Below are 54149 nucleotides of genomic sequence, written 5' to 3'. Positions count from 1 at the left end.
TGGGGCTGCAGCACGGCTGCGCCGGTGGGAGTGCGGCGGCTCATGGGGTGCAGTCTACCGATTGGACGGGACGGTACCGTCTCGTCTATGGTTCACGGCGGGACGGTACCGTATCGTCCTAATGGAGGAGGAAAACTGTGCAAGCCACCGAGCTGATCGAGCACGGCGTCGAGCTGCTGCTGGCCAAGGACATGGCGGGGTTCGCGGAGCTGTGGGCCGAGGACGGGGTGATCGAGTTCCCGTTCGCGCCCGCCGGGTATCCGCCCAGGGTGGAGGGGCGTGCGGCGATCCGGGAGTACCTGCGCGGCTACCCGGACATCTACGACATCCGGGAGGTCGTCAGGAAGGTGATCCACCGGACCGAGGACCCGGAGGTGGTGGTCGTGGAGCTGGAGGTGGCCGGGATCGTGCCGCGCAGCGGGAAGCCGTACCGGATGGGTTATGTCGCGATCGTCACCGTGCGGGACGGCGAGATCCAGCGCTACCGCGACTACTGGAACCCGTTGCAGGCCGCCGAGGCGCTGGGCGGGCTCGAGTCGTTCACGGGCGCGTTCGCGGGCGGTGCGACATGAGCGAGGTGCTGGTGATCGGCGCGACGGGGACGACGGGTTCGCGGGTGACGGCCTTCCTGCGCGAGCGCGGGGTGCCGGTCCGGCCGGCGAGCCGTAAGGGCGATCTGCCGGGGTTCGTGCGCTTCGACTGGGCGGCGCCGGAGACCCACGCCCCGGCCCTGGCGGGGGTGCGGGCCGCCTATGTGCTGCCGCCGATCGGGGTGACCGAGCCGGTGCCGCTGGTGGAGCCGTTCCTGCACGAGGCCGTACGCCAAGGGGTGCGCCGCGTGGTGCTGCTCGGCACGTCGGCGCGGCCGGAGCGGACGCCAGGGGCGGCGGCGCTGTACGACGTGGTCCGCACGGTGATGCCGGAGTGGACGGTGCTGCGCCCGTCGTGGTTCATGCAGAACTTCACCGGCGAGGCCGTCGCGCTGCGCCGCCGCGACGGCGAGCTGATCTCCGCGACGGGCGGCGGCCGGGTGGCGTTCGTGGACGCCGGCGACATCGCGGCGGTCGCCGGCCACGCCCTGACGGATCCGGTGCCGCACGACACCGACCACGTGCTGACCGGCCCGGAGACGCTCACGTATGACGAGGTGGCCGCGCTGCTCACCGAGCTGGGCGCCGGCCCGTTGCGCCACCGCCCGCTCACGCCGGACGAACTCGCCGCGCACTTCGCCGCCCACGGGATGCCCCGGGAGTTCGCCGCTCTGCTCGCCGCCCTGGACGCCGACATCGGCACCGGCACGGAGGACCGGGTGACGGACACGGTCGAACGCGTCACCGGCCGCCCGCCGCGCACCTTCCGCGCGTGGGCGGCCGACGAGCTCCGCTGAACACGAGCGCGCGACCGGACAGCCGGCCCCCGAGCGGGCCCCCGAGCGGGCCCCGCTCGGGAACCCGAGGCCCCATCGAACCCGACAAGGCGGTATATTTCGTAAACCTACTAAATTGGTAAGCAATGGTGGAGTTTACGTTGAACAGGAAGTTCGCCGGCGTCGCGGTCGCACTGGCCCTCGCACTCGCCGCGTGCGGCTCCGGCCCGGAGGACGCCTCGCCCAGCGGCCCGGCCCAGCCGGCCACGATCGAGATCGGTTCACTCTACGAGCCGCAGAACCTCGACAATACCGCCGGCGGCGGCCAGGGCATCACGGAGGCGTTCAACGGCAACGTCTACGAGGGCCTGTTCCGGCTGACCGACGCGGGCAAGGTGGAGCCGCTGCTGGCCGAGAGCCACACGGTCTCGGACGACGGCCTGACCTACACCTTCAAGCTGCGCAAGGGCGTGACGTTCCACTCGGGCAAGGCGCTGACCTCGGCCGACGTGAAGGCCGGCATCGAGCGCGTGACGGCCGGGGACTCCCAGTCGGCGCGCAAGGGCAACCTGGAGGTCATCAAGTCGGTCGAGGCGCCTGACGACGGCACGGTCGTGGTGAGGCTGAAGCACCGCTCGATCTCGCTGGTCTACAACCTGAGCTACGTGTGGGTGGTCAACGCCGACGCCAAGGACAGGGCCACCACGGCGGACGGCACGGGGCCCTACAAGCTGGGGGCGTGGAAGCGCGGCTCGACGCTCAGCCTGGAGCCCTTCCCCGGCTACTGGGGCGCCAAGCCGGCCAACGGCGGTGTCGTCTTCCACTACTTCACCGACGCGTCCGCGCTCAACAACGCGCTGCTGACCGGCGCCGTGGACGTGGTGACCAGCCAGCAGAGCCCGGACGCGCTCTCGCAGTTCGACAACAACCCGGACTACAAGGTCAGCGAGGGCAAGTCGACCACGAAGCTGCTGCTCGCGTTCAACGACCGCAAGGCGCCGTTCGACAAGCCGCAGGTGCGCAAGGCCGTCGCGGCGGCCATCGACGACGCCAAGCTGCTGGAGTCGGTGTGGGCCGGGCACGGCACGCTGATCGGCTCGATGGTGCCGCCCACCGACCCGTGGTACGAGGACCTGACCTCGCTCGACACCTACGACGTCGAGGCCGCCAAGCGTGAGCTGGCCGCGGCCGGTTACGCCAAGGGCTTCCGCTTCACCCTGGACACGCCCAACTACGACCCCCACCCGACGGCCGCCACGTTCATCAAGAGCGAGCTGGCCAAGGTCGGCGTCACCGTGGACATCAACGTCATCACCGCCGACGAGTGGTACACGAAGGTCTACAAGAACCACGACTTCGCCGCCACCCTCCAGGAGCACGTCAACGACCGCGACGTGGTCTGGTACGGCAACCCCGACTTCTACTGGGGTTACGACGAGGAGCAGGTGACGAAGTGGATCGACGAGGCCGAGCGGGCGCCGAGCGAGGCTGAGCAGACGGAGCTGCTGAAGAAGGCCAACAGGAAGATCGCCGAGGACGCCGCCGGCGACTGGCTCTACCTGTACCCGCAGATCGTGGTGGCCGCCTCCGACCTGTCGGGCTACCCGGTCAACGGGCTCAACTCGCAGTTCTACGCGTACGGGATCAAGAAGGGCTGATGGGGCGCTACCTGCTGCGCCGTACCGCGTTCCTGCTGGCTTCGCTGCTGCTGGCGGCGTCGCTGCTGTTCGTGCTGCTGCGGTTGCTGCCGGGCGACCCGGCCAACGCGCTGCTGCCGATGGGCGCGACGCCTGAGCAGATCGCGGCGGCGCGCCACGAGACCGGCTCCGACCTGCCGCTGGCGCAGCAGTACGCGGCCTGGCTGGGCGACCTCGCCCGGCTCGACCTCGGCACCTCCTACATCAGCAAGCTGCCGGTGGGCGAGGAGATCTCGGCCCGGCTGGCGGTCACGGTGCCGCTGACGCTGCTGGCGTTCGCGCTGGCGGTGGTGGTGGCGCTGCCGGTCGGGTTCGTGGCCGCGCACAAAGCGGACCGCTGGTACGGCGCGCTGCTCAGCGGCTTCTCGCAGCTCGGCATCGCGGTGCCGGTGTTCTGGATCGGGATGCTGCTGGTGACGGTGTTCGCGCTGAAGCTGCGGCTGCTGCCGGCCGGCGGTTTCCCCCGCCAGGACTGGGCGGAGCCGGGCCGCGCGCTGACCTCGCTCGCGCTACCGGTCGTCACGATCGCGCTGGTCATGTCGGCGTCGCTGATCCGGTACGTCCGCGCGGCCACGCTCGACGTGCTGAGCGCCGACTACCTGCGCACCGCGCGGGCCATGGGCGAGTCGTTCGGCGGCGCGATGTGGCGGCACGGGCTGCGCAACGCGGCGGTACCGGTCATCTCGATCCTCGGCATCGAGCTGGCGACGACGTTCCTGGGCGCGGTGGTCGTGGAGAGCGTGTTCGCGCTGCCCGGGCTCGGCACGATGCTGGTCAAGGGCATCGCCGAGCACGACTATCCGGTGATCCAGGGTGTGCTGGCGGTCAGCACGCTCACGGTGCTGGTGATCGGGTTCGCCGCCGACGTGGTGCAGCGGCTGGTCGATCCGCGGCTGCGCACCAGGCTGGGGCGCGCATGAGGAAGTCGTTCCTGACGGGCTGCGTGCTCGTCGGCCTGGTGGTGGTGGCGGCGGCGGTGTCGCTGGTGTGGCTGCCGTACGATCCGGCCGACACCTCGGGCGGGCGGCTGGCCCCGCCGGGCGGCGATCACCTGCTCGGCACCGACAAGCTGGGCCGCGACCTGCTGACCCAGCTGATGATCGGCGCCCGCATCGCGCTGGCGGCCGGCGCCGGGTCGGTGCTGCTGGGCGGGCTGCTCGGCGTGGCGGCGGGCCTGGCGGCGGGGTTCGCGACCCGCTGGCTGGACGACGCGCTGGCCGCGGTGCTCGACGCCCTCATCGCCTTCCCGACGCTGCTGCTGGCCATGCTGGTGGTGGCGGTGCGCGAGGCGTCGCTCGGCTCGGCGATCCTGGCCATCGGCCTCGCCATGTCGGCGGTGGTGGCCCGGCTGACGCGGGTGCTGGTCAAGCGGGTGCTCTCCCAGGACTACATCACGGCCGCGCGCACCTCGGGCAGCTCGTGGCCGCGGGTGATCGCCGAGCACGTGCTGCCGAACATCTGGCCGACGCTCCTGGTGAACCTGGCCCTCCAGCTCGGCCTGGCGGTGCTGGCCGAGGCGTCGCTGTCGTACCTGGGGCTCGGCCCGCCTCCGCCGAACGCCTCGTGGGGGCGGCTGCTGCAGGAGGCGCAGGCCACGGTACTGACGGCGCCGGTCGGCGCGATCGCGCCTGGCGTGCTGCTGGTGGTGCTGGTCATCGGCGCGAACCTGCTCGCCGACGGGCTGCGCGACCTGGGCGGAGGGAGGTCCCGATGAGCGAGCTGCTGGCGGTGGAGCAGCTGTCCGTACGCCGCTCCGACGGCCACGAGCTGATCCGCGACCTGTCGTTCACCCTCGCGCCCGGCGAGCGGCTCGGCCTGATCGGCGAGTCCGGCTCGGGCAAGTCGCTGACCGCGCTGGCCGTGCTGGGGCTGCTGCCGCCCGGCCTGACCGCGCACGGCAGCGTGCTGCTGTCGGGCACGCAGGTCATCGGCGCGCCCGGAAGGCGGCTCGGAAGGCGGCTCGACCGGCTGCGCGGCCAGGCGGCGGCCGTCGTCTTCCAGGAGCCGCTCACCGCGCTCGACCCGCTGATGCGCGTCGGCAGGCAGGTGGCGGGGCCGATCCGGCGGCGGCGAGGGCTGCGCGGCGCCGCGCTGCGCTCGGCGGTGCTGGCCGCGCTGGAGGAGGTGGCCCTGCCCGAGCGGGTCGCGCGGGCGTACCCGCACGAGATCTCCGGCGGGCAGCGGCAGCGGGCGGCGATCGCGATGGCGCTGGCCTGCGAGCCCGCGCTGCTGATCGCCGACGAGCCGACCACGGCGCTGGACGTCACCGTGCAGGCCGAGGTGCTGGCGCTGCTGGACCGGCTGATCGCGGCCAGGGACATGGCGCTGCTGTTCATCGGGCACGACCTGGCGGTGGTCGCGGGCGTCGCGGACCGGCTGATCGTGCTCAAGGAGGGCTCCGCGGTGGAGTCGGGAAGGACGCGGGACATCGTGCGCGAACCGGGCCACCCCTACACCCGGTCCCTGGTGGACAGCGCCAGGGAGCTGGAGGCCGAGCTGGATCGGATGGCGCCGTGACGATCATGGAGGCGCGCGACGTCGGCTACGCCTACCGGGGCGGGGCGGCGGTGCTGTCCGGGGTGTCGGTCGAGGTGACGCGGGGGCGCAACCTCGCGATCGTCGGCGAGTCGGGCGCGGGCAAGACGACGCTGCTGCGGCTGCTGCTCGGCCTGGCGCGGCCGACGTCGGGGCAGGTGCTGTTCGACGGGCGGCCGGTGACGTCCACGCGGGACAGGGAGTTCCGGCGGGCCGTGCAGCCGGTGTTCCAGGATCCGTACTCGTCGCTGGACCCCCGCCAGCGCGTGCGCAGGATCGTCTCGGAGCCGCTGCGGGCGCTGCGCGCCTGCCCGCGCGACGAGATCGGCGACCGGGTGGCGGAGGCGCTGCGCGCGGTCGGGCTGCCCGCCGACGCGGCCGAGCGTTACCCGCACGAGTTCTCCGGCGGGCAGCGGCAGCGGGTCGCGATCGCCAGGGCCATCGTGTGCGAGCCCCGGGTGCTGCTGGCCGACGAGCCGGTCAGCGCGCTGGACGTGTCGACCCGGGTGCGGGTGGTGGAGCTGCTGAAACAGCTCAGCGCCGACCGGGACCTGACGGTCGTGATGGTCTCGCACGACCTGGCCGTGGTGGCCGCGTTGTGCCAGGAGATCGCGGTCATCGAGAAGGGCTCCATCGCCGAACGCGGCGCCGCCTCCGACGTGCTGGGCGCGCCGTCGCATCCGTACACGCGGCGGCTGGTCGAGAGCGTGCCGAGGCTGAGCAGGTACTGACGCCTCAGCGGTCGGGCGGCAGGCGCAGCGCGATGACCGCGATGTCGTCGAGCCCGGTCGTCGGCAGGCCGCTGAGCACCTGGTCGCAGAAGCGTTCCACGGGGCAGCGGGCGAGCGAGCCGGCCAGGAGGCGCAGCCGTTCGAGCCCGTCGTCGAGGTTCTCGCCGGGCCGCTCGATGAGGCCGTCGGTGTAGAAGAGCACCGTGGAGCCGGGCGGCAGCGGCTCGACCGTGGAGCGGCAGCCGTCCTCGTTGGGGATGCCGAGCAGCGGGTTGACGCAGCTCTCCAGGAAGCGGCCGGTGCCGTCCTCGGTGACCAGCAGCGGCGGCGGGTGGCCGGCGACCGCGTAGTTGAGCTGGTGGCGGCCGCCGTACTCCTCGATCCTGGCCAGCGCGCAGGTGGCGGTCACCTCGTACGAGAGCGAGCCCATGGCGATGTTGAGCCGGGTGAGGATCTCCCCCGGCGGCTCGCACCGGTCCATGGCGAGGGCCCGCAGCATGTTGCGGAGCTGGCTCATGGTGACGGCGGCGCCGAGGTCGTGGCCGGCGACGTCGCCGATGGCCATGACGGGGACGCCGTCCGGGAGGATGAACGAGTCGTACCAGTCGCCGCCGATCTCGGCCGCGGCCGGGCTGGCCCGGTAGCGGGCCTCGATGCGCAGGCCGGCCAGCTTCGGCGGCGCGGCGAGCAGGCTGTGCTGCAGGGCCAGCGCGATCTGCTGGGTGCGCTGGAAGCGGATGGCGCTGCTGAGCGCGTCGTGCGCGTGGTCGAACATGCGGCTCAGCAGCGCGGCGTCCGCCCGGCTGATCGGTGGGCGGTCGCAGCAGGTCATCAACGTCACGACGGCCGGGACCACGCCGTCCACCACGACGGGCAGCACGAGCAGGCTGTTGGCCTTGTTCGCCACCATCCACTGCTGCGACCAGGACGGCGCCAGGCCGGGCGGCGGGCAGCCGGGCGGGAACCTCTTCGCCAGCGGCCGCCGCCGCCGCGCCGCCTGCACGAGCGCGTTGTCCGGCGGCAACCGCTCCTCGCTGTACGGCGGCAGCCGGTGCAGCCCCGGCCGGGCGGCCGTGGCGACCCGCTCGACCACGAACGGCGCCCCGCCGTGCTGCTCGCCGGTGAGGTCGGTGACGAGGTGCACCCCGCAGCCGTCGGCGATCTCCGGCACGATGACGGCGGCGACCGCGCCGAGCATCTCCTCCAGGTTGGTCAGGTCGGCCGTGGCCGCGGCGGCGCGGTCGAGCAGCTGCTGGGCGCGCTGCTCCTGCCACTGCTGCTCGACGTCGGCGCAGGTGCCCACCCACTCGACCAGCCGGCCGTGCTCCTTGATGGGCACACCTTTGACCTCGAAGTGCCGGTAGGAGCCGTCGGCGGTGCGCAGCCGGTAGGCGTGCTCCCACATCTCCGTCGTGGCGACGGCGTTCTCCCAGGACGCCACCGTGGCCTCGCAGTCGTCGGGGTGCACCATCTTCAGCCAGCCGCGCCCCTGGTAGTCCTCCCACGGCTGTCCCGTCACCCGCTCCCAGCTCGCGCTGTGCTCGATGACGTCCCCCGTCGGCCCGGCCACCCAGAAGATCTGGGCACTGACCTGCATGAGGCTCTGGTAGCGGCGCAGGATGTGGCTGCGCTCGTTGGCGAGGGCCTGCACCTGCTGCGCGACCGTGATCTGGTCGGTGACCTCCAGCGTGACCACCAGCACGCCGCGCTCGCCCGACCCGAACGACAGCCGTGACAGGCTGGAGGTGAAGAACCGGTCCTCCTCGTCGGTGCTGGCCGGCGCGGCGGTGAGCACGACGGGCTCGCCGGTGGCGTAGACCTGGTCGAACAGCTCGCGGTAGTGCTGCCGGTAGTCGTCGGCGAACAACTTGGGCAGCGGCGAGCCGATCGGGCGGTCGCCGAACTGCGCCCGATACGTGGCGTTGGTGTAGACGAGCTGATGATTCGCCCCTCGCGTCACCGCCACGCCGACGGGTGCCGGGTCCAGCACGTCGAACGACAGCCCGCTGGTATCGCGATCACACTCATCCCCCATCGTGACCTCCCCCGATGGCCACATCTCCCCTCATGCCTACCCGTGTCGGGACCGCGCGGAACGCCCTTTTCGCCGGTCCGTCAGAGGGCGCTGAAGGTCTCTTCCGCGCGGTCCCGCTTCGTGAACAGCTCCCAGGCCACCCCGGCGATGACGTCCGGGTCGAGGGTGTGACCGCTCAGGCCGCCGAAGCGCTCAGGGGCGGCGGCGATCTGCCGGTGGATGTCGCCGCGCTCGACCACCCCGCCGATCGTCACGCTGCCGGCGTAGACGCCCTGCGCGGCGAGGGCGGCGTTGAGCGTCAGCGCGTACGTGCGCAGCGCCGCGGCGGCCGGTGCCAGCGCGCCGAGCGGCGGCATGGGCAGGACGGCGCTGAGCCCGCCGGCGTACAGCAGCCCGCCCTCGCCCCTTTCCACCATGCCGGGCAGCACGTGGCCGGTGACGTCGATGGCCGCGTACGCGGTGGCCATCGCCTGCCTGACGTCGTCGGAGGTGGTCTCGGTGATCGGCTCCGGCACCCGGCTGACGTCGGTGGCGCCGGGGCCGTAGTAGAGCAGGTCGATCGGGCCGAACCTGGCGGTGATCTCGTCGAGGGCCGCCAGGGCGCGCTCGCGGTCGTACACGTCGGCGGCGAAGGCGGCGGCCTCGACGCCCGCTTCGGCGAGGGCGGCGACGTAGGCGGGGTGGCGGTCGGGCGAGCGGGAGATCAGGGCGACGGCGTAGCCCTCCCTGCCGAAGCGGTGGGCCATGGACATGCCGAGGCCGGGGCCGGCTCCGATGACGACGGCGGTCTTGCGCACGGTTCCTCCAGAAAAAGTTGAGGGGTTCCTCAAGTTGGACCGACCGTATCACGAAACTTGAGGGTCAGCTCACTTTCGTATGATGGGAGGCATGGCAGCCGGACCTAAGCCGCTGCGGTCTGATGCCGCGCGCAACCGCGACAAGCTCCTGGTCGCGGCCACGGAGATCTTCGCCGACCGCGGCATCGACGCTCCTCTCGAACACATCGCCCGCCGCGCCGGCGTCAGCATCGGCACCCTCTACAACCACTTCCCGACCCGCGAGGCGCTGCTGGCGGAGGTCCTGCCGCAGCAGCTCGCCGCACTCGAGCGCATCTCCGCCGACGCCATGGCCGAGCCCGACCCGTGGGACGGGTTCGTGGTGTTCCTGGAGGGGCTGTTCACCCTGCAGTCGCAGGACCAGATGCTCAACGACGCGCTGACCCAGGGCTTCACGCTGGCCACCGACGTGAGCCAGGCGTGCCACCAGGGCTTCATCGACGCCGAGCGGATCATCGCGCGGGCCCAGGAGGCCGGGCGGCTGCGCGCCGACTTCACCATGTCCGACCTGGTCACCCTGATCTGGGCGATGTCGCAGGTCATCCGCGAGTCGATGGACAGCGCACCGGGCACCTGGCGGCGCGTGCTGTCCTTCTTCCTCGACGGGCTGCGTGCCGAGGCCGCCCATCCGCTGCTGCCCGGAGCGCCCTCCGTTGCGACGGACAACCGTCCGTAGAACGACCACTTGGCAACGCCGGCGTCACTTCCCCCGTACGCTGGACCCTGTCGGCGCGGCTGGCGCGGGCACCGCTATGCTCACCCCGGCCGCCGCTGTGCGGACATCCGGCCGCGACGGTCTAGAGTCGGGTCCTGCGGGACCCCGACGCAGGGAGGCGTTTCCATGGCACGTGCTGACACCGGCCCCGACTTCATCGAGGCGCTCGCACGCGGCCTCGACGTCATCAGGGTGTTCCAGCCGGGCCGGCCGGTCATGTCGCTGACCGAGGTGGCCACCGCCGCCGGGCTCGCCAGGCCCACCGCCCGCCGCATCCTGCTCACCCTGCAGGAGCTCGGCTACGCCCGCAGCGAGCCGCGCGGCTACGCGCTGACGCCGCGGGTGCTGGAGCTGGGCGTCTCCTACGTGCGGTCGATGGGGCTGTGGGAGGTGGCGAGGCCGCACATGGAGCGGCTGGTGGAGCAGACGCGCGAGTCCTGCTCCATCGCCCAGCTCGACGGCTCCGACATCGTGTACGTCGCCCGCGTCGCCGTCCCCAAGATCGTCACCCTGTCGGTGCAGATCGGCACCCGCTTCCCCGCGCTGCAGACGTCGCTCGGCAAGGTGCTGCTGGCCGCGCTGCCACCCGAGGAGGTCGATCGGGTGCTGGCCGAGCCCAGCCGCTCCGGCGTCGAGCCGCGCTGGCGTCCCGGCGTGACCGAGCGGGACGCCGCGCTGCGCGAGGTCAGGGCCAAAGGGTGGGCACTGACCGACGAGGAGCTGGCGCTCGGCATCCGCAGTGTGGCGGCGCCGCTGCGCGACGGGCTCGGCAACGTGATCGCCGCCATCAACGTCAACGCCCACGCCGCCGAGACCTCGGTCGAGCGCCTGGCCGAAGGGCACCTGCCGTTGCTCCTCAAGACGGCCGGCGCGATCAGCGCCGACTGGGCCGCCTACGAAGGCGTCCCCCACGCCACCATGACCTCCTAGGCGCCCGCCCGCCGGGCCGGCCTGACCTGAGGGTGAGGGCCGCCCCGGCGGTGGCGTCGGGGTGTGGGCCGGTCCGGGCGGCCACCTGTCAGGGTGGGGTGAGGACGAGGCGGCCGGCGGTCGTTCCCGCGCTCTGGCGTTCCCAGGCCGAGGCGACCTCCTCCAGCGGCACCGCCTCGTGGTCCACGTGGAGCCGGCCCGATGCCGCCAGCTCCGCGACCTTCGCCACGGCGGCGGCCCGCTGTTCCCTGGTCAGCTCGTTGTTGGTGTAGCCGAGCAGGCGCAGCGAGCGGCTGCGCAGCGTGGCGGAGTCGAGCGGGGAGGTCTCGCCGGCCGAGCCGCCCAGGTTGACCAGGCGTCCGTGCGGGCGCAGCACGCGGAGGGCGGCGGCGGCCGGGGCGCCGAAGAGGGGGTCGAGGACCAGGTCGAGCGGGCCGTCGCAGGCGGCCGACAGGCGGTGCGTCAGCTCGGCCACGTCGTCGGTGTCGAGCGCGACGACGGCGTCCGCGCCGGCCTTCTCGGCGCGTTCCCGCCCGGCGGCCGAGCGGGCGGCGGCCACGACCCGGCGCGCGCCGGCGACCCTGGCGAGCTGCACGGCGGCCTGCCCGACCACGCCGCCCGCGCCCAGCACCAGCACCTGCTCCCCGGCGGCCAGCTCACCGCGCCAGGTCAGCGCCTGGTACGCGGCCACCGCCGACAGCCCGAGCGCCGCCACGGCGACGGGGTCGGCGCCACCGGGCAGCTCGACGACATCTCCGGCGGGCACGCAGGCCAGCTCCGCCATGCTCCCGTCGCCCGGCGCCATCCCGGCCGGCGTGGGGAACCACACCAGCCGCCCGTCCACCGTCCCGACCCCCTGCACGCCGGGGACGTACGGCGTCGCGGGCGCCCCGAAGTAGGAGGCCCCGCCCGCGCACAGCAGGTCGAGCGGCGTGATCGGCGCGGCGAGCACCCGCACGAGCAGCTCTCCCGCCCCCGGTGAGGGGTCGGGCCGGTCGGCCCAGCGCGGCGGCCGGCCGCACGTGTCGATCTGCGCGGCCCGCATCAGGTGGCGATGTCCGGATACGGCAACTGGTGGTGCGCGAGCCGCTGCGCGTACTCCAGCTGGAAGCCCAGCGGCTCGCCGTAGTCGCGCTCGAACATCGCGATGAACAGCGTCAAGGTGAGGAACGGGTGCGCGCCCAGCTCGAACAGCTTGGGGTAGTCGTGGCCGGCCAGCGCCTCACGTTCGGTGTCGTCGAAGCGCAGCCACGTGGACGACTCGCCGGAGTGGCAGCCGAGGATGCGGTTGGCGTACTCGGCCTCCCACCACTCGACGGTGGCGCGGGGCTGCTCGCGGTAACGCTCGACCAGTTCGGGGTCGCGATCGACGGTGAAGAGGAACTTGTTCAGCAGGTACTTGCTCATGCGCGGCCGCCTCCGTTCGGGTACCAGGTGAAGTACGCCTCCATGGTGTGGAACAGGTCGTAGGTGTCCACGTAGTCGGCCTTGCGGCCCTCCCCGGCGACCCCCATCATCAGCATGAAGTCCATGAAGCCGTGGGTGGCGTTGCCCGGGTTCCACAGGCTGTCGAGGGTGACCTCCGACAGGCAGCCCTCGATGTCGCCGGTGGAGATCCACTCGACGGCCTTGCGGTCGAACTCGGGGTCGGGCCCGTGCGGGCCGAACTGGCGCGGGCCGCCCAGCTCCAGCGACAGGTGCCCGGTGCCGATGACCGCCACCCGCTGGTCGCCCGGCCACGACTCGACCAGCTCGCGGATGGCCTGGCCGAGCTGGATGAAGCGCTTCGGCCGCGGCAGCGGCGGGGCGAAGATGTTGGTGTAGACGGGCACGATCGGCAGGTCGTTCTGCGGGCGCAGCGTGATGATCGGGCACGTGATGGAGTGGTCGATCCGCAGCTCGTTGGAGAAGGCGAGGTCGAAGCCCATGTCCATGCCGCCGCGCAGCAGGTGCGCCGACAGGTCCTCCTGGCCCTGGAAGAGCATGCGGGGCAGGCCGAACTCGCGTTCCTCGTTGTAGAAGTTCGCGTCGTAGAAGGGGGCCTTGCCGACCAGGAACTGCGGCATGTTGTCCAGCCAGAACTGGTGGAAGTGGTCGGAGCCGACCATGACGAGGACGTCGGGGTTCGCCCGCGTCAGGGTCTCGCGGAAGGCTTCGACCTTGCGTACCCACTCGTCGGCGAACGGCGGCCGGTCCTCCCCCGTCGAGGTGGAGGCGCGGTAGTAGAACGGGTGGTGGGTCGACGCGATCACCGCGACGAGTTCAGCCATGCGAACCTCCGTAGGGCTCGGGGTCGATGGGCCGGTTGTTGAGGTCCACCGACAGGAAGATGTCGTTGGCGACGGGGTTGCGCAGCTCCTCGGCGAGCTGCCCGATGAGCCCCGCGGTCCTGGCCAGCAGGGCGAACGCGCGCAGCAGCTCCAGGGGCAGGCCGAGGTCGGCGAGCGCGGCGCCGCACACCCCCGCGCCGTTGAGCGGCAGGGTGCGGCCGAGCACCCGGGGGTGCACGCGGCCGATCGCGGCGAACAGCGACAGGTGGGGGCCGTAGAGGCCCTCTTCCGCGGCGATCTCGAACAGCCTGGGCGTGCGCGGGTCGCCGTCCTTGTGCACGTGGTGGCCAAGGCCGGGGATGAGCTTGCGCTCCTCGCGGCGGGCTCGCACGGTGCCCAGGGCGAGGGCGTCCCAGCCGGCGTCGTCGGCCGGCAGCGGGTCGCCGTGCTCCTGGATCATGTCGTTCAGGAAGCGGCCGCAGTCCTCGGTGACGCCGAGGAAGCGTGAGCCGCCGCCGAGCAGCCCCGCCGCCAGCGCCCCCTGGACGGAGTCGGGCGCCGACAGGTACGTCAGCCGCGTCACGATCGCGGTCGGCGTGAACCCGTGGTCGGCCAGCGCGGCCAGCACCGCCTCGAAGACGCGTACCTCGCCGGGCGACGGGCGGCGCTGGGTGGCCAGCCAGAACGCCAGCTCGCCGAAGCCCACCTCACCCATGACGTCGCCGGCCAGATCCTGCCCGAGCAGGGTGATCGTCTTCAGCGACGACGCTCCGAGCGCCGTCGGGTAGTCGCGCTCGCTCACGCCCGCTCCTCCTCTTCCTCGCCGGCCCCGGTGAGCCACTTGCGCAGCTCCGTTCCGTGCTCGTCGAGCTCCGGTGGCGGCAGCGTATAGCCGACCGGCGTCTCGGAGAACCTGATGGGGTTACGGGTGGTCGGCACCGCCCGCTCGCCCTCGCCGACCTCGACCACCGGGTCCAGCCCGAACCGCTCGGCCATCGCGAACCCGCCGTCGATGGTCTGGATGGGACCGCTCGGCACGCCGGCCTCGACCAGCAGCTCGAACCACTCGACGGCGCCCCTCGTGGCCAGCCGCTCGACGAGGATGGGGCGCAGCTCGTCTCGGTTGGCGGTGCGGTCGGCGTTGCGGGCGTAGCGCGGGTCGTCGGCGATCTCGGGGATGCCGAGCACCTCGCACAGCTTGCGGAACTGGCCGTCGTTCGCGGCGGTGACGATCAGGTCGTCGTCGGCGGTGGGCAGCGGCTCGTACGGGAACACGCTCGGGTGCGCGTTGCCCATCCGGAACGGCACCTCCCCGCCCGCCACGTACGCGGAGCTGTGGTTGACCAGCCCGGTCAGCGCCGAGGACAGCAGGTTGATCTCGACGTGCTGCCCGCGCCCGGTGGCGTCGCGGTGCCGCAGCGCGGCCAGGATCCCGATGACGGCGTGGTTGCCCGCCATGACGTCGAAAACGGAGATGCCGGCCCGGTACGGCGGCCCGTCGGGCTCGCCGGTGAGGCTCATCAGGCCGGAGATGGCCTGCACCATGAGGTCGTAGCCGGGCACGCGGGCGCCCTTGCCGGAGCCGAACCCGCTGATGGAGGCGTAGACGACGCCCGGGTTGGCGGACGTGACGGCGTCGTAGTCGAGCCCGTACTTGGCCAGCCCGCCGGGCCGGAAGTTCTCGATGAGCACGTCGGCGCGCCTGGCCAGCTCCCTGGCCACCTCGGCGTCGCCCTCGTCGCGCAGGTCGAGCGCGATCGAGCGCTTGCCCCGGTTGACGCCCAGGTAGTAGGTGGACACCTCGCCCCGGGTGGGCGGCATCCAGCCTCGGGTGTCGTCGCCCTTGGGGCCCTCGACCTTGACGACGTCGGCGCCCAGGTCGGCCAGCAGCATCGTGGCGTACGGGCCGGCCAGGATCCGGGAGAAGTCGGCCACCAGGACGCCGGACAGCGGCCCGCCCCCCGCCGGCCCGTTCGTTGCGGCGTCTGCTGTCATCCGGTCTTCCCTTCGTTCGACACGTTCGTTCAGCGGACACATGTCCGTAATCGGGATTCTGGCACACGCCCGCACGCCTGGGCCACAGCGGCGGGCACCCTTGACACCAGGCGGGGCACTCGTAGAGTTACGGCAAAGTAAATGACCGTTGTGCGGACATATGTTCGCGGGGTCTGCGTTCCCGTGCCGTGAGGAGTTCCTACGATGACCGAGTTCGAGGCCGGGCGGCCTCTGGTGCTGCGCGGCGGCACCGTGCTGCCCATGGACGGCAGGCGGGTGCTGACCGAGACGGACGTGCTGGTCACCGGCGACGAGATCACCGCCGTCGGCCCCGCGCTCGAGGTGCCCGAGGGCACCGCCGAGATCGACGCCACGGGCGGCATCGTCATGCCCGGCATGATCGACACCCACCGGCACATGTGGCAGACCGCGATGCGCGGCTACGGCGCCGACTGGACGCTCACCCAGTACTTCGTCTGGTACTACCTGGAGTACGGCAAGCTGTTCAGGCCCGAGGACGTCCACGCGGGCAACACGCTGGCCGCCATCGAGGCGCTCGACGCCGGCGTCACCACCGTCGTCGACTGGTCACACGGGCTGCGCACGCCCGACCACGCCGACGCCGCCGCCGACGCGCTGCAGGCCGTGCCGGGCCGGTACGTGCTGGCGTACGGCAACATCCAGGCGCCGCCCGCCGAGTGGACCACCGCCCCCGAGTTCCGCGACTTCGTGCGCCGCCGCATCACCGGCGACGACCTGCTCGGCTTCCAGATCGCCTTCGACGTGCTCGGCGACCCGTCCTTCCCCGAGAAGCCCGCCTTCGAGGTGGCCCGCGACCTCGGTGTCAGCGTCACCACGCACGCCGGCGTCTGGGGCGCCACCAGCGACGAGGGCATCAGGCTCATGTACGAGCACGGCTTCATGACCCCCGGCACCGTCTACGTGCACGCCGCCTCCCTGTCGGCCGACTCCTACCACCGCATCGCGGCCACCGGCGGCTCCATCTCCGTCTCCACCGAGAGCGAGCAGAGCGCCGGCCAGGGCTACCCGCCCACCTGGGCGATCCGCCAGCACGGCATCCCGGTCTCGCTGTCGATGGACACCAGCGTCTGGTGGAGCGGCGACCTGTTCTCCGCCATGCGCACCACGCTCGGCGCCGACCGCTCCCGCGAGCACCTGGAGGCGCACGCCAAGGGCGAGACCGTCACGCACGCCGCGCTCCGCGCCGACCAGGTGGCGCACTGGGCGACCAGGGGCGGCGCCGAGGCCATCGGGCGCGACGACCTCGGCGTCGTCGAGCCGGGCAGGAAGGCCGACCTCGTGCTCATCAAGAACGATCACTCGCCGGTGTCGTTCCCGCTGCTCAACCCGTTCGGGCACGTGGTGTTCCAGGCGCAGCGCGGCGACGTGCACACGGTGCTGGTCAACGGGCGGGTGGTCAAGCACGAGCACCGGCTGGTCGGCATCGACCTCGCCGCCGCCCGCGCCGAAGTGGACAGGACCGTCGAGTATCTGCGCGGCGAGATGGGCGAGGAGGCGTGGGAGAAGGGCATGAACCCGGACATCCCCACGGCCGAGGTGCTCGACAACCCGTACACGTACACGGACTACCGCAGCGACGCCACCCACCGCCTCTGATCACGCGCGTCCTTCCCCACCGGCCCGCTGTACGGAGGCCCGCTATGCGCTGGCTCGCTGTGCGGACGCCTTCGCGGTGGCGCGGGGACTTCCCGCGGCGGCGCGGAAGGACGCGCGGTAGGTCTGCGGCGTCACACCCGCCACCCGCTTGAACCGCTCCCTGAACGCGGTGGCCGAGCCGAACCCGGCCTGCGCCGCGATGCGCTCCACGCCGTGGTCGGTGGTCTCCAGCAGGAACTGCGCCCGCCGTACGCGGGCCCGCAGCAGCCACTGCAGCGGCGTGGTGCCGGTCTGCTCGCGGAAGCGGCGGCTGAACGTACGCTCGCTCAGCCCGCCGCGCCGCACCATGTCGGTCAGCGTCACGTCCCTGGCCAGGTTGTCCTCGATCCACGCCAGCACCGGCTCCAGTTGTGAGCCGCGCGGCACCGGCGGCTGCGCGTGCACGATGAACTGCGCCTGCCCGCCCTCGCGCTCCAGCGGCATGACCGACAGGCGGGCCGCGTCGGCGGCCACCGCCGAGCCGAAGTCGCGGCGGATCATGTGCAGGCACAGGTCGAGCCCGGCGGCGGCGCCCGCCGAGGTGAGGATCTGCCCGTTGTCGACGTAGAGCACGTCGGGTCGCACGTCCACCTGCGGGAACATGCGGGCCAGCCGGTCGGCCGCGAGCCAGTGGGTGGTCGCGCCTCGCCCATCGAGCAGGCCCGCCGCGGCCAGCGTGAAGGCGCCCACGCAGATGGAGGCGATGCGGGTGCCGTCTCGTGCCGCCGCGCGCAGCGCGTCCAGGACGTCCTCGCCCGGCGGCGTGCCGCGTTCCGACTGGCCCGGCACCATGATCGTGTCGGCCTCGCGCAGCGCTTCCAGCCCGTACGGCGCGGAGATCGTGAACGTGCCGGTCGCGACCTGCGGCTCCGCCGCGCACACCAGCACGCGGTACGGGCGGCGCCCGTCGGCCAGCCGCGCCCGCCCGAACGCCTCGATCGGCACGCCCAGGTCGGCCGCCACCACATGGTCCGTCGCGAGAATCGCCACCGTGTGCATGCCCGCCACCGTAGCCGAGATCCCGCCACAGATGAACGCCCAGGTCGTCCGCCTGTGCCCGGGTCAAGTCCTTGGCCGACCGGTTGGCGAGAACCCGTTGGAAATTGTCGATCCAGCCACTGGGATGCTCCCCCGCCGCCGCCCTAACGTGGGCCGCCGACGAAAGGAGCATCTCTTCATGCACGTTCACGTGGTCCTGTTCGACGGGTTCGACCCGCTCGACGCCCTCGGCCCGTACGAGGTCCTGCAAGCGGCCGCCCTCGCCGGCGGTGACGTCACGGCCGAGCTGGTCACCGCCGAAGGGCCCCGCGAGGTGCCCAGCGGCATCCCGCCCCTCACGCTGCGCGCCACCGGCACGCTCGACCCGGCCGCCGCCGACGTGGTCATCATCCCGGGCGGGGCCGGTGCGCTGTCCGGCGACGGGGAGCACACCGTCCAGGCGGTGCTCGCCCGTTCGCTGGAGACCGGCCTGCCCGCCCTCGCCAAGCAGGCGCTCGACCGGGAGGGCACGCTGGTCGCCACCGTGTGCGGCGGCTCGCTCATCCTCGCCATGGCCGGCCTCATCTCCGGCCGCCACGCCACCACCAACCACCAGGGCCTGGACGCCCTCGCCGCGACCGGCGCCCGCCCGGTGCGGGCCCGGCTGGTGGACGACGGCGACCTCGTGACGGCCGCCGGCATCACCTCAGGCGTCGACCTGGCGCTCTACCTGGTCGAACGCGAGACCGGCCCGCAGATCGCGCACGCCGTGGAGACGCTGTTCGCCCACGAACGCCGCGGCACCGCCTGGTCCCCCACCGGCCCCGCCGCCGCTTGGTGAGGCCACCCATGCCCATCACCCCACCCCAACCAGTCCACCACCCCTTGATGCCCCAGCCCCCGCACCACCCCACGCCTGCGGACCCGCACCATCCCACATTCCTGGGCCCGCACCACCCCATGCACTCCCGCCGGCGGATGCTCCCGCCCTTCCCCCTTCACGGGCCGACGGCACAGAGGTGCCGCGCCTTGGACGCTGGGGGTCGGTCGTGACGAAGGTGTTGTTGTCGTTGCACGTGCTGGCCGCCATCGTCGCGGTCGGGCCGGTCACGGTCGCGGCCTCCATGTTCCCTGCGGCGGTGCGGCGGGCGCACGCTGCCGGGGCGGACGCCGCCTCTCTCGCCTCCGTCCGGCTGCTGCACCGGATCTGCCGCGTCTACGCCGTGCTCGGCCTGGCCGTCCCGGTCCTCGGGTTCGCCACGGCGAGCAGCCTCGGCGTCCTCACCGACGCCTGGCTGATCGTCTCGATCGGGCTCACCGCGCTCGCCGCCGGGGTGCTGGCCCTGGCCGTCCTGCCGGGCCAGGAACGGCTGCTGAACGGGGTCGATGACGGCACGACCGCCCGGCTCGGGATGCTGACCGGCCTGTTCAACCTGCTCTGGGCCGTCGTGACCGTCCTCATGATCGTCCGCCCCGGCTCCACGACGGGGGTGTGACCGTGAACCGTCAGCCCCTGCGCATCGCCGCCGCCGTCGAACTCGCCACGCTCGTCGTCCTGCTGGGCAACGTGCTCACCGTCCACCTGCCCGCGGTCTCGTCGCTGGCGGGGCCGGTACACGGGTGCGCGTACCTGTTCACGGTCGCCGCCGCCGCCCGCGACCCCCGCCGTACGCTCCCCGCCACCCTCGTCGCCTGGCTGCCCGGCATCGGCGGCCTGCTCGCCCTGCGCCTGCTCGCCAGAACCCCCTTGGAGGGTCAGGGCACGTAGTGGGCGACGCCGAGCCCGAACGACCAGTCGATCGACTCGTTCTCGGTCAGCGAGACGAGCACGTTGCGCGGCTCGGTGCCCGCGTACGCGTGGGCCAGCTCGGCGATGCGCCGGTAGAGCGCCTTCTTCACCTCCGGCGTACGGCCGGAGCGAAGGGTGATCGCGACGAACACGGCGTCGTCGTCCCGGCGCAGGTCGGGAAATGCGCCGTACCGCATCACGCTGCGAGTGCCGTCGTGCGAGGTCAGCACCTGGAACAGGTCGTCGGACGGGATGCCGGCGGTCTCCACCATCGCGTCGTGGACGGCACGGCCTAGCGCGTCGAGCCGCTCGGGGGCGGCCCGGATCGCGTCGATGCGGACGAAGGGCATGATCGTCTTCCTCTCAGAAGTGGGCGGACCGGGCGAGCAGGCCGAGCGCGCCTTCGACGGCGGTGGCGAACACATCGGGGTCACCGGCGGCGCGGGCCAGCACGTACCCGCCCTGGAGCACGGCGACGAGGGCGGTGGCCGTGGCGGCGGGGTCGAGGCGGGCGTCGAGCTCGCCGGCCGCGCGCCCCTCTTCGAGCAGCTCGGCGATCCGCCCGGTGAGCCAGGCGAACGTCTCCTCGACCGGCCGCCGCAGCCCGGGATCGGCCATGACGTCGGGATCCTGGGTGAGCCGGCCGACGGGACAGCCCTTGAGCACGTCCCGCTCGCGACGCAGGTAGGCGGCGACCCGCTCGACGGTGGTGCCGGGCCTGGCGAAGGCGGCCTCGGCCCGCTCCCTCAGCTCCCTCGCCGTGCGATCGATGGCCGCCAGGGCGAGATCGGGCTTGCCGCTGAAGTGGTGATACATACTGCCCTGCCCGGCCCCCGACCGCTGCTGTATCGCCTTGGGGCTGGTGCCGACATAACCCCGCTCCCACAGCAGCTCCCGGGTGCTCTCGATGAGCCGTTCCCTGGTGTCCATGCTTGACATACTAGTTGGTACAGGAAGCCACGACTGCGATCAGCCGATCCTCGCCCCTGCCGAGGTTGCGGCGCGGGTGCTGGGCTGGACGCGTACGGGGTCGTGACCGCGCGATGATCTCGGGCTTATGATCCGGGCAGGCCGAGGGAAGGGCGCAGCGCGATGACCGATGAGCAGGCTCCACCGGGCATCGATCCGACGGTTCCGAGCGTCGCCCGGATGTACGACTACTACCTCGGCGGCAAGGACAACTTCCGCGCCGACCGCGACGCCGCCGAGCAGATCGTCAAGCTCGCCCGCGACTCAGGCGCCGACGTACGCGAGATGGCCCGCGCCAACCGGGGCTTCCTGATCCGCGCGGTGCACCACCTCGCCGCCTCCGGCGTACGGCAGTTCCTCGACATCGGCACCGGCCTGCCCACCCAGGACAACGTGCACCAGGTGGCCCGCAGGGTCGCGCCTGACGCCAAGGTCGTGTACGTCGACAACGATCCGATCGTGCTGACCCACGCCCAGGCGCTGCTCGCCGGCAGCCCCGGCACGTACGTGCTGGACGGCGACGTGCGCCGGCCGGCCGACATCCTGCGTGACGCCGCCGCCCACCTCGACTTCGGCCGCCCCGTCGCGATCATCCTGGCCGCCGTCCTGCACTTCCTCCCGGACGACGACGAGGTGGCCGCCATCGTCGCCACGTTGCGCAACGCGCTGGTGCCCGGCGGCCACCTGGTGATCTCGCACAGCTACGTCGAGCCGGATGAGGGCCGGCCGGAGCGGATGGACGAGGCCCAGGACGTCTATCGGCGCTCGGCGTCCGGCTCGATCGCCTGGCGCGACCGCGACACCGTGCGCGGCTGGTTCGACGGCCTGGAGCTGCTGGAGCCGGGCCTGGTGCCGGTGCAGCACTGGCGCGACGACGCCCCGTACCCGGCACCCGGCCTGGACAAGGGCGGCGTCCTGGGCGCGGTCGGCCGCCTGCGCGGCTGACACGCGCACACACCGTGCTACATCTGCCCGGCAGACACGCAGGCCCGCCGTCGCGAGACGGCGGGCCGTAAGGGTCAGTAGGCAGGGCGGGTGCGGAGGAGGTCGGTGACCGTGGGGGCGCGCATCATGTGCGGGTCGAGGAGTTCGGCGCGGCGCCGGGGGATGCCGCCGGCCAGGGCGGCCTCGGTGAGGGCGGCCTTGACCCAGCGGGCGTCCACGGGGTGCCCGTCGTCCTGCCTGATCAGCGGCTCGCCCGGGGTCCTGGACGACGACAGCGTCCGCAGCAGGGGCCTGGCCGGCGCCGGGATGGGGAAGGCGACGAGGTCGCCGCGCCCGTCGGGGACGGTGACGATGGCGGGTTCGCCGGCGGTCACGCCCCGCAGGTCCTGCAACGTGATGCCGGCCAGCGCCGCGACGGGCGCGCCTGTGGCGTCGAGCAGCGCGACGGCGGCGGCCTCCGCGGGCCTGCCGTCGGCGGCCAGCCGGGCGATGCCCTTGCGCAGCAGCCGCCGGTCGCCGGGGGTCAGCGCGGGGACGGGCCCCGGGCGTACGGCGCCGCTGCGCCACGCGAACGTGTAGAACGCCGACAGCATCGCCCGCTTCCGGGACACGGTGGCGGGCGACAGGGGCTTGCCCGGGGTGCGCACGCCGACGGCGAGGGTGCCGCTGAGCGCGCCGTCGCAGTAGGCGTCGAGGTGGGCGCCGGTGGCGGCGAGCGGTTCGAGCGCCGGGTCGGTGTCGTGGAGCCAGCGCAGGAACGCGGCCAGCACCTGCAGCCTGGCCTGCCGGGTGGCCGCGGACGGCCGCTCGGTGAGCCACGCGACCACGGTGCGGCGGGTCGGCGCGGCCAGCCCGTCGACGAGATCGACGTCGGCCGCGGCCACCTCGCCGCCGTCGCCGGGCTTGCGCCGGGGCCGCAGCCCGGGGATGCGCCCAACGCTCCCGGCCCGCGCCTTGCGAGCGCCGCTGTCAGAGGGTGTGCCCGGCTCGCGGGACGTTAAGGACTGCGCGGGTACGCCTCCGGAGGCGCCGGGGACGGCGGCGGCGTCGTCGTGGGCTCTCGGCATGCTCAGCACTCGACCGTACCCGCCCTCACCACGACAGCGGCATGGCCGAGCAGCCCCGGCCGCGCGATGGACGTCACGGAGGAGTCGGTGGCCGTCGCGCGGGCGTCGTGAGCGCCCGGGCGGCATGAGCCAGGCAGTCCAATCATGATCTCGATCTTCTCACGGAGCGGCGCCCGGTCTTCCGCCTTCCGCCCCGGAGACTCAGTCGCGCTTGGGCTCGTAGTGCAGGGCGGTGATCCCGCACTCGAACGGCCGCGCCCCGGCGAGACGGAAGCGCTGGTGACCGGCGACGTCGGGGAAGACGGGCAGGCCGCGGCCGATCGAGACCGGGTTGACGAACAGGTGGATCTCGTCGATGAGCCCTTCCGCGATGAGGCCGGAGGCGAGCTTCGCGCCCCCGTACGTGACGATGTCGCCGCCGGGCCGCTCCTTGAGGTCGCGGATGGCGGAGGCGAGGTCACCGCCGAGGATGGTGGCGTTGGGCCACGGCGACTCGGTGAGGGTGTTCGAGACGACGACCTTGGGGGTGTCGTTCATCCACGCGACGGTCTCCTTGGTCTCCCCCTGGGGCTCGGCGGCCCAGGTGGGGATGAAGCCTCCGGCGAGCTCGCGGCCGAGCAGGATGCAGTCGACCGAGGAGGTCATGGCGTCGATGTAGGCGCCGACGTCGTCGCTCCAGTTGAAGTCCACCCAGTCCATCTCGCCCTCGGGGCCGCCCATGTAGCCGTCGATGGTGGTCTGGATCTGGAGTTTGAGCGTACGCATCAGGGGTTCTTCCTTTCGGTCGGTCAGTTGGCTCAATCTTGGCGGAGCGGACTTACGGAACGTTTACGGCGCGCCCTGCCGAAACCGTAAGGTGCCGAATTACATCGAACTTTGATATAAAAGCGGCTGTGACCTCCGATCTGGATCTCGGCGAGCTGGCGACCACGATCGAGGACTTCAACGCGTACTACATCCGCCTGCCCTCGGTCCGCCGCCTCAACTTCTCGACGCTGTCGGTGCTGCACACATTGGCCCGCAAGGGCCCGCTGCGGCTGACCGACCTGACGGCGACCGAGCAGCTCAAGCAGCCCGCGCTGACCGCGCTCGTGGCCAAGCTGGAACGCGAAGGGCTGGTGTCCCGCCGCCCCGACCCGCGCGACGGGCGCGCGGTGCTGCTGTCGCTCACGCCCGACGGCCGGCGGATCGTCGAGTCCAGGCGCGCCGACCGGGTGGAGCGCCTGCGCCGCCTGGTCGAGCAGCTGGACGACGGCGACCGGGCGGCGCTCGCGGACGTCGCGCGCGTGCTGGGCCGCCTGACCGAGATCGCGGCCGGGCTGGAGGAGCGAGGAGAGCCATCATGAAGAAGCCGCTGGAGCCGGTGCCGCTGCACGTGCCGGACGAGGTGCTCGACGACCTGCGCCGCAGGCTGGCCGCGACCAGGTGGGCGCCGGACCCGGGCAACGAGGACGGCCGTTACGGGGTGCGCCGGGCGTACCTGGAGGAGCTGGTCGCCTACTGGGCCGACGGCTTCGACTGGCGGGCGGCCGAGCGGGCGATCAACGCCTACGAGCACTACCGGGTGGACGTCGGCGGCGTCCCCGTGCACTTCATGCGCCGTCCGGGCGCGGGCCAGGACCCGGTGCCGCTGATCCTCAGCCACGGCTGGCCGTGGACGTTCTGGCACTGGTCGAAGGTCGTCGATCCGCTGGCGGACCCGGCCGCGTACGGCGGCGACCCGGCGGAGTCGTTCGACGTGATCGTGCCGTCGCTGCCGGGCTTCGGCTTCTCGACGCCGCTCACCGATCGTCCCGACATGAACTTCTGGAAGATCGCCGACGTCTGGCACGAGCTGATGACCGGCGTGCTCGGCCACGAGCGTTACGCGGCGGCGGGCTGCGACGTGGGCGCGCTGGTGACGGGGCAGCTCGGCCACAAGTACGCCGGCGAGCTGATCGCCATCCACATCGGCTCGGCGCTCAAGCTCGACTTCTTCAACGGCGACCGGGCGTGGGACTTCAGCGGCGGCGCCCCAATCCCGCCCGATCTGCCGGCCGACGTGCACGCCCGGTTCATGGAGCTGGACCGGCGCTTCGCGGTGCATCTGGCCGCGCACATGATGGCGCCGTCCACGCTGGCGCACGGCCTGGCCGACTCGCCCGCGGGGATGCTCTCCTGGATGCTCGAACGCTGGGCGAAGTGGTCGGACAACGGCGGCGACGTGGAGCGGGTGTTCAGCAAGGACGACCTGCTCACGCACGCCACCATCTACTGGGCAGGCGAGGCGATCGGTTCGTCCGTCCGCACGTACGCCAACAACAACCGCTACCCGTGGACGCCGTCGCACGACCGCCGGCCGGTGGTGGAGGCGCCGACGGGCGTCACGTTCGTGAGCTACGAGAACCCGCCGGGGGTGACGACCGGCGAGCAGCGCATCCGCGGGTTCCTGGAGAGCGACAGGGCGGCCTGGTACAACCACGTCGGCGTCACCTGCCACGACCGCGGCGGGCACTTCATCCCGTGGGAGATCCCGCAGGAGTGGGTCGCCGACCTGCGCCGCACGTTCCGCGGCCGCCGCTGAGCTCAGACGCCCAGCGGCACCGGCTCGGACGGTCAGACGCCCAGCCGCACCGGCTCGGACGGGACGCCGCTCGCGAGCAGTGCGCCGAGCGTGGCGGCCAGCGCGCGCGGCGAGAAGAGGTCGTCGCCGTGCCCCGCGGCGATCTCCGGCACGCTCCACCAGCGCACGTCGGTGATCTGCTCGGCGGCCAGCCGCGCGTCGTCCCACTCCCCGCGCGGCGTGAACGCGGGCGCGCGCACGAGGAAGTAGTCGTTGACGACGCCGTCGTAGCCGGGCGCGTGATCGACGAGCGCGGTCTGGTGCCAGACGTGTGGCGGGAGCGCGTTCACGCGCAGCCCGACCTCCTCGGCCAGCTCGCGGCGCAGCGCCTGCAGGTCGGTCTCGCCTGGCTCGACGCCGCCACCCGGCATCGCCCACACCACGGGCCCGCCGGCGGCGGTGGTGTCGTGGCGGCACAGCAGGACGCGGTCGTCGGGGTCGAGGATGATCGCGCGTACGGAACGGCGCATGCGGGGAGCCACGACCGGCCACCCTAACCGTCAGCAGGACAATACGAAAAGCGTCATGATGCCCGAGATGAGCAGCACCATGGCCAGCACCGCGACGACCTCCCAGTTGCTGACCTGCGGGGCGAAGCGCTGCGGCCCGTCCTCGCCGGCCCTGGCGTTGAAGGCGCTCAGCCGGTTGGCCAGGCGCGCCTCGGTGTGGCGCAGCTCCAGCTCGATCTCCGCCAGGATGAGCCGCTCGTGGGGCGACAGGCCGTCCACGGGGTTCACTCCTTCTCCGCGGCGGCTTCGACGGCCGGATGGGCGGTGTGCGGATAGTGCAGGTCGAAGGCGGGACGTTCGGAGCGGATGCGGGGCAGGCTGGTGAAGTTGTGGCGGGGCGGCGGGCAGCTCGTCGCCCATTCCAGCGAGTTGCCGAAGCCCCAGGGGTCGTCCACGGTGACGCAGGGCGCGTGCCGGGCCGTCCACCAGACGTTGTAGAGGAACGGCAGCGTGGACAGGCCGAGCAGCAGCGCGCCGATGGACGAGATGAGGTGCAGGTCGGTGAAGTGGTCGACGGCGCTGTAGTCGGCGTACCGACGCGGCATGCCCGCCACGCCGAGCCAGTGCTGCACCAGGAACGTGGTGTGGAACCCGATGAACAACATCCAGAAGTGCCATTTGCCGAGCCGCTCGTTGAGCATCCGGCCGGTCATCTTCGGCCACCAGAAGTAGAACCCGGAGAACATCGCGAACACCACCGTCCCGAACACCACGTAGTGGAAGTGCGCGACGACGAAGTAGGTGTCGGTGATGTGGAAGTCGAGTGGCGGCGAGGCAAGGATCATCCCGGTCAGACCGCCCAGCAGGAAGGTGATGAGGAAGCCGACCGCGAACATCATGGGCGTCTCGAAGCTGAGATGGCCGCGCCACATGGTGCCGGTCCAGTTGAAGAACTTCACGCCGGTGGGGATGGCGATGAGGAACGTGGTGAACGCGAAGAACGGCAGCAGCACCTGCCCGGTGCCGAACATGTGGTGCGCCCACACCGTCATCGACAGTCCCGAGATGGCGATGGTGGCGCCGACCAGGCCGATGTAGCCGAAGACGGGTTTGCGGCTGAAGACCGGGATGACCTCGGTGATGATGCCGAAGAACGGCAGCGCGATGATGTAGACCTCAGGGTGGCCGAAGAACCAGAACAGGTGCTGCCAGAGCATCGACCCGGCGTTGGCGGGGTCGTAGATGTGGGTGCCGAGCTTGCGGTCGGACTCCAGCGCCAGCAGCGCGGCGGCCAGCACCGGGAACGCCATCAGCACGAGCATGCTGGTCAGCAGGGTGTTCCAGGTGAAGATCGGCATGCGGAACATGGTCATGCCAGGGGCCCGCATGGCGATGATGGTGGTGAAGAAGTTGACCGAGCCGAGGATGGTGCCGAGCCCCGCCAGCACCAGCCCCATGATCCACAAGTCGCCGCCGATGGTGGGGCTGAAGGTGGAGTGCGACAGCGGGGTGTAGGCGAACCAGCCGAAGTCGGCGGCCCCGCCGGCGCTGAAGAAGCCGCTGACGACGATGAGTCCGCCGAACAGGAACAGCCAGAAGCTGACCGCGTTGAGCCGGGGGAAGGCGACGTCGGGGGCGCCGATCTGGAGCGGCATGATGACGTTCGCGAACCCGGCGAACAGCGGCGTCGCGAACAGCAGCATCATGATCGTGCCGTGCATGGTGAACAGCTGGTTGTACGCCTCGTTGCTGACCAGCTGCAGGCCGGGGTGCACCAGCTCGGCGCGGATGATCATGGCCATGAGCCCGGCCAGCGCGAAGAACAGGAACGAGGCGATCAGGTACATGTAGCCGATGGTCTTGTGGTCGGTGCTGGTCAGCCAGGCCACGACCAGCCGTCCCTTGCCCTTGGCCTCGACCGGCGCCAGGGCGGACGTCAACGGTTCGTCAGTACGCGGTTCTTCAAGAGTCACCGAAGCCCCCCATTTTGCCCCGACATGCCTGTGGCGCCGTGTTTTCGCAGGTCAGCGCCGTACGACGGGCTTACCCCCTTCCATGCGACCTATGCTCGGCCGCTCACCCGCACCACCCGCTCGACCCCGCTCCGTAACCACGCATGAGGCCGCCTCCGCTCCGGCGTGCGGGCTTGGATAGCCTGTCCGCTTTGGGAGGTATTGGGGTGTCGGGGGTTGTCGCGGCTTTCGCCGCACTGGTGTCGGTCGCCGTGCTCGGCTACGTCATCGGCGCCACCGGCCTGCTGCGGGCGAGCGACGAGCTGACGCTGTCCCGGCTGGCGTTCTTCGTGGCGACCCCGGCGCTGATGTTCGCCACCGTCTCCAAGGCCGACCTCGGGGCGCTGCTGTCGCCCGTACTGCTCGCCGAGGTCATCGCGGTGGCGTTCACGCAGCTGGTGTTCGTGCTGGTGGCCAAGCTGGTGTTCCGGCGGAGCACCAGGCAGCTCACGATCGGCGCCCTGGCCTCCTCGTACGTCAACGCCGGCAACCTCGGCGTGCCGATCTCCCTGTACGTCCTGGGCGACGCCGCGCTGATCGCCCCCATCCTGCTCTTCCAGCTCCTGGTGCTGACCCCGGTCTCGTTCCTGATCCTGGACAAGGGCGCCCGATCCCCGCGCGCGGCGCTGCTGCTGCCGTTCCGCAACCCGCTCACGGTCGCCTCGCTGCTCGGGCTGGCGCTCGCGGTGAGCGGCGTCTCGCTGCCCGTCGCGGTCATGCGCCCGATCGACCTGCTCGGCGGCGCGGCCGTGCCCGTCGCGCTGCTGGCCTACGGTCTCAGCCTGTACGGCTCCCGCCGCCAGCCCCCCGCGCCCGGTGAGGACGGCGTGGGCAAGGACATCGCCCTGGCCGTGGCGCTCAAGGCGGTCGCCCAGCCGGTGGTGGCGTACCTGACGGCCCGCTTCGCCCTCCACCTGGACGGCACCCACCTCCTGGCCGCCACCCTCTTCGCCGCCCTGCCCACGGCCCAGAACATCTACGTGTACGCGGTCACGTACGACACCGCCCGCCGCCTGGCCAGGGGCACGATCCTGGTGACGACGGGCCTGTCCATCCCGATCATGACCGCCATCGGCGCCGTCCTGGGCTCCTGACCCCGGCCACCAGACAGCCGCCTGGTCCGCGAAGCTTGATCCTTCCAGCACGAACAACCGGTGCACGTGGAGATCCGTCTGACACAAAATGTTTTGGGGAGCGTGTCGATTCCGGGGTGGCGCGTTCGACGCGTTGGTGAAGGACGACGACAAACCCGGGAGGAACTTTCCCATGCAGAAGATCACCACGTTCCTGTGGTTCAACGACCAGGCCGAGCAGGCCGCCGCCTTCTACACCTCGCTGTTCGCCGACTCCCGCATCGTCGAGGCGCAGCGCGGGCCGGGCGGTGGCGTCATGGTGGTGACGTTCGAGCTGGCCGGGCAGCGGTTCATGGCGCTCAACGGCGGCCCCCAGTACACCCTGAACGAGGCCGTCTCCCTGTACGTCGACTGCGAGACGCAAGAGGAGATCGACGAGCTGTGGGCCTCGTTCATGGAGGGCGGCGAGGAGTCGAGGTGCGGCTGGCTGAAGGACCGGTGGGGCCTGTCCTGGCAGATCGTCCCCCGACGGCTGCCCGAACTCCTCGGCCACCCCGACCCTGCCGCCGCTGAGCGGGTGATGAAGGCGATGCTCGGCATGCAGAAGCTCGACCTCCGCGCCCTGGAGGAGGCCGCCGGCGAGGCGTGACGGGCGGCCGTCCGGCTGGAGGCCCTCGGCGTGGCGTGACGGGCGGCCGTTGAGAACGGCCCCGCCCGGAAACCAGTGGCCGGAGGTCTCCGGCCTGGTGTGGCGGACCGTTCAGAACAGGCCTGCTGAGAAGCCGCGGTCCTCTGTCACCGCCAGGGCCTCGAACAGCAGGGCCACGCCCATCGCGCCCGGGTCGGGCAGGCCGCGGGCGCGCTCACCGACGTAGCTGGCGCGGCCGCGGCGGGCGCGCAGGTCGGCGGTGGCGCGGGCGCCTTCGGCGGCGGCGCGGGCCGCGGCGGCGAAGCCCGTCCCGCGTTCCAGCTCCGCCGCCGCCGGAGCCAGCGCGTCCACGAGCGTGCGGTCGCCCACCTCGGCCTCGCCGACCCGCTGGATGGCGGCGAGGCCGGCGGCGGCGCCGCGCGCCCACCCGCCGTCGGGGTCCTCGTCGAGCGCACGGGCGATCTCGGTGAACAGCAGCCCGAACAGCGGCCCGCTCGTCCCGCCGACCTCGTCCAGGAAGACCCGGCCCGCCACGTCGAACCCGTGCCCGGCACCCGACTCATCCAGCTCGGCGAGCACGCGGGTCAGGCCTGAGCGGAGGTTGTCGCCGAAGTCGCCGTCGCCGCTGGCCTGGTCGAGCCGGGTCAGCTCGTCATGGGCGGCGGCCACGGACTCGGCGTAGCGGCGCAGTACGGGCGCTGCGGTCGCGGTCATCGTCCCTCCTCGTCAACGTCGTCCAGGACGGGGAACGCGGGGGTGCGGGCCGGGGCGCGCCACCATGTACGCCATCCATCCTGCAACCGGGTCAGGGTCAGGGAGAACCCGGCCATGTCGAGCGCCGGCACGTACGTTCCCACCAGCGACTCCGCCACCCGCAGCCCGCGCTCCTCCAGCACGGCGGCGGCCTGGTCGAAGATGCCGTACAGCTCCAGCTGCGTGGTCGCGCCCATCCCGTTGACCAGCACCAGCAGTTCACCGGGGCCTGGTGGCAGTCCGGTCAGCAGCTCGTCGATCATGCGGACGACCAGGTCGGGCAGCGGCGGCCGGTCGATGGTGGTGGCGGCCCGTTCGCCGTGGATGCCGACGCCGTACTCCAGCTCACCTGCCGCCAGGTCGAAGGCGGGCTCGCCGGTGTGGAAGGAGGTCTGAGCCCGGGAGGCGACGGCCAGGCTGCGGGACGCGGCGGCGACCGCGTTGCCGAGCGCGGTCAGCTCGTCCAGGCCACGGCCTTCGTCGGCGGCGGCCCCGAGCAGCTTCTCCACGACGACCGTCGCCCCGGTGCCGCGTCGCCCCGTCGCACTGTCCGTGTCATCGGTGGCCAGGTCATCGTCCACGAGGACCCGCCCCACCCGCACCCCTTCGTGACGCAGCCGCTCGGCGGCGATGCCGAAGTTGATGCGGTCGCCGGTGTAGTTCTTGACGACGTGCACGACCCCCTCCGGCCCGGCGGCGGCCAGACTGGCGTGCAGGACCTGCCGGTTGTGCGGGGACGCGAACACCTGCCCCGGCGCGACGGCGTCCAGCATCCCCCGGCCGAGGAACCCGGCATGCATCGGCTCATGCCCCGACCCGCCACCCGCGACCAGCCCGACGACGCGGCGCGGGTCCCGTTCACGAGCCCGCAGATGCACGGGCTCCTCGCGCAGCTCGACGAGGTGCGCATGCGCACGGGCGAACCCACGCAAGGCAGGCGCGACGGGATCACCGGCGGGCAAGAACGGCGCACTCATACCCCCTCCCCTCCCCCGCCCAGGCCGCTTGTAGCGCGACCGGCCGATGCCCGGACAGCGAGGCCGGCCGACGGCCCGCCCCCGAGCAGCCGGCGGCGGGGAGCCCCGGGCGGTGCTGGGGCGGCGCTGGTCGAGCTGTCCATCGGCATCCCTTCTGGCTGGCCGCGCTGTCGTCCCGGCACGAGGACCAGGAGTTTCATGCTGGATCCTCACAGCACGATCCGAGCCGTCGCCACGCCGCACCCGGCCCGCGCTCCCACGACGCGCTGCCCCTTCGCGTCTGCGGGACGCCATCCAAGCCGTGCCTCGCCCGCCGCCCACGCAGCACGCGGACGCGTCCGCTCACCGAGCACCCCACACGGCCATCCACTCGGCGCGCGGCCCTTACGCGCGAAGCAGCGGCACGCGGTCAGGACCAGGGGATCTCGCCGGTGCGGCTGACGAAGCGGCCGGTGCCGGACTCCGGGGGTTCCGTGGCCAGGGTGACGATGGCGTCCGTGCCCTCGGTGACGGTCTGGGGGCCGGTGTGGCCGTTCAGGTCGGTGGCGGTGTAGCCGGGGTCGGCGGCGTTGACGCGGATGCCGGGCAGGGACTTGGCGTATTGGGTGGTCAGCATCGTCAAGGCGGCCTTGGAGGCGGTGTAGAGGGGCGCGATGGCCTTCGACTCGGGGCGCGACGGATCGTGGGTGAGCGCCAGGGACCCCATGCCGCTGCTGACGTTGATGACGCGCGGCTCCGGTGAGCGGCGCAGCAGCGGCAGGAACGCCGTGGTCGTCCTGATGACACCGGCGACGTTGACGTCGAAGACCTCGAGGGCCTCGGCGCCGGTCAGCGCGGAGGGGTCGCCGAAGGGGCCGTGGATGCCGGCGTTGTTGATCAGTACGTCGATGCGCCCCTCGTGCTCGGCCACGTCCTTGGCGGCGGCGGCCACGGACGCGTCGTCGGTCACGTCGATCGGGACGAACCGCGCACCCAGGGCGGCGGCGGCCTCCACGCCCCGCTCCGGGTCGCGCGCCCCGACCAGCACGGTGTGGCCGAATGCGATGAGACGCCGGGCGGTTTCGCGGCCGAGGCCCTTGTTGGCGCCGGTGATGAAAGTAATCGTCATGAACGTCATCGTTCGGCACCGCCGCCCACGCTCACCAGGGACACCACGACGGTAGGAACAGCCGTACCACCTTCGCTCGGCCGCTATGCCGCAAGATGGGAGACATGGGGACGAATGCCGGACTGGGGGCGATGATCCGTACGTGGCGGGACCGCCTGCCCCCGTCGGCGGCGGCGCTGCCCGTGGGACGCTCCCGCCGCGCCACCGGCCTGCGCCGGGAGGAGCTGGCCGAGCTGGCCGGGGTCTCCGTCGACTACGTCGTCCGCCTGGAACAGGGTCGCGCCACCACGCCGTCGGCCCAGGTCGTCGCCTCTCTTGCCCGCGCCCTGCAACTCTCCGCCGCAGAACGGGACCACCTCTACCGCCTGGCGAACCTCGTACCGCCGGCCGACGGCGCCGTCTCCGACCACATCGCGCCAGGAGTGCAACGCGTGCTCGCCCGGCTCGGGGACGTCGCGGTCGCCGTGTTCGCCGCCGACTGGCAGCTCATCCGCTGGAACCGCGCCTGGGCCGCCCTCCTCGGCGACCCCTCCGCGGCCCCGCGCCACCTGCGTAACTTCGCCCGCGACAGGTTCCCCGTGGACGACGCCCCGCCCCGGCTCGCCCACTGGCCCGTACACGAGCTGGACGCGGCCACCACCGACACCGCCGTCGTCTCCGATCTGCGCCGCGCCACCGGCCGCTTCCCACACGACCCGCGCCTGGCCCGCCTGATCGACGACCTGCGGGCCGGCAGCGAACGCTTCGCCGCCCTCTGGGCGAAAGGCACCGTGGCCGCCCACCGCGAGGACCACAAGACCGTCGAGCACCCCTCGGTGGGACCGATCGCGCTGGACTGCGATGTCCTGACCGACGGCGACTCCGAGTGCAAGATCGTCATCCTGTCGGCAGCCGCAGGCAGCGAGGACGAGACCAAACTGCATCTCGCCACCCTCACCGGCCCACCCGCCGGCGCTCCGAGGTAGGTGACGACGGCCGATCCGCCGCACCGCGCCGGAGGACGCGCTCGCTGTGACGCTGCCCCTCCGTCGTGGCCTCATCACCAGAAGGTGAGGCCGTCGTGGGGAGAACAGAGCCGGTCGCTCTGGTGGGTGGGAAGCAGCGCCGCTGCCTGTCCTCCCGGTCCTGCCGGTGGTGCCAGGCGCGCTGCCAGGCGGGCGGCGCGTTCTCGCAGAGCGGGGGTGTCCTGGCGGAGGACGGGTGTCAGGGCCTCCAGGACGCCGTCCGCGCGGGACGCGTCGCGCAGCGTCGCCTCGCCTGCCCAGTCCACAGCCACTCTCAGCAGCCTCTTCTCCGGCCGGGACGTCAGTGCCCGCAAGGCTCGCGCGAACAGGGCCTCGTCCAGCCGGCCTGCCTCCTCCAGGCGCCACAGTTGCGTCACCGCCATGTCGGCGGCCACGACGGGGTGGGCGGGCAGCAGGCGTACGTAGGCGGGGGCGTGGGCGGCGGACTCGTCGAGGGTGGGGCCAAGGCGGTCGTGCAGGCTCACGAGCTGAGCCGGTGTCAGACGGCCTGTTCGTGGATCAGGCAGCTCGTCCGGCGTGCGCCACCCGCCGAACCGGGGCGGCCCGCCGATCCGGCCGCTCACCGCCACCGCTCCCGGGAGCGGGTCAGGCAAGCGGGCCGCACAGGCGAGGGCGTCGGGCCTCTCCTGATCGGGGGCATCGTGCGCCCGGTGGAACGGTCGGACCGAGCGGGCGGGGGCGTCGCGGGTTGCGCGGTCGGTGGGAGCCGGGGTGATGGGAATCGCCTGGGCCAGGCGGGTGAGCAGGCCGTCGAGGACGCTCGCGCGGGTGAGCAGGCCGTCCTCGACGAGCCGCATGACCGCGCCGACCAGCAGCCACCGGTCGGCGTGGGTGAGGCCGTCGAAGTCGAGGAGGCGCGGGGCGTACGCGGCGCACAGCGGGTCGTCCGCCGGCGCCCCGGGTGGCATGGCGCGCATCGACCGTAGCCAGCCCGCGACGAAGGGCAGGTCTCCGGGCGGTTCGAGGCCCAGCTCGCGCACCAGGGCGGCCGCCACCCCCCAATGCCGCAGCCCTGGCGGCCGCAGGCGGGAGGCGATGCGGGATGCCACGTCGGCCTGCCACTCCAGCGATCTGCGCCGGAGCAGCCTGAGGACACGCTCGCCTTCGGCCGGTTCGCCGCCGCCGGGCTCGCGCCGCCCTTGCGACGCGACCCCTCCGCGGTCGTCATCGGCTCGCTGCCGGAGCTCGGGCCGGAACAGCCAGGCCACCACGTCCGCCGGCTCGCTCAGGCAGGCCGCGCCGGCCAGGAGCAGGGGTGTCGCCTGGCGGCCCAGGCCGGGCGTACGGGCCACGTGGCCGGGTAGCTCGGCTGCGATCGCGGCGCGCCCGGAGGGGCCGAGGCCGCTGACGTATCGCTCGGTGCCGGGCACGTCGCCTGCCCGGATGAGGGTGAGCGCCCCGGCCCACGCTCCCGTGCGCCGTGCCGGCGCTACCGCATCCACCATGGCCGGGACCCTATCGAGCGCCCACGACAATTCCGGATCTCGAACGTGATCACGAAAATGTGATATGATCATTTTGTCATGAACAGTCATGACAACTCAGGTCCCGCCGAGGCCGCCGCCCGTTTCGTCGCGGCGATGAATTCCGGCGGCTCCCCCGACCACCTCTACGAGGACGACGCCGTTCTCGTCCCCGTACCCGGACACCCCGTCACCGGCACGGCCCGCGCCGCCGCCCACCGGCACCTGCGGAGCTTCGGCGTGCCGATGGAGGCGGTCCCCCGTCAGGTGTACGTCGCCGGCGAGATCGCCCTGCTCATCGTCGACTGGTCGATGCGGGGCACCGCACGCGACGGCACCGAGATCGACCTGAGCGGCACCGCGACCGACGTCCTCAGGCGGGACGCGGACGGTCGATGGCGGTACGTCATCGACAACCCGCACGGCACCGCCACCCCCACGCGCTGACGTCCGCGATCACCGGCCGGCCGAGGTGCCGGGACGGGGCCGGTTCGAGGGGCGTGGCGGTGTCACGTCCAGGACCGCTTTGCCGGCGACCCGGCGCTCCAGCAGGGCCTGGGCGGCGCCGGCCACGCGTTCCCAGGGGGCACGAAGGCTCACCTCGGGCCGGAGGCGCCCCCGGGCGACGAAGCGCAGCAGCGTGGCCAGGTCCGGGCCGACCTCGTGGACGTCGCCGAAGGTGCTCATCGTCTTCGCCTGACCGATGAAGAACAGGGAGTACGGCGCGAGAACCGCCGGTTCGTCCGATGCCCAGCCGATGTTCTGGATGTTGCCGCCCGGCGATCCCCGCCACTTCACCCGGTCCGTGCAGCGGATGGTGGCCGCGCTCCTGGACGGCTAGTCCGTCCCCGCCGGCGGTGGCGCACGGTGCGCGCCTGTCGCACCGGCTGAATCCTTTTCGCGGGTCGCCACCTCTTATGTGCGACCCCTGCCGCACGGGCCGGGGCACGGACATGGGAGGTTTGTCATGGTTGTAGCCGTCGCAGTGGGGGTGGCCGCCGTACTGATCTGTGCGTGCAGCGTCGTCGTGCTGCGCCGAAGGGGGCGGGACCGTGGCTGATCCGACGTGGTCCGACGAACGGCTGGTGACCGCGGCCCGCGAAGGCGACGCCGAGTCGATCGCCACGCTGGTGTCGGGGGCGCACCCGCACGTACGCCGGTTCGCCCACGCGCTCTGCGCCACCCCCGAGGACGCCGAGGACGCGGCCCAGGAGGCCCTGATCGTCCTCTATCGCAAGATCGGAACGTTGCGCGCGACCGGGGCGCTGGCGTCCTGGATGTTCCGCATCATCCGCAACGAGTGCGTCCGCCGCAGCCGCCTGATGCTGCGCCCCCACCCCACCGTCCTCGCGTCGCCGGCCGAAGCCCCCTCCGTCGAGGACGAGGTGTTCCAGCGGCTGGAGGCCGCCCGGGTGGCCGCCGCCATCGCCGGGCTGCCCGCCGACCAGCGCCGCGTGCTCATCATGCGCGACGTCCAGGGCCTGAACGGACGTATGGTGGCCGACGCCCTCGGCCTCAGCGTCCCCGCGATGAAGTCCCGCCTGCACCGGGCCCGCGCGACTCTCCATCACCTGCTCGCCGAACCCGCCCAGGGAGACCACCGTGACTGACCTCCGGCAGGACGCCCGCACCGAACCCCGTCCCCATCCGCTGCCCCGGCCCCGGGACGCCGGGAACTTCGCCAGCGCGTCGCTGCCTCGGCACCTGGCCCGTGGCGCGCTGGGGTTCGGGGCGCTGATCGCCTCCGTCGCGCTCATCCCATCGATCGGGCCGATGAGCCTGCTGCTCGCCCCGCTGGGCGTGGTCGCGTTCCGCGGCTGCCCGACGTGCTGGGTCATCGGCCTGATCCAGACGATCTCGATGGGACGGCTGCGGCGGGCCTGCGTCGACGGGCGGTGCGAGCTCGTGGCCGCCCCGGCAAGAGGGACCGGCGAACGGGCCGCGCACCGTGACGAACGCCCCTGGGGGGCGCCCGCCCGTCAGGACGTGACGAGGGTCAGCCCCAGTGCCGAGAGCGGTTCGGCGACCGGCTGGAAGTAGGTCGTGCCGCCGGTCGCGCACGTGCCGGAGCCGCCCACCGTCATGCCCTGCGCCTGGTCGCCCGAGACGAACGGGGCGCCCGATGTGCCCGGTTCCGCGCACACGCTGGTGCGCACCAGGCCGGTGATGGCGCCTTCGGGGAAGTTCACCGTGACGTTGCGTTGATGGATGACGCCGCAGTGCCAGCCGGCGATCGGGGTGGCCTGGCAGACGGAGGCGCCGATGGGGGCGGGGGTGGCGCCGCGGATGGGGCGTTCCGTGCCGAGGGCGACGACGGCGCCGCGCGGGTTCCAGCCGGGGTAGAGCGAGACCCAGGCGTAGTCGTCGCCGGGGTAGGAGGAGGCTTCGAAGACGCCGATCGGGGTGCCGGCGGCGGTGGTGGCGACGTCGCCGCGCTCGCCGCAGTGCCCGGCGGTGAGGAAGCCGCCGGTGGTGCCGCTGCGTACGGTGAAGCCGACGATGCAGCGCCCCTTGCCCTCGACCATGAAGCCGTCGCCGCCGCGGATGTCGGCGTACGGGGCGGGGCGGGCGGCGGACGGCTCGACGCGTACGGCGGACGGGTCAGCCCCGGCCGCGCGGGCGAAGGCGGTGGCCTTGGCGGGGTCGGCGGCCAGGATCACGATCTCGCCGGTGGTCGCGTCCACGTACCAGGCGTGCACGTCCGGGCCGGCGAGGCGGCCGGCGGCGTCGAGGCGGTCTTTGTCGGCGTCGAGCGCGGCCAGGGGACGGGCGGCGGCCGAGGCGGGAGCGCCGGGGAGAGCGGATGTCCCTATCAGGGAGACGAGCAGAGCGAGGGTGGTGACGGCAAGGCGGTACACGTTCATGCAGGCGGGCCTCCTGCACCCACCGTAAGCCGGTACGACCTCCGCTGATCCCTATCATTTTCCCCCTAACACCGTGTTATGGCCCGCTCGGCCCATCGGCGGATGATAACCGTGAGTGCATGATCACTCACCGCGACTCCGCGTGCAGGGCGGCGCGCGCGTCCATGCTCGGGGAGCTCATCGCCGCCTCCCACACCTGCACCCTGGAGCAGATCCCTGGGCTGGTGGCGGAGCACGCGGCCCCGTCGGGGCTGCGCGAGGTGGTGATCTACCTCGCGGACCTGCAGCAGGAGGTGCTGTCCCCGCTGGTCGCGGAGCCGGTGCCGGCCGGAAAGGCGCAGGAGGCGGAGATCGGGATCGAGGGCACGGTGGCGGGCCGGTCGTTCCAGCACGGGGAGATCCTGCCGGCGACCGTGCGCGACCCTGAGCAGTGGTGGGTGCCCTTGGTGGACGGCACGGACCGGCTGGGCGTGCTGCGCATCACCGCCCCTGGCGCGGACACGGGGACGTTGCACGACATGAAGCTGCTGGCCGGGCTGGTGGCGCTGCTGGTGGTCTCGAAGCGGCCCCTGAGCGACTCCTACGCCCGTCTCGTCCGCCGGCGGCGGATGACGGTGTCGGCGGAGATGGAGTGGCGGCTGATGCCGCAGCGCACGTTCGCGACCGACCGGCTGGTGGTCAGCGCGGTCATGGAGCCGGCGTACGAGGTGAGCGGCGACGTCTACGACTACGCGATCGAGGGCCACGTCGCCCACCTGGCGATCTTCGACGCGATGGGCCACGACACGGCGGCCGGGCTGACCGCGAACCTGGCGCTGACGACGCTGCGCAACAGCCGCCAGTCCGGCATGACGCCCGCGCAGTGGGCGGACAGGATCGACGAGGAGCTGACGGAGCAGTTCGGCGGGGAGCGGTTCACGACGTGCCTGCTGGCCACCCTCGACATCCTCAGCGGCGAGCTGCTCTGGGTGAGCTGCGGCCACTACCCCCCGGTGATCGTCAGGAGGCGGACGACGGTCGAGCTGGACTGCCCGCCGTCCCCGCCGGCGGGCCTCGGGCTGGCGGAGACGGTGACGGAGTGCCGGGCGCAGCTCCAGCCGGGCGATCGGCTGCTCCTCTACACCGACGGCATCACCGAGGCGCGCAACCGGCAGGGCGAGGAGTTCGGGATGGAGCGCTTCGCCGACTTCCTCACCCGGCACCAGGCCGACGAGCTGCCGGTGCCGGAGACGTTGCGCCGGTTGATCCACCATCACCTCGCCTACCACGAGCGCCGGCTGCGCGATGACGCGACGGTGCTGCTGGTGGAGTGGCCGGGCAGGCCGTACCCGAAGGGGCGCCCGGAGGCGCTGACGGGCCTGCCGCCGGGGACCGCCGAGAACACTTAACGGAACAGATTTGCCATTAGCGTGCTACAGTCCTTAACGGTAAATCCGTTCCATTTAGGAGGAAGTTGTGGAATATCGGCGGCTCGGCGGGCTCGAGGTGCCCGCGCTGAGCTTCGGCGCCGGCACGTTCGGCGGCAGGGGCGAGCTGTTCGGCGCCTGGGGCGACACCGACGTGGCAGGGGCCAGGCGGCTGGTGGACGTGGCGCTCGACGCGGGGCTGACCATGTTCGACACGGCGGACGTCTACTCCGACGGCGCCTCGGAGGAGGTGCTCGGCCAGGCCGTGAAGGGGCGGCGCGACAAGGTGCTCATCTCCACCAAGGCGGGCCTGCCCATGCACGACGGCCCGAACGGCGCGGGCACGTCGCGGTCGCGGCTCATCGCGGCCGTGGACGACGCGCTGCGCCGCCTCGGCACCGACTACATCGACCTGTTCCAGTTGCACGCCTTCGACGCCGCCACCCCGATCGAGGAGGTGCTGGGCACGCTCGGCGACCTGGTCACGGCCGGCAAGCTGCGCTACGTCGGCGTGTCCAACTTCTCCGGCTGGCAGCTCATGAAGTCGCTGGCCGCCGCGGACCGGCACGGCCATCCCCGGTACGTCGCCCACCAGGTCTACTACTCGCTCGTCGGCCGCGACTACGAGTGGGAGCTGATGCCGCTCGGCCTCGACCAGGGCGTCGGCGCGCTGGTGTGGAGCCCGCTCGGCTGGGGGCGGCTGACCGGCAGGATCAGGCGGGGCAGCCCGATCCCGGCGGGCAGCCGGCTGCACAAGACCGCCGCGTACGGCCCGCCGGTGCCCGACGAGCTCCTCTACCGGGTCGTGGACGCTCTGGACGAGGTCGCGAAGGAGACCGGGAAGAGCGTGCCGCAGATCGCGCTCAACTGGCTGCTGACCCGGCCCGGCGTGGCCTCGGTGATCGTGGGCGCCCGCAACGAGGAGCAGCTGCGCGAGAACCTCGGCGCCGTCGGCTGGCGGCTCACCCCCGAGCAGGTACGCAGGCTGGACGCGGCGAGCGAGGTCACCGCGGCGTACCCGTACTTCCCGTACCGGAACCAGGAGGGGTTCGCCCGGGTCAACCCGCCGGTCGAGCGGCTCATCGCGGCCGGGTGAGCCGCGCCCGGTCGACCTTGCCGGTCTGGTTGCGCGGCACCTCGGAGACGAACTCCACGTCGCGCGGCGCCTTGTACCCGGCCAGCTCCTCCTTGACCGCCCGCCGCAGCTCGTCGGCCGACAGCTCGGCCCCGTCCTCGGGGACGACGTAGGCGGCCAGGCGCTGCCCGTACTCCTCGTCGCTCACCCCCAGCACGGCGACGTCGGCCACGCCGGGCCGGGCGGCGAGGAAGTCCTCCACCTCCTGCGGGAACACGTTCTCGCCGCCGGAGACGATCATGTCGTCGTCGCGGCCGTCGATGAACAGCCGCCCGTGCTCGTCACGGTGCCCGAGGTCGCCGGTGGCCAGCGGGCCGCCGGGCCCGAACGTCAGCCCGCCCGCCACGACCACCCGTCCCACCTGACCGGACGGCAGCTCGCCGCCCGACGGGTCCTCGATGCGGACGGTGGTGCCGCGTGGCGGGCGGCCGACGGTGCCGGGCGCGGCGCGCAGGTCGGCGGGGGTGGCCAGGGCGGCCCAGCCGGCCTCGGTGGAGCCGTACAGGTCGTGCAGGACGTCGCCGTAGGCGTCCATGAAGCGGGTGGCGAGGTCGGCGGGCAGGGCGGAGCCGCCGGAGACGACGACCCGCAGGCGGGGCAGCGGCCGGGGCGGCAGGTCGAGCAGGCGGCGCAGCATCACCGGTACGGCGATCAGCGCGCCCGCGCCGGTGCGGTCGAGCGCGTCGAGCACGGCCGCCGCGTCGAAGCGGCGCAGCAGCACGACGGGGCAGCCGAGGACGAGCGCGGCGGCGTACCAGAGCAGGCCGAGCCCGTGGAACAACGGCGGCGCGATCAGCATCGGCTCGCCGCCGCGCAGCGGCACGGTGCCCAGCATCGAGACGAACGGCTCGGCCATCGCCCCCATGGACAGCCGCCGCGGCGCCCCCTTGGGGGTGCCGGTCGTGCCGGACGTGAGCAGCACCAGCCGCCCCGGCCGCTTCGGGGACGGCGGCGCGTCCTCCGTCCCGGCGGACGCGCCCAGCCCCCCGCGGCCGTCCGCGGTCTCCCCGGCATCGGCGAGGTCGTCGAGGTCGGTGATGTGGGGGCCGTCGAACTCGACCTCCGCCGACCCGGGTGCGGCGAGGAGCACGTGCACGCCCTCCCGCCGCAGCACCTCACGCAGCCGGGGCCCGGCCATGCCGGTGTTGAGGAGCAGCAGGTCGGCCCCGAGCCTGGACACGGCCGCGACGGCGGCGGGGAAGCCGCGGTCGTTGGGCCACATGACGGCCACCGTGGTGCCGGGCCCGACGCCGAGCCGCCGGTGCAGGCCGGCCGCCAGCGCGGCGGCGTGGTCGTCGAGCTCGGCGAAGGTGACGGCGCCCGCCTCGTCGATCACGGCCGCCCGATCGGACCAGCGGGCCGCGGCGACGGCCAGGCCGGTGGCGGGGGTGAGGTGGAAGTGCCGGTACGCCTCCACCATGCGGGCCAGCGCGGCCGGGTGCACCGGGCCGAGCAGCCCGTTGCGGGTGAGCGTGGCGGCGGCCTCCACGCCGAAGCCGCCCAGGTCGATCAGCCGTCCGAGCACCGCCGTCCCCTCACCTTCCGGTACGAGCCAGGACGAGGTACGCGTACCCGCTGACGACCGGACGGAACGTTACTGCTGCCCCGGACGGCGCGCGGGAGCGGGAGCGGGCCCGGCCGTGCCGTCGGTGAAGCGGCCGGGACGGAAGGGGGCCAGCAGCGCCGACTCCTCCCCGTACAGCTCGCCCGCCACCTCGTCCATCAGCAGCGGCGCCAGCGTGACCCCGCTGTGCGTGGCCACCGTGTAGACCCGCCGATCGGGGTCGGCGAACCCGGCCACGGTCAGCCCGTCGCCGGGCATCGCGCGCCGGCCGACGACGGCCCGCTCGACGGCGGCGCCGTCGGTGGCGTGCAGCACGCCGGGCAGCAGGGCCATCATCTTGGCGAGCACCTCGGCGGGCACCGGGGCGGCCGGATCGGCGAGGTGGTCGAGGGGCAGCGACTGCAGCAGGATGCGTCCGCCGCCGTCGGGGCGCAGGTTGAGCGCGGCGGTGGTGAGGATGCGCGACAGCCGGGCCGGCACCGCGGTCGTGGTGACGAGGAAGCCGTTGGTGACCGTGCCCGACACGGCCGGGTCCAGCATGGGGACGGTGGCGCCGGCCAGCGCGGCCACCTGCTCGGTCCAGCGGCCCGCGCAGGTGACGACGGCGTCGCCGGCGAACGTCCGCCCGTCGGCGACCGTCACCTTCACCCCGGACGCCTCCGTCTCGATCGCGGTGACCTCGGCGCCGCACTCCAGCCTGGCCCCGTGGTCGCGGGCCTCGCCGAGCAGCCGGCCGAGCAGCCGCAGCGGCTGGACGTACGCCTCGACGGGGAAGAAGACGTACTCGGTGCCCGGCGGCGGGGGCACCAGGTCGGGTTCGAGGGCGCGGGCGCGGCGGGCGGTGACCCGCTCGACCGGGTAGCCCATGCCCTGGAGACGGGCGACGCGGGCTTCGAGCTGCTCCTTGTGGTCGTCGGTGACCGCGTACTCGAGGTTGCCCGTGGGGTGGAACCAGTCGCCCGGCAGCTGGTGGTGCGCCCAGACGGCGGCGTGGTTGAGGTCGAAGTACGCCTGCGGGGTCTTGTTGTTGGCGTTGACCCAGGCGACCGAGGTGGACGTCGTACCGGCTCCCGGCGTGCCCGCCTCCAGCACCGTGACCTGCGCGCCGCGCCGGGCCAGGCCGGCCGCGACCGCGGAACCGACCACCCCCGCGCCGATGACGACGACTCGCACGCTTGCTCCTCTCACTTGTGCTCCTCGTCGGCGCCGAACAGCTTGGCGACGCCGACGAAACGTTCGATGACGACGACCGCGACCACGGCGAACAGCACCATGAGGGTGCCGATGGCGGTGACGGTGGGGTCGTAGTCGTACTGCATGTAGTTGAAGATCCGTACGGGCAGCGTCTGCAGGTCGGTGGTGACCACGAACAGCGCCACCGTCAGGTCGTCGAACGAGGTGATGAACGCGAAGAAGGCGCCCCCGATCAGCGCGCCACGCACGGCGGGCAGCGTGACGTGCCAGAACACCAGGAACGGCGGGGCGCCGAGCCCGGCCGCCGCCTTCTCCGCCGACCGGTCGAGGCCGGACAGCCCGGCCAGCACCAGCCGCACCGCGTACGGGACGGTCAGCACGAGGTGGGCCAGCAGCAGCGTGAACGGGCTGGAGGCCAGCCCCATCTGGGCGAACCACTGCAGCAGCCCGATGCCGAGCACGATCGTCGGCACCGCGAACGCGCTCGACAGCACGCCCTCCAGCAGGGCGCGGCCGGGGAAGCGGTAGCGGTGGATGGCCAGCCCGCCGGCCAGGCCGACGACGGCGGAGACGGCCGCCGCCGCGGCCGCCACGCCGGCGCTGAGCGCGAACGACGCCAGGAACTCGGGCTTGGCCAGCACTTCGGCGTACCAGCGCAGGGTGATGCCCTGCGGCGGGAACGTGACGTAGGAGGTGGTGGTCAGCGAGGAGGCCACGGTGACCGCGACGGGCGCGATGAGGAACACGCCGACCAGCGCGGCGAACGCGCCGCCGAGCACCCTCGTGAGCCGGGTCATCCGAACACCACCTCCCCGCCACGCCTGCGCAGCAGCCGTGAGTAGCCGAGCAGCAGCCCGGTCGTGACGACGACCAGCACGAACCCGATGGCGGCCGCGTACGGCCAGTCGAGGTTGACCGTCGCCTGGGTGTAGACGAAGTACGGCATGAGCTTCACCTTCGGGCCGCCCAGGATCGCCGGGGTGACGAAGCTGGAGGCGGTCAGGCTGAACACGATCATCGCCCCTGCCAGCATGCCGGGCGCCGACAGCGGCAGCGTGATCCGCCAGAAGCAGGTCCAGCCCGACGCGCCGAGCCCGCGCGCGGCCGGCACGAGCGTCGGGTCGATCCGGTCGAGGCTGCCCATCAGCGGCAGGACCATGTACGCCAGCATCACGTGCACCATGCCGATGAGCACGGCGGTGTCGTTGTAGAGCAGCTGCGGCGGCGTGATGCCGAGCCACGTGAGCACGGACGCGACCGGGCCGTTCGGCCCGAGCACCACCAGCCAGCCGTACGCCCTGATGACCATGCTGATGAGCAGCGGCGACAGCAGGAGCAGGGCGAGCCAGTTGCGGGTCCTGGGCGAGCGGCCGCGCAGGTAGAGGGCGAACGGGTAGCCGATCAGCAGGCAGCCTGCCGTGGTGAGGGCGGCCACCTTGAGGGTGTTCCAGAGCACGGCGCGGTAGAAGGGGTCGCCGAGGAAGCGGACGTAGTTGTCGAGGGTGAACGCGCCGGTCTGGGTCCTGAAGCTGTTGGCGACCAGCGTGAACAGCGGGGCCACGAACAGCAGCGCGAAGATCGCGATGGCGGGCAGCGCCAGCAGCAGCCCGGTCCGCCACAGCGGCCTCGCCGCGGCCGCCCGCACCGACCCACCGCTCCCCGAGCCGTCGCCGTGGCCGCCGGCCGAGGGGTCGCCGTTCCCGTGGCCGCCGGTCGCGGGGCCGCCGGTCGCGGGGGCGTCCGCGCCGGTCACCTGGTCGCCAGTGACGCGTCCGATGGCCGCCATGAGCAGGTCACCTCCTCCCCCTCGGCGGGCACCCGCGCGTCGAACGGCAGCGCCGCCGTCACCTCGCCGGCCGCGGTGGTCACCACGCAGCGGATGCGGGAGCCGAGGAAGCGCGTCTCGCGTACGCGGCCGCGCAGCCCCTCCCCCGCGCCCGCGGCCACCCGTACGACCTCGGGCCGCACGTACAGACGGACCGCCGCGCCCTTGCCGGGCGCCTCGCCCACCGGCGTGCCGCCGACGGTGCCGCCGCCCACCTCGCAGGCGTGCCCGCCCGCGGCGGTGCCGTCGAGCGTGTTCACCTCGCCGATGAACTGCGCCACGAAGTCGGTCGCCGGCCGCAGGTAGATCTCCCTGGGCCGGTCGAGCTGGTGGATGACGCCGCCGGCCATGACGGCGATGCGGTCGGAGACGGCCAGCGCCTCCTCCTGGTCGTGGGTGACGAGGATGGTGGTGGTGCCGATGCGGCGCTGCAGCGCCGACACCTCGTCGCGCAGGCGTACCCGGAGCTGGGCGTCGAGGTTGGAGAACGGCTCGTCGAGCAGCAGCAGGTCGGGCTTGATGACCAGCGCCCTGGCCAGCGCGGCCCGCTGCTGCTGGCCGCCGGACAGCTGGCGGGGGTGGCGCTGCGCCATGCCGTCCAGGCCGACCAGCTCCAGCACCTCGGCGACCTGCCGGCGCCGCTCGGCCCCGCCCACCTTGCGCATCCGCAGCCCGAACGCCACGTTGTCGGCGATCGTCATGTGCGGGAACAGGGCGTAGGACTGGAAGACCATGCCCATCGAGCGGCGGTGCGGCGGCACGGCGGTGATGTCGCGGCCGTCCACCTCGATCAGGCCGCCGTCGGCCGCCAGGTGCCCGGCGATCATGTTCAGCGTCGTCGTCTTGCCGCATCCGGACGGGCCGAGCAGCGTGAGGAACTCGCCAGGCTCGGTCTCCAGGTCCACCGCCGAGACGACCTCCTTGCCGCCCAGCACCTTGCGCACGCCGTCGAGCCGCAGCCGCCCGCGCCGCACGGCCTGATCCGTCGCCGCCCCGGTCACACTCGCCACGCTCATGAGGTCTCGATTTCCTTGTTCCAGCGGTCCGTCCAGGCCGGACGGTTCTTGTTGATCACCGCCCAGTCGAGCTTGCGCAGCTCGGCGGCCCGGTCCTGGCCGACGACCGCGGCGGCCAGCTCGGGGTCGAGCTCGACGCCCTTGACGACGGGCCCGTTGAAGGCGGAGGCGGCCAGCGCCTGCTGCGCCGACGGCTCCAGCAGCGTGTTGACGAACTTCTGCGCCAGGTCGGCGTGCGGCGCCCCCTTCACCACGTTCACGGTGGCGATCAGCGGCAGCGCGCCCTCCTCCGGATAGACGAACTCGACCGGGAACCCCTTCTTGGCCAGCGTCTGCACCCGCGAGTTGCCCCAGATCGAGGCGACCGCCTGTCCTTGGAGGAAGAAGTTGGACACGTCGGCGGTGGTGTCGAAGGTGACGGCGTTGGCCGCGATCTTCTTCACGCCCGCGAAACCGGGGTCGATCTTGTGCTCGGAGCCGCCGCCGACCTTGGCCGCGATGAGCAGCGCGCCCAGCCCGTACGTCTGCGTGATGGACGGCATCACGAGCTTGCCCCGCAGCCGCGGGTCGGCGAGGTCGGCCAGCCGCTTGGGTGCGGGCAGGCCGTTCTGGGCGTAGTAGTCGCTGTTGTAGGCGATGCCGGTGGCGTTCAGCGAGAAGCCGACGCCGACGTCGCCGGGCAGCCGGGCGAGGTCGATGACCTGCGGCAGGTTGGTGACCACCTTGGGGTCGAGCGGGGCGAGCAGGCCCGCCTCGACTGCCTGGTTCTGCACGCCGTCGTCGATCAGGGCCACGTCGATCTGCGGCGACTCCTTCTGCGCCTTGAGCTTGGCGGTGGTGTCGGTGGAGCTGCCGGCGATGTAGGAGACGCGGCAGGAGCAGGACTTCTCGAAGGCGGGGATGACGGACTGCTTGAAGGCTTCCTCGTACGAGCCGCCGTACCCGGCGACGACCAGCGTGCCCGGGGCGGCGGATGGGGTCGGTGCGCCGCAGGCGGCGACGGCGAGCGCCGCGGCCGCGAGGGCGGCGGTCAGAGATCTGGCTTTCATGGCGACCTCCGAAGGGGGCGGTTCGGGGCTAGATGGCCGATGTCGCGGCCGGTCGTGCCGGTTTGGAGCAGGTCGGCGACGATGTCGCCGAAGACGGGGGCGAGCTTGAAGCCGTGCCCGCTGAAGGCGGCGGCGACCACGACCCGGCCCCGGCGGCCGAGCAGGCCGTGGCCGTCGGGGGTGAAGGCGTCGGCGTAGGTGGCCACGCGTATGGGGTCGGGGCGCAGTCCCGGCAGGGTGGCGGTGACGGCTTCGGCGACCTGCCTGACGTACCCGACGGGGACGCTGCGGGCCAGGTCGGCGGGCGAGCCGATGTCCTGCCACGGCACGTGCAAGTTGACCTTGACGCCGGCGCCGTCCACGGCGGGGAAGCAGGAGTAGGCGGGCTCGCCGACGCGGATGGCGATCGGGCACCGGCGGGGTGCGAACAGGCTCTCGTCGCGGCGCGGGAACCAGGTCGAGGTGATCGCCTTCACGGTGATGGGCAGGCCGGGCAGCAGGTGCGCGGCCCAGGGGCCCGGCGCGATGACGGCGTGGGTGAAGCGGTGCTCGCCGTCGCCGGTGACGATGGTGACGCCGGTGGCGTCCTCGCGTACCTCCTCGACGGGGGTGTAGCGGTGGATCGTGGCTCCCGCGCGCTCGGCCGCCGCGGCCGCCGCGACGACGGCGGGCTCGGGACGCAGGTAGCCGGCGTCGCGGTCGGTCACCATGACCTCGCCGTCACGCAGCGGATGCTCGGGGACGCGCCGGGCCGCGTCCCGGCCGGTCAGCACCTCGACGGGCAGATCATGGGTGCGGGCCGCGGCCAGCACGGCCCGCACCACGGGGTGGTCGCGCGGCCCGACGGTCACGCCGCCGACGGGTGTCAGCAGCCGGGTGGCCGTGGCCTGCTCCAGCTCCGACCAGAACGCGCGGGCTGCGCGCAGCAGCGGCACGTACTGCGGGCCCTCCTTGTACGCGGTGCGGAAGATGCGCGTCTCGCCGCCCGACGCGCCCCGGTCGTGGCCGGGCGCGTAGCTGTCGAAGCCGGTCGCGGGGATGCCGCGCGCGGCCAGCCGCCACAGGGCCATCGAACCGACGGCGCCGGTGCCGACGACGGCGACAGAGGTCAAGGGTCCGCTCCTTCCGAGGGGCAGGTCAGGGCATGCCGGGGGACCGTGGCGCGGGCGGGCGCGACGGGTGGCCGTTCTCGTAGGGGCTCGTACTGGGGAAGGGGGTCGGTCAGTGGCGGTCGGAGGAACCGCTCAGGTCGGTCTCGACGTAGAAGCGCTCGGAGCCGGGGGTGACGATCTCTTCGAGGAGCTCGGCGATCTCCCCGCGGCGGGTCCAGGTCTCACGGGTCCAGCGGAAGACGGGGGTGCCGGGGGCGAGCCCGAACAGCTCCGCCTCGTCCTGGCCGACGGCGTACGGCTCGACGTAGAGCCTGGCGCGGACCAGCTCGACCCCGCGATCGCGCAGGTAGGCGTGGGTGGTCAACGGTTCTAACGGCTGGTCGAGCAGGTCGGGGGCGAGCCGGAACGGCAGCACGTGCAGCTCGGTGTTGATCACCTTGCCGGCCGCGTTCAGCTTGTGGCGCTCCATCTGGACGACCGCCTCGTCGTCGGGCACGCCGGGCAGGCGCAGCCGCGCCGCGCGGGCGGGCAGCACCTGGGCCGCGACGACCCGGTGGTCTCCGTGCATCTCCGCCCCCTGGATCAGCAGGCCGGTGAAGCGCAGCAGGTTGTGCTGCCCGATGGCCTGCGCGACGAAGCTGCCGCGGCGGCGGAAGCGCACGATCAGCCCGGCGTCCGCGAGGTCGCGCAGTGCTCGCTGCACGGTGATGCGCGAGACGCCGAACTCCTCGCAGAGCTGGACCTCGGTGGGGATCCGGAAGCCCGGGCCCCACTGTCCGCTTCTGATGCGTGCCTCAAGCGCCCTGCGGATCCGCACGTGGAGCAAGAGGTCACGTTCTGACATGCCAAAATACTGCTTGTAGCGATTAGTCATGTCAATACTCCAATAGTCATAACTTTTCGGATTGTCCGGTTTTGCGCGACGCGCGTCCTAGGCTGATCACATGGACATCGCCGCTGCCGCGAAGCTCTGGGACGCCGCCCCCGGCTGGCTCAACACCGCGTCCTACGGCCTGCCGCCCCGCCGCGCCGTCGAGGAGTTGCAGGCCGTCCTGGCCGACTGGCGGCACGGCACCAGCGACTGGAAACCGTGGGACGCCTCCGTCGGACGGTCCCGGGCGGCGTTCGCCGAACTGGTCGGCGCGCAGGCCGCGGACGTGACCATCGGCTCGACGGTCTCCCAGCTCATGTCGCTCGTCGCCACCGCGCTCCCGCCGGGGGCCAGGGTCGTGGTGCCGGAGATCGAGTTCACCAGCAACCTGTTCCCGTGGGCGGTGACCGCCGACGTGGTGACGGTGCCCGCCGACCGGCTGGCCGACGCGATCACGCCGGGCACCACGGCGGTCGCGTTCAGCCTCGTGCAGTCGCTCACCGGGTACGTGACGCCGCTCGCCGACGTCGTGGCCGCCGCCCGCGCCCATGACGCGCTGGTCATCGCGGACGGCTCGCAGGCGTGCGGCTGGCTGCCGGTGGACGTCTCGGATGTGGACGTGCTGGCGTGCGCGGCGTACAAGTGGCTGATGTCGCCGCGCGGGGCGGCGTTCGCGTACCTGTCGCCGCGGGTGCGCGAGCGGATGCGCCCGCTGGCCGCCGGCTGGTACGCGGGCGCCGACGGGGGCGGCTCCTACTACGGCCCGCCGCTGCGGCTGGCCTCCGGCGCCCGCGCGTTCGACCTGTCGCCGGCCTGGTTCTGCCACGTCGGCGCGGCGCCCGCGATCGAGCTGATCAACGAGATCGGCGTCGAGCGGATCAGGGACCATGACGTGGCGCTGGCCAACCGGTTCAGGGCGGGGCTCGGCCTGGAGCCGTCGGACTCGGCGATCGTCTCGGTGGACGCGCCCGGCGGGCGGCTGGAGGCGGCGGGGCTGCGGGCGGCGGTGCGCGAGGGCAAGGTCCGCGCGAGCTTTCACCTCTACACGACGGAGGAGGACGTGGACCGCGCCGTCGCGGCCCTGACCACGCCTTGAAAGGTGGGGGCGGGTTAGGATGGGGGCGCGTTCGCCGGGCGCATCCGGTCCGCGGGGCAGGGACGATCCCACCGGCAGCACGACCTCACACGACCGACGGACCTCGTCCCGTGCACGCGGACCCGGGCAGACGGAGGTTCGCCGTGTCCGAGCTACCCACGCGTCCATCCCTTGAGCACCTGCGCAAGCAGGCCAAGGCCCGCAAACGCGATCGCGGCATCCCGCTCAGCCGCGCCCAGCACGAGCTGGCCCGCGCCTACGGCTTCCCGAGCTGGCCCCGCCTGGTCGAGCACGTCCGCGCGACCTCGCTCGACGGCATCGAACGCGCCCTCGTCCTCGCCGACCCCGCCGCCCTGACCGGCCTGCTCGCCGCCGGGGACGCCGCGCGGGAGCCGGTCGGCGGGCTCGACCCGCTGCTGGTGCTGCTGCGCCGCGCCACCGCGCCGGAGTCCCGCGTACGCGAGTGCGCCCGCCTCCTGCTCGACGCGGGCGCCGACCTCGGCGCGCACACGCCGGAGAACGGCGGCGAGTGGCGGCGTACGGCGCTGTTCGAGGCGGTGGAACGCCGTGACCTGCGCCTCGCCCGCCTCCTCGTCGACCGCGGCGCCACCCCCGACGAGGACGCCTTCTACCACGCCTGCGAGCAGTCCGGCACCGCGTTCCTCGACCTGCTGTACCGGCCGGGCTTCGAGCGGCTGATCGTCCGCAAGCTGGACTTCGAGGACGCCGACGGGCTGCGCTGGTTCCTCGCGCACGGGGCGGACGTGAACGCCGCTTACGCGCTGCACCACGCGATCGTCCGGGGCAGGAGCACCACGATCCTGACGATCCTGCTGGACGCGGGCGCCCGGATCGACCTGCCCTGGGATCGCTGGGACGTCGGCCGCCGCCCGCTGGCGCTGGCCGCCCGCTGCGGGCACCTGGCGGCGTACGAGCTGCTGCTCTCGCGCGGCGCGACCGCGGAGCTTGACCCGGTGGACGCGGCGGTGCTGGCGGTGGCGCGCGGCGAGTCGGCCCGCCTGCCGGTCGCGCCGGTGCCGGTGCTGGGCGTGCCGCACGACGGGGACCTCGGCTGGCTGCTGGGGCAGTTCGCGCTGCTCGGCCGGACGGAGGTGGTGCGGGCGCTGCTGGACGCCGGGATGGCGGTGGACACGCGGGGCTACAGCAACTTCACGCCGCTCGACCAGGCGGCCATGCAGGGGCGGACGGCCACCGTACGGCTGCTGATCGAGCGCGGGGCGGACCTTGAGGACTGCGCGTTCGACGAGGAAGGGCCGACGCCGCTCGACTGCGCGCTGTGGGGGCTGCGGAACAACCGGGCCGAGGACGGCGACTACCCCGGCACCGTACGCGCGCTGGTCGTGGCCGGCGCCCCCACCCGGCATCGCCCGCCGACCGGCGACGCCGCCATCGACGCTCTGCTCCTCGCCCGCGAGAGCTGACGAAAGGGCGCGGCGGCTCCCAGCCGAGCACCGCCGCGCCCCGCCCGGTCAGCGGCCGTAGCGGCTCTTCAGGTGCCGCCACCAGTCGCGGAACATCCACGCGTCGAACTCCGTGATCGACGACGCGGTGCCGGCCTTCATCAGGAAGCAGCACACGCCGCTCGGCGTCCAGTCGTAGAAGTCGTCCAGGCCGAACGAGTGGCCGATCTCGTGCAGCAGGATGTGCATGTTGTCGGCATTGAGGTTGGACATGTAGTACTCGCTGCCGAGGCGCTGCCCCCAGTCGCCGCCCGCGCCGCCGCCGAAGCCGGAGGTCAGCCAGAGCGACATGTCGTAGTGGTGCGACGCGCCGCCGGGACAGCTGGGGTAGTCGCCGCTCTGGTTGAAGAAGCGGCCGCAGGGCTCGGCGCACTGCGGGGCGTTCTCGCGGATGTCGTTGACGTAGATGTCGACCGAGCTGTCGTTCCACTGCAGCTGGGCGCGGTCACGCACGGCCCAGCCGACCACCTTGACCGGCACGCTGCTGTACGGCCAGCCGTCCTGGCCGGCCATGACGTCCATCCATTTCTTGAACTGGCGGGCCAGCGTGGCGTGGATCTGGTCGTGCTGGACGGCGGTCACACTGGCGCCGGAGTCCCAGCGCACGCAGTAGTTGATCGAGCCGCCGTTGGCCATGACCTGGTCCCAGCCGTAGTTACGGAAGCCGTACAGGTTGGGATAGGTGCTCTCGACGTGCTGCCACACCTCGTCGAGCGGGGTGACGAGGCTCGACGGCGGGTTCCAGCCGCTGCCGGCGGGCGGGTCGTCGGCCCACGCCTTGACCTCCAGCAGCCCGACCGAGCCCTGCCCGCTCTCCAGGACCACGCGCAGCCGCGTGGTGCTCACCGCGGAGGCGAAGGTGACCTTGTTGTAGGCATTGACGGCGGTCGGGTACGTGCCGGGGATGTCGGCGTACGCGCTGCCGGTCCATCGCTGCAGCCGCCACGAGGCCGGGACGCGCACGCCGCCGTTGTCGTCGAAGAAGTACACCTCGGCGGATTTGAGGGTCTGCGCGGAGTTCCAGGTGAGTTCGGCCCATTGGGTGCCGGTGTTGGGCCAGGTGCCCCAGCGGCGGTTGACGGTGTCGTTCGAGCTGGGCGGGTCGATGCCGTCGTTGAGCGCGGCGACGTTCTCCCAGGGTGAGGTGTAGGAAGCGGACGGGGTGGCGTTCCGCGCCACATTGGTGTCGGCCTGGGCGGGCGCGGCGGGTGACAGCCAGCCGCAGATAAGCAGCAGGGGCACGACGGCCAGGCGTCTGAGGAGTGCTCGCACGCCGGTCCTCCGTTTCTGGTAGCGCTAACATTGCGGACCTTGAAATAAGGTCGCGCTCCCACATGGCCCGCCGGGGCGCACGTCCTGTCCGGGCCTTGATGGCACGTGCGCGCCGCCGTCGTCAACCGCCGTACGCACGCGGCCGCGGCCACCTGCTGCTTCTCGGGTTGAAACTTTCACGGCTACGCTTGACCGGCTCGAATTCCCCCGAAAGACAAGGACCCTACGTGCTGAGCACTCACGTGCACGCCTACCTCAGAGCGGCCGCCGGCGACCAGGCCCACCGGGCCGGACCGTTCACGATCCGGTTCGACGAGCACGACGGCGCCCTGCCGTTCAACTACGCGATCCCGGACGACGGCGTCACGCCCACGGCGGAGGAGGTCGCGGCGCTGGTGGCGGCCTTCCGCGAGCGGGCGCGCACGCCCCGGCTGGAGTACGTGCCGCAGGCCGCTCCTGGGGTCGAGCAGCGGTTGGAGGCGGCCGGGTTCGTGGCGGAGGGCCGCTATCCGCTGCTGATCTGCCCGCCCGACGCGGTCGCGGACGAGGCCGTGCCCGGCGTCGAGGCCGCACTGGTCGACGACGATCCCGGCCTGTGGGGCGCCGCCCGGGTGATGAACGCCGCCTTCGAGGCTCCCGAGGCGACCGAGCACGACGTCGCCAGGCTGCGCAGGGTCCTCGACCGGGGTGGACTGATGGCCGCCGCCGTCGACACCGCCACCGGCGAGGTGGTCGGCGCCGGCCAGCTCGGCGGCCCGCACCTGGGAGTGGCGGAGGTCGCCGGCATCGCCGTGGCCGCCTCGCACCGGCGGCGCGGCATCGGCGGCGCGCTCACGGCGCTGCTGACGAGGGCGGGCGCGAAGGCCGGCATCACGACGCCGTTCCTCACGCCGGCCGACGACCGGGCGGCCAGCGTCTACCTGCGGGTCGGCTACCGCAAGGTGGGCGAGATGCTGCACATCTCCGCTCAGGGCCCGGCGAGATAGCCCTGCACCACGGGGCCGATGTCGCGGACCAGGTCCTCCACCTCGGCCTCGGCCATCGGCGGCAGGCACAGGACGTAGCGGGTCAGGGCGAGGCCGAGCAGCTGGGTGCTGACCAGCCCGGCCCGGTAGGCCGCGTCGGGCGCCTCGGTCACCTGGGTGACGAAACCGGCGATCTGCTCCTGGAAGACCTCGCGCATGCGCTCGGCCGCCATCGGGTTGGTGCTGGCCGAGCGCAGCAGCAGGACCAGCACGTCGTCGGACAGCTCGCCCTCCCAGCGGGCCAGGAAGTGCCGGACGAGCAGCTCGCCCAGCCGGTCGGCCTGCGGCTCCCCCACGGTGCCGAGCCGCAGGTCGACGTCCACGGCCGCGCTGAACAGCCCGGCCTTGCTGCCGTAGTAGCGCATGACCATCGAGGGGTCGACGCCGACCATCGAGGCGACCGCCCTGATCGTCATGGCCTCGTAGCCCCGTTCGATGAGCAGTTTCCTGGCGGCGGCGAGGATCGCGTTCCTGGTCGCCGCCGACCTCTCTGTGAACGCCATTGGTAGTCAGGGGCGCGGTGCCGTGAAGGCCCGGTTCCCCATCCCCCTTTCAATTCCGTACGTGCGGTTTTCCCGCATACGGCTTACCGA

At 72.6% G+C, this 54149-nt stretch carries 59 protein-coding genes (1 of these 59 running past the window's edge); 27 read left to right on the top strand and 32 right to left on the bottom strand.

Annotation, left to right across the window (positions count from 1 at the left end; genetic code table 11):
- Nucleotides 1-44 carry the start of a TetR/AcrR family transcriptional regulator gene (locus tag AB0K18_RS36390; RefSeq protein WP_364923896.1) on the bottom strand. The gene continues 550 nt to the left of window position 1, outside the view, so only the first 44 of its 594 coding nucleotides appear in the window; it begins with the start codon at nt 42-44; the stop codon falls past the left edge of the window.
- A 93-nt stretch (nt 45-137) separates the two neighbouring features.
- Here AB0K18_RS36390 and AB0K18_RS36385 point away from each other — a divergent pair, with 93 nt between their 5' ends.
- The 7 genes from AB0K18_RS36385 to AB0K18_RS36355 all read left to right on the top strand — a co-directional run bounded on the left by AB0K18_RS36385 (nt 138) and on the right by AB0K18_RS36355 (nt 6329).
- The gene (locus AB0K18_RS36385; RefSeq protein ID WP_364923893.1) at nt 138-572 is read left to right on the top strand and encodes a nuclear transport factor 2 family protein; all 435 of its coding nucleotides are present in this window, start codon (nt 138-140) and stop codon (nt 570-572) included.
- Nucleotides 569-1387, top strand: coding sequence for an ergot alkaloid biosynthesis protein (locus tag AB0K18_RS36380; protein ID WP_364923890.1), 819 nt, complete (start codon nt 569-571; stop codon nt 1385-1387). The genes AB0K18_RS36385 and AB0K18_RS36380 overlap by 4 nt, the downstream gene beginning before the upstream one ends.
- A gap of 140 nt (nt 1388-1527) precedes the next feature.
- The gene (locus AB0K18_RS36375) at nt 1528-3024 is read left to right on the top strand and encodes an ABC transporter substrate-binding protein (protein WP_364923887.1); all 1497 of its coding nucleotides are present in this window, start codon (nt 1528-1530) and stop codon (nt 3022-3024) included.
- Nucleotides 3024-3983 (top strand): ABC transporter permease, encoded by a 960-nt coding sequence (locus tag AB0K18_RS36370; RefSeq protein ID WP_364923884.1) that lies wholly within the window; start codon nt 3024-3026, stop codon nt 3981-3983. Before AB0K18_RS36375 ends, AB0K18_RS36370 begins: the two co-directional genes overlap by 1 nt.
- Nucleotides 3980-4777, top strand: coding sequence for an ABC transporter permease (locus AB0K18_RS36365; RefSeq protein ID WP_364923882.1), 798 nt, complete (start codon nt 3980-3982; stop codon nt 4775-4777). The genes AB0K18_RS36370 and AB0K18_RS36365 overlap by 4 nt, the downstream gene beginning before the upstream one ends.
- Nucleotides 4774-5580 carry an ABC transporter ATP-binding protein gene (locus tag AB0K18_RS36360; protein ID WP_364923879.1) on the top strand — a complete coding sequence of 269 codons (807 nt, stop codon included), beginning with the start codon at nt 4774-4776 and terminating at the stop codon, nt 5578-5580. The genes AB0K18_RS36365 and AB0K18_RS36360 overlap by 4 nt, the downstream gene beginning before the upstream one ends.
- 5 nt (nt 5581-5585) lie before the next feature.
- Nucleotides 5586-6329 carry an ABC transporter ATP-binding protein gene (locus tag AB0K18_RS36355; RefSeq protein ID WP_364924155.1) on the top strand — a complete coding sequence of 248 codons (744 nt, stop codon included), beginning with the start codon at nt 5586-5588 and terminating at the stop codon, nt 6327-6329.
- Between the two features lie 4 nt (nt 6330-6333).
- Here AB0K18_RS36355 and AB0K18_RS36350 read toward each other — a convergent pair whose 3' ends face one another.
- Both AB0K18_RS36350 and AB0K18_RS36345 read right to left on the bottom strand, forming a co-directional pair.
- Complete coding sequence (locus tag AB0K18_RS36350; protein WP_364923876.1) at nt 6334-8364, bottom strand: SpoIIE family protein phosphatase; 2031 nt, start codon at nt 8362-8364, stop codon at nt 6334-6336.
- 80 nt (nt 8365-8444) lie between these two features.
- The gene (locus tag AB0K18_RS36345) at nt 8445-9161 is read right to left on the bottom strand and encodes an SDR family NAD(P)-dependent oxidoreductase (RefSeq protein ID WP_364923873.1); all 717 of its coding nucleotides are present in this window, start codon (nt 9159-9161) and stop codon (nt 8445-8447) included.
- 91 nt (nt 9162-9252) lie between these two features.
- Here AB0K18_RS36345 and AB0K18_RS36340 point away from each other — a divergent pair, with 91 nt between their 5' ends.
- Both AB0K18_RS36340 and AB0K18_RS36335 read left to right on the top strand, forming a co-directional pair.
- The gene (locus AB0K18_RS36340) at nt 9253-9876 is read left to right on the top strand and encodes a helix-turn-helix domain-containing protein (protein ID WP_364923870.1); all 624 of its coding nucleotides are present in this window, start codon (nt 9253-9255) and stop codon (nt 9874-9876) included.
- A 165-nt stretch (nt 9877-10041) separates the two neighbouring features.
- Complete coding sequence (locus AB0K18_RS36335; protein ID WP_364923868.1) at nt 10042-10845, top strand: IclR family transcriptional regulator C-terminal domain-containing protein; 804 nt, start codon at nt 10042-10044, stop codon at nt 10843-10845.
- Between the two features lie 88 nt (nt 10846-10933).
- Here the strand turns inward: AB0K18_RS36335 and AB0K18_RS36330 are convergent, their stop codons facing one another.
- Genes AB0K18_RS36330 through AB0K18_RS36310 form a run of 5 tightly spaced genes read right to left on the bottom strand, consistent with a single transcriptional unit; the run spans nt 10934 to nt 15110 of the window.
- Nucleotides 10934-11890 carry a zinc-binding alcohol dehydrogenase family protein gene (locus AB0K18_RS36330; protein WP_364923865.1) on the bottom strand — a complete coding sequence of 319 codons (957 nt, stop codon included), beginning with the start codon at nt 11888-11890 and terminating at the stop codon, nt 10934-10936.
- Nucleotides 11890-12252, bottom strand: a complete 363-nt coding sequence (locus AB0K18_RS36325) for a hypothetical protein (RefSeq protein WP_364923863.1) — start codon at nt 12250-12252, stop codon at nt 11890-11892. Before AB0K18_RS36325 ends, AB0K18_RS36330 begins: the two co-directional genes overlap by 1 nt.
- On the bottom strand, nt 12249-13115 hold the full coding sequence (locus AB0K18_RS36320; RefSeq protein WP_364923860.1) for an extradiol ring-cleavage dioxygenase: 867 nt from the start codon (nt 13113-13115) through the stop codon (nt 12249-12251). The genes AB0K18_RS36325 and AB0K18_RS36320 overlap by 4 nt, the downstream gene beginning before the upstream one ends.
- Nucleotides 13108-13917 (bottom strand): citryl-CoA lyase, encoded by an 810-nt coding sequence (locus AB0K18_RS36315; protein WP_364923857.1) that lies wholly within the window; start codon nt 13915-13917, stop codon nt 13108-13110. Before AB0K18_RS36315 ends, AB0K18_RS36320 begins: the two co-directional genes overlap by 8 nt.
- Nucleotides 13914-15110 (bottom strand): CoA transferase, encoded by a 1197-nt coding sequence (locus AB0K18_RS36310; RefSeq protein ID WP_364923854.1) that lies wholly within the window; start codon nt 15108-15110, stop codon nt 13914-13916. Before AB0K18_RS36310 ends, AB0K18_RS36315 begins: the two co-directional genes overlap by 4 nt.
- A 204-nt stretch (nt 15111-15314) precedes the next feature.
- Between AB0K18_RS36310 and AB0K18_RS36305 the strand changes: the two genes are divergently transcribed.
- On the top strand, nt 15315-16748 hold the full coding sequence (locus AB0K18_RS36305) for an amidohydrolase family protein (protein WP_364923851.1): 1434 nt from the start codon (nt 15315-15317) through the stop codon (nt 16746-16748).
- Nucleotides 16749-16790: 42 nt separating this feature from the next.
- Here AB0K18_RS36305 and AB0K18_RS36300 read toward each other — a convergent pair whose 3' ends face one another.
- Complete coding sequence (locus AB0K18_RS36300; protein ID WP_364923848.1) at nt 16791-17786, bottom strand: helix-turn-helix domain-containing protein; 996 nt, start codon at nt 17784-17786, stop codon at nt 16791-16793.
- A gap of 178 nt (nt 17787-17964) precedes the next feature.
- Here AB0K18_RS36300 and AB0K18_RS36295 point away from each other — a divergent pair, with 178 nt between their 5' ends.
- From AB0K18_RS36295 to AB0K18_RS36285, 3 genes are all read left to right on the top strand, one after another.
- Complete coding sequence (locus tag AB0K18_RS36295) at nt 17965-18606, top strand: DJ-1/PfpI family protein (protein ID WP_364923845.1); 642 nt, start codon at nt 17965-17967, stop codon at nt 18604-18606.
- Nucleotides 18607-18814: 208 nt separating this feature from the next.
- A complete protein-coding gene (locus tag AB0K18_RS36290) occupies nt 18815-19261 on the top strand; it encodes a hypothetical protein (RefSeq protein WP_364923842.1) in 447 nt (148 codons plus the stop codon).
- Between the two features lie 2 nt (nt 19262-19263).
- Nucleotides 19264-19533, top strand: a complete 270-nt coding sequence (locus AB0K18_RS36285) for a hypothetical protein (protein WP_364923839.1) — start codon at nt 19264-19266, stop codon at nt 19531-19533.
- Here the strand turns inward: AB0K18_RS36285 and AB0K18_RS36280 are convergent.
- Both AB0K18_RS36280 and AB0K18_RS36275 read right to left on the bottom strand, forming a co-directional pair.
- Nucleotides 19521-19904, bottom strand: coding sequence for a tautomerase family protein (locus AB0K18_RS36280; RefSeq protein ID WP_364923836.1), 384 nt, complete (start codon nt 19902-19904; stop codon nt 19521-19523). The two genes, AB0K18_RS36285 and AB0K18_RS36280, sit on opposite strands and share 13 nt — an antisense overlap.
- Nucleotides 19905-19917: 13 nt before the next feature.
- Nucleotides 19918-20484, bottom strand: coding sequence for a TetR/AcrR family transcriptional regulator (locus tag AB0K18_RS36275; RefSeq protein WP_364923834.1), 567 nt, complete (start codon nt 20482-20484; stop codon nt 19918-19920).
- Nucleotides 20485-20646: 162 nt separating this feature from the next.
- On the opposite strand from AB0K18_RS36275, the gene AB0K18_RS36270 reads away from it, so the two are divergent.
- Nucleotides 20647-21468 carry an SAM-dependent methyltransferase gene (locus AB0K18_RS36270; RefSeq protein ID WP_364923831.1) on the top strand — a complete coding sequence of 274 codons (822 nt, stop codon included), beginning with the start codon at nt 20647-20649 and terminating at the stop codon, nt 21466-21468.
- A gap of 74 nt (nt 21469-21542) precedes the next feature.
- Here AB0K18_RS36270 and AB0K18_RS36265 read toward each other — a convergent pair whose 3' ends face one another.
- Nucleotides 21543-22535 carry a hypothetical protein gene (locus AB0K18_RS36265; protein ID WP_364923828.1) on the bottom strand — a complete coding sequence of 331 codons (993 nt, stop codon included), beginning with the start codon at nt 22533-22535 and terminating at the stop codon, nt 21543-21545.
- 201 nt (nt 22536-22736) lie between these two features.
- Nucleotides 22737-23300, bottom strand: a complete 564-nt coding sequence (locus tag AB0K18_RS36260; RefSeq protein WP_364923825.1) for a dihydrofolate reductase family protein — start codon at nt 23298-23300, stop codon at nt 22737-22739.
- A gap of 128 nt (nt 23301-23428) precedes the next feature.
- On the opposite strand from AB0K18_RS36260, the gene AB0K18_RS36255 reads away from it, so the two are divergent.
- Together AB0K18_RS36255 and AB0K18_RS36250 are read left to right on the top strand one after the other, a co-directional pair.
- Entirely contained in the window at nt 23429-23881 is a 453-nt protein-coding gene (locus AB0K18_RS36255) for a MarR family transcriptional regulator (protein WP_364923822.1), read from the top strand.
- Entirely contained in the window at nt 23878-25098 is a 1221-nt protein-coding gene (locus tag AB0K18_RS36250) for an epoxide hydrolase (RefSeq protein ID WP_364923819.1), read from the top strand. Before AB0K18_RS36255 ends, AB0K18_RS36250 begins: the two co-directional genes overlap by 4 nt.
- Nucleotides 25099-25130: 32 nt before the next feature.
- Here the strand turns inward: AB0K18_RS36250 and AB0K18_RS36245 are convergent, their stop codons facing one another.
- The 3 genes from AB0K18_RS36245 to ctaD are packed head-to-tail and all read right to left on the bottom strand — an operon-like array spanning nt 25131 to nt 27526.
- Nucleotides 25131-25619 (bottom strand): NUDIX domain-containing protein, encoded by a 489-nt coding sequence (locus AB0K18_RS36245; protein ID WP_364923817.1) that lies wholly within the window; start codon nt 25617-25619, stop codon nt 25131-25133.
- An 18-nt stretch (nt 25620-25637) separates the two neighbouring features.
- The gene (locus AB0K18_RS36240; protein ID WP_355427968.1) at nt 25638-25865 is read right to left on the bottom strand and encodes a DUF3040 domain-containing protein; all 228 of its coding nucleotides are present in this window, start codon (nt 25863-25865) and stop codon (nt 25638-25640) included.
- Nucleotides 25866-25870: 5 nt separating this feature from the next.
- Nucleotides 25871-27526: a cytochrome c oxidase subunit I gene (gene ctaD, locus AB0K18_RS36235; protein WP_364923814.1), complete on the bottom strand. Its 1656-nt coding sequence runs from the start codon at nt 27524-27526 to the stop codon at nt 25871-25873.
- Between the two features lie 239 nt (nt 27527-27765).
- Here ctaD and AB0K18_RS36230 point away from each other — a divergent pair, with 239 nt between their 5' ends.
- Together AB0K18_RS36230 and AB0K18_RS36225 are read left to right on the top strand one after the other, a co-directional pair.
- Entirely contained in the window at nt 27766-28692 is a 927-nt protein-coding gene (locus AB0K18_RS36230; RefSeq protein WP_364923811.1) for an AEC family transporter, read from the top strand.
- A 172-nt stretch (nt 28693-28864) separates the two neighbouring features.
- Nucleotides 28865-29320 (top strand): VOC family protein, encoded by a 456-nt coding sequence (locus AB0K18_RS36225; RefSeq protein ID WP_364923808.1) that lies wholly within the window; start codon nt 28865-28867, stop codon nt 29318-29320.
- Between the two features lie 111 nt (nt 29321-29431).
- Here the strand turns inward: AB0K18_RS36225 and dhaL are convergent, their stop codons facing one another.
- The 3 genes from dhaL to AB0K18_RS36210 all read right to left on the bottom strand — a co-directional run bounded on the left by dhaL (nt 29432) and on the right by AB0K18_RS36210 (nt 32158).
- Nucleotides 29432-30034 (bottom strand): dihydroxyacetone kinase subunit DhaL, encoded by a 603-nt coding sequence (dhaL, locus tag AB0K18_RS36220; protein WP_364923805.1) that lies wholly within the window; start codon nt 30032-30034, stop codon nt 29432-29434.
- Complete coding sequence (locus AB0K18_RS36215) at nt 30031-31050, bottom strand: dihydroxyacetone kinase subunit DhaK (RefSeq protein WP_364923802.1); 1020 nt, start codon at nt 31048-31050, stop codon at nt 30031-30033. The genes dhaL and AB0K18_RS36215 overlap by 4 nt, the downstream gene beginning before the upstream one ends.
- Before the next feature lie 409 nt (nt 31051-31459).
- Nucleotides 31460-32158 (bottom strand): SDR family oxidoreductase, encoded by a 699-nt coding sequence (locus AB0K18_RS36210; protein WP_364923799.1) that lies wholly within the window; start codon nt 32156-32158, stop codon nt 31460-31462.
- Nucleotides 32159-32262: 104 nt separating this feature from the next.
- Between AB0K18_RS36210 and AB0K18_RS36205 the strand changes: the two genes are divergently transcribed.
- Entirely contained in the window at nt 32263-33123 is an 861-nt protein-coding gene (locus AB0K18_RS36205) for a helix-turn-helix transcriptional regulator (RefSeq protein WP_364923796.1), read from the top strand.
- Nucleotides 33124-33197: 74 nt separating this feature from the next.
- On the opposite strand, the gene AB0K18_RS36200 is transcribed toward AB0K18_RS36205, so the two are convergent.
- On the bottom strand, nt 33198-34628 hold the full coding sequence (locus tag AB0K18_RS36200) for a hypothetical protein (protein WP_364923793.1): 1431 nt from the start codon (nt 34626-34628) through the stop codon (nt 33198-33200).
- Between the two features lie 78 nt (nt 34629-34706).
- Between AB0K18_RS36200 and AB0K18_RS36195 the strand changes: the two genes are divergently transcribed.
- Nucleotides 34707-35093, top strand: a complete 387-nt coding sequence (locus tag AB0K18_RS36195) for a DUF4440 domain-containing protein (protein ID WP_364923790.1) — start codon at nt 34707-34709, stop codon at nt 35091-35093.
- A 9-nt stretch (nt 35094-35102) separates the two neighbouring features.
- Here AB0K18_RS36195 and AB0K18_RS36190 read toward each other — a convergent pair whose 3' ends face one another.
- Nucleotides 35103-35444: a zinc-binding dehydrogenase gene (locus AB0K18_RS36190; protein ID WP_364923787.1), complete on the bottom strand. Its 342-nt coding sequence runs from the start codon at nt 35442-35444 to the stop codon at nt 35103-35105.
- A 254-nt stretch (nt 35445-35698) separates the two neighbouring features.
- On the opposite strand from AB0K18_RS36190, the gene AB0K18_RS36185 reads away from it, so the two are divergent.
- The gene (locus AB0K18_RS36185) at nt 35699-36256 is read left to right on the top strand and encodes a sigma-70 family RNA polymerase sigma factor (RefSeq protein WP_364923784.1); all 558 of its coding nucleotides are present in this window, start codon (nt 35699-35701) and stop codon (nt 36254-36256) included.
- Nucleotides 36249-36686 carry a hypothetical protein gene (locus AB0K18_RS36180; protein WP_364923781.1) on the top strand — a complete coding sequence of 146 codons (438 nt, stop codon included), beginning with the start codon at nt 36249-36251 and terminating at the stop codon, nt 36684-36686. The genes AB0K18_RS36185 and AB0K18_RS36180 overlap by 8 nt, the downstream gene beginning before the upstream one ends.
- Here AB0K18_RS36180 and AB0K18_RS36175 read toward each other — a convergent pair.
- Nucleotides 36626-37510, bottom strand: a complete 885-nt coding sequence (locus tag AB0K18_RS36175) for a S1 family peptidase (RefSeq protein ID WP_364923778.1) — start codon at nt 37508-37510, stop codon at nt 36626-36628. The genes AB0K18_RS36180 and AB0K18_RS36175 overlap by 61 nt on opposite strands.
- A gap of 119 nt (nt 37511-37629) precedes the next feature.
- On the opposite strand from AB0K18_RS36175, the gene AB0K18_RS36170 reads away from it, so the two are divergent.
- Both AB0K18_RS36170 and AB0K18_RS36165 read left to right on the top strand, forming a co-directional pair.
- On the top strand, nt 37630-38898 hold the full coding sequence (locus AB0K18_RS36170) for a PP2C family protein-serine/threonine phosphatase (protein ID WP_364923775.1): 1269 nt from the start codon (nt 37630-37632) through the stop codon (nt 38896-38898).
- A 67-nt stretch (nt 38899-38965) separates the two neighbouring features.
- Complete coding sequence (locus AB0K18_RS36165; protein WP_364923772.1) at nt 38966-40012, top strand: aldo/keto reductase; 1047 nt, start codon at nt 38966-38968, stop codon at nt 40010-40012.
- Here the strand turns inward: AB0K18_RS36165 and AB0K18_RS36160 are convergent.
- From AB0K18_RS36160 to AB0K18_RS36125, 8 genes are all read right to left on the bottom strand, one after another.
- Nucleotides 39996-41576, bottom strand: a complete 1581-nt coding sequence (locus tag AB0K18_RS36160; RefSeq protein ID WP_364923769.1) for an AMP-binding protein — start codon at nt 41574-41576, stop codon at nt 39996-39998. The genes AB0K18_RS36165 and AB0K18_RS36160 overlap by 17 nt on opposite strands.
- A 69-nt stretch (nt 41577-41645) precedes the next feature.
- Complete coding sequence (locus tag AB0K18_RS36155) at nt 41646-42788, bottom strand: FAD-binding oxidoreductase (RefSeq protein ID WP_364923766.1); 1143 nt, start codon at nt 42786-42788, stop codon at nt 41646-41648.
- Between the two features lie 11 nt (nt 42789-42799).
- Complete coding sequence (locus AB0K18_RS36150) at nt 42800-43606, bottom strand: ABC transporter permease (protein WP_364923763.1); 807 nt, start codon at nt 43604-43606, stop codon at nt 42800-42802.
- Nucleotides 43603-44595 carry an ABC transporter permease gene (locus AB0K18_RS36145; RefSeq protein WP_364923760.1) on the bottom strand — a complete coding sequence of 331 codons (993 nt, stop codon included), beginning with the start codon at nt 44593-44595 and terminating at the stop codon, nt 43603-43605. Before AB0K18_RS36145 ends, AB0K18_RS36150 begins: the two co-directional genes overlap by 4 nt.
- Complete coding sequence (locus AB0K18_RS36140) at nt 44559-45650, bottom strand: ABC transporter ATP-binding protein (RefSeq protein WP_364923757.1); 1092 nt, start codon at nt 45648-45650, stop codon at nt 44559-44561. Before AB0K18_RS36140 ends, AB0K18_RS36145 begins: the two co-directional genes overlap by 37 nt.
- A complete protein-coding gene (locus AB0K18_RS36135; RefSeq protein ID WP_364923754.1) occupies nt 45647-46699 on the bottom strand; it encodes an ABC transporter substrate-binding protein in 1053 nt (350 codons plus the stop codon). Before AB0K18_RS36135 ends, AB0K18_RS36140 begins: the two co-directional genes overlap by 4 nt.
- The gene (solA, locus tag AB0K18_RS36130; RefSeq protein WP_364923751.1) at nt 46696-47811 is read right to left on the bottom strand and encodes an N-methyl-L-tryptophan oxidase; all 1116 of its coding nucleotides are present in this window, start codon (nt 47809-47811) and stop codon (nt 46696-46698) included. Before solA ends, AB0K18_RS36135 begins: the two co-directional genes overlap by 4 nt.
- 109 nt (nt 47812-47920) lie before the next feature.
- Entirely contained in the window at nt 47921-48655 is a 735-nt protein-coding gene (locus tag AB0K18_RS36125; RefSeq protein ID WP_364923748.1) for a GntR family transcriptional regulator, read from the bottom strand.
- Nucleotides 48656-48755: 100 nt separating this feature from the next.
- On the opposite strand from AB0K18_RS36125, the gene AB0K18_RS36120 reads away from it, so the two are divergent.
- Entirely contained in the window at nt 48756-49778 is a 1023-nt protein-coding gene (locus tag AB0K18_RS36120; RefSeq protein ID WP_364923745.1) for an aminotransferase class V-fold PLP-dependent enzyme, read from the top strand.
- Between the two features lie 143 nt (nt 49779-49921).
- Nucleotides 49922-51220 carry an ankyrin repeat domain-containing protein gene (locus AB0K18_RS36115; RefSeq protein WP_364923742.1) on the top strand — a complete coding sequence of 433 codons (1299 nt, stop codon included), beginning with the start codon at nt 49922-49924 and terminating at the stop codon, nt 51218-51220.
- 48 nt (nt 51221-51268) lie between these two features.
- Here AB0K18_RS36115 and AB0K18_RS36110 read toward each other — a convergent pair whose 3' ends face one another.
- Nucleotides 51269-52531, bottom strand: a complete 1263-nt coding sequence (locus AB0K18_RS36110; protein WP_364923739.1) for a hypothetical protein — start codon at nt 52529-52531, stop codon at nt 51269-51271.
- 227 nt (nt 52532-52758) lie between these two features.
- On the opposite strand from AB0K18_RS36110, the gene AB0K18_RS36105 reads away from it, so the two are divergent.
- Nucleotides 52759-53517 (top strand): GNAT family N-acetyltransferase, encoded by a 759-nt coding sequence (locus AB0K18_RS36105; RefSeq protein ID WP_364923737.1) that lies wholly within the window; start codon nt 52759-52761, stop codon nt 53515-53517.
- On the opposite strand, the gene AB0K18_RS36100 is transcribed toward AB0K18_RS36105, so the two are convergent.
- On the bottom strand, nt 53499-54059 hold the full coding sequence (locus AB0K18_RS36100) for a TetR family transcriptional regulator (protein ID WP_364923734.1): 561 nt from the start codon (nt 54057-54059) through the stop codon (nt 53499-53501). The genes AB0K18_RS36105 and AB0K18_RS36100 overlap by 19 nt on opposite strands.
- Between the last annotated feature and the right edge of the window lie 90 nt (nt 54060-54149).

It is taken from the genome of Nonomuraea sp. NPDC049421, from assembly GCF_040677005.1.
GTDB lineage: Bacteria > Actinomycetota > Actinomycetes > Streptosporangiales > Streptosporangiaceae > Nonomuraea > Nonomuraea salmonea.
The sequence above is the reverse complement of the archived record's forward strand: the minus strand, read 5'-3'. Positions and strand labels throughout refer to the sequence as shown.

Excerpts from the sequence above, each read along its gene's own strand:
- AB0K18_RS36260 (WP_364923825.1), bottom strand. The coding sequence starts at position 23,300 with ATGCGTACGCTCAAACTCCAGATCCAGACCACCATCGACGGCTACATG.
- AB0K18_RS36150 (WP_364923763.1), bottom strand. The coding sequence starts at position 43,606 with ATGACCCGGCTCACGAGGGTGCTCGGCGGCGCGTTCGCCGCGCTGGTC.
- AB0K18_RS36120 (WP_364923745.1), top strand. The coding sequence starts at position 48,756 with ATGGACATCGCCGCTGCCGCGAAGCTCTGGGACGCCGCCCCCGGCTGG.
- AB0K18_RS36200 (WP_364923793.1), bottom strand. The coding sequence starts at position 34,628 with ATGGTGGATGCGGTAGCGCCGGCACGGCGCACGGGAGCGTGGGCCGGG.
- AB0K18_RS36320 (WP_364923860.1), bottom strand. The coding sequence starts at position 13,115 with ATGGCTGAACTCGTCGCGGTGATCGCGTCGACCCACCACCCGTTCTAC.
- AB0K18_RS36175 (WP_364923778.1), bottom strand. The coding sequence starts at position 37,510 with ATGAACGTGTACCGCCTTGCCGTCACCACCCTCGCTCTGCTCGTCTCC.
- AB0K18_RS36365 (WP_364923882.1), top strand. The coding sequence starts at position 3,980 with ATGAGGAAGTCGTTCCTGACGGGCTGCGTGCTCGTCGGCCTGGTGGTG.
- dhaL (WP_364923805.1), bottom strand. The coding sequence starts at position 30,034 with ATGACCGCGACCGCAGCGCCCGTACTGCGCCGCTACGCCGAGTCCGTG.
- AB0K18_RS36330 (WP_364923865.1), bottom strand. The coding sequence starts at position 11,890 with ATGCGGGCCGCGCAGATCGACACGTGCGGCCGGCCGCCGCGCTGGGCC.
- AB0K18_RS36325 (WP_364923863.1), bottom strand. The coding sequence starts at position 12,252 with ATGAGCAAGTACCTGCTGAACAAGTTCCTCTTCACCGTCGATCGCGAC.
- AB0K18_RS36360 (WP_364923879.1), top strand. The coding sequence starts at position 4,774 with ATGAGCGAGCTGCTGGCGGTGGAGCAGCTGTCCGTACGCCGCTCCGAC.
- AB0K18_RS36145 (WP_364923760.1), bottom strand. The coding sequence starts at position 44,595 with ATGGCGGCCATCGGACGCGTCACTGGCGACCAGGTGACCGGCGCGGAC.
- AB0K18_RS36350 (WP_364923876.1), bottom strand. The coding sequence starts at position 8,364 with ATGGGGGATGAGTGTGATCGCGATACCAGCGGGCTGTCGTTCGACGTG.
- AB0K18_RS36275 (WP_364923834.1), bottom strand. The coding sequence starts at position 20,484 with ATGGACACCAGGGAACGGCTCATCGAGAGCACCCGGGAGCTGCTGTGG.
- AB0K18_RS36205 (WP_364923796.1), top strand. The coding sequence starts at position 32,263 with ATGGGGACGAATGCCGGACTGGGGGCGATGATCCGTACGTGGCGGGAC.
- AB0K18_RS36215 (WP_364923802.1), bottom strand. The coding sequence starts at position 31,050 with ATGAGTGCGCCGTTCTTGCCCGCCGGTGATCCCGTCGCGCCTGCCTTG.
- AB0K18_RS36270 (WP_364923831.1), top strand. The coding sequence starts at position 20,647 with ATGACCGATGAGCAGGCTCCACCGGGCATCGATCCGACGGTTCCGAGC.
- AB0K18_RS36225 (WP_364923808.1), top strand. The coding sequence starts at position 28,865 with ATGCAGAAGATCACCACGTTCCTGTGGTTCAACGACCAGGCCGAGCAG.
- AB0K18_RS36170 (WP_364923775.1), top strand. The coding sequence starts at position 37,630 with ATGATCACTCACCGCGACTCCGCGTGCAGGGCGGCGCGCGCGTCCATG.
- AB0K18_RS36210 (WP_364923799.1), bottom strand. The coding sequence starts at position 32,158 with ATGACGATTACTTTCATCACCGGCGCCAACAAGGGCCTCGGCCGCGAA.
- AB0K18_RS36370 (WP_364923884.1), top strand. The coding sequence starts at position 3,024 with ATGGGGCGCTACCTGCTGCGCCGTACCGCGTTCCTGCTGGCTTCGCTG.
- AB0K18_RS36280 (WP_364923836.1), bottom strand. The coding sequence starts at position 19,904 with ATGCCCTTCGTCCGCATCGACGCGATCCGGGCCGCCCCCGAGCGGCTC.
- AB0K18_RS36195 (WP_364923790.1), top strand. The coding sequence starts at position 34,707 with ATGAACAGTCATGACAACTCAGGTCCCGCCGAGGCCGCCGCCCGTTTC.
- AB0K18_RS36380 (WP_364923890.1), top strand. The coding sequence starts at position 569 with ATGAGCGAGGTGCTGGTGATCGGCGCGACGGGGACGACGGGTTCGCGG.
- AB0K18_RS36100 (WP_364923734.1), bottom strand. The coding sequence starts at position 54,059 with ATGGCGTTCACAGAGAGGTCGGCGGCGACCAGGAACGCGATCCTCGCC.
- AB0K18_RS36135 (WP_364923754.1), bottom strand. The coding sequence starts at position 46,699 with ATGAAAGCCAGATCTCTGACCGCCGCCCTCGCGGCCGCGGCGCTCGCC.
- AB0K18_RS36300 (WP_364923848.1), bottom strand. The coding sequence starts at position 17,786 with ATGCACACGGTGGCGATTCTCGCGACGGACCATGTGGTGGCGGCCGAC.
- AB0K18_RS36140 (WP_364923757.1), bottom strand. The coding sequence starts at position 45,650 with ATGAGCGTGGCGAGTGTGACCGGGGCGGCGACGGATCAGGCCGTGCGG.
- AB0K18_RS36295 (WP_364923845.1), top strand. The coding sequence starts at position 17,965 with ATGCACGTTCACGTGGTCCTGTTCGACGGGTTCGACCCGCTCGACGCC.
- AB0K18_RS36265 (WP_364923828.1), bottom strand. The coding sequence starts at position 22,535 with ATGCCGAGAGCCCACGACGACGCCGCCGCCGTCCCCGGCGCCTCCGGA.
- AB0K18_RS36305 (WP_364923851.1), top strand. The coding sequence starts at position 15,315 with ATGACCGAGTTCGAGGCCGGGCGGCCTCTGGTGCTGCGCGGCGGCACC.
- AB0K18_RS36250 (WP_364923819.1), top strand. The coding sequence starts at position 23,878 with ATGAAGAAGCCGCTGGAGCCGGTGCCGCTGCACGTGCCGGACGAGGTG.
- AB0K18_RS36355 (WP_364924155.1), top strand. The coding sequence starts at position 5,586 with ATGGAGGCGCGCGACGTCGGCTACGCCTACCGGGGCGGGGCGGCGGTG.
- AB0K18_RS36125 (WP_364923748.1), bottom strand. The coding sequence starts at position 48,655 with ATGTCAGAACGTGACCTCTTGCTCCACGTGCGGATCCGCAGGGCGCTT.
- AB0K18_RS36340 (WP_364923870.1), top strand. The coding sequence starts at position 9,253 with ATGGCAGCCGGACCTAAGCCGCTGCGGTCTGATGCCGCGCGCAACCGC.
- AB0K18_RS36335 (WP_364923868.1), top strand. The coding sequence starts at position 10,042 with ATGGCACGTGCTGACACCGGCCCCGACTTCATCGAGGCGCTCGCACGC.
- AB0K18_RS36310 (WP_364923854.1), bottom strand. The coding sequence starts at position 15,110 with ATGACAGCAGACGCCGCAACGAACGGGCCGGCGGGGGGCGGGCCGCTG.